Source organism: Virgibacillus kekensis, assembly GCF_042654125.1.
GTDB classification, from domain to species: Bacteria; Bacillota; Bacilli; order Bacillales; family Amphibacillaceae; genus Lentibacillus; species Lentibacillus kekensis.
This window is the reverse complement of sequence record NZ_JBHSFU010000004.1, coordinates 1,095,757-1,153,427: the sequence shown is the minus strand read 5'-3', so window position 1 is coordinate 1,153,427 and position 57,671 is coordinate 1,095,757. Positions and strand designations below refer to the sequence as shown.

Annotated in this window: 59 protein-coding genes and 2 pseudogenes (2 of these 61 only partly in view); 47 read left to right on the top strand and 14 right to left on the bottom strand. The window is 41.1% G+C overall.

Annotated elements, in window-relative coordinates; all coding sequences use genetic code 11:
• Positions 1 to 864, bottom strand: the 5' portion of a protein-coding gene (dnaA, locus tag ACFO3D_RS09710) for a chromosomal replication initiator protein DnaA (protein WP_390295263.1). It extends 489 nt beyond the left edge of the window; only the first 864 of its 1,353 coding nucleotides appear in the window; it begins with the start codon at positions 862 to 864; its stop codon lies beyond the left edge, outside the window.
• 817 nt (positions 865 to 1,681) lie between these two features.
• Between dnaA and rpmH the strand changes: the two genes are divergently transcribed.
• The 13 genes from rpmH (at position 1,682) to ACFO3D_RS09645 (ending at position 14,576) form a co-directional block, all read left to right on the top strand.
• The gene (rpmH, locus tag ACFO3D_RS09705) at positions 1,682 to 1,816 is read left to right on the top strand and encodes a 50S ribosomal protein L34 (protein ID WP_205091424.1); all 135 of its coding nucleotides are present in this window, start codon (positions 1,682 to 1,684) and stop codon (positions 1,814 to 1,816) included.
• A 124-nt stretch (positions 1,817 to 1,940) separates the two neighbouring features.
• A complete protein-coding gene (gene rnpA, locus ACFO3D_RS09700; protein WP_390295260.1) occupies positions 1,941 to 2,282 on the top strand; it encodes a ribonuclease P protein component in 342 nt (113 codons plus the stop codon).
• A gap of 138 nt (positions 2,283 to 2,420) precedes the next feature.
• On the top strand, positions 2,421 to 3,182 hold the full coding sequence (gene spoIIIJ, locus ACFO3D_RS09695) for a YidC family membrane integrase SpoIIIJ (RefSeq protein WP_390295258.1): 762 nt from the start codon (positions 2,421 to 2,423) through the stop codon (positions 3,180 to 3,182).
• Positions 3,179 to 3,793, top strand: a complete 615-nt coding sequence (gene jag, locus ACFO3D_RS09690) for an RNA-binding cell elongation regulator Jag/EloR (RefSeq protein WP_390295256.1) — start codon at positions 3,179 to 3,181, stop codon at positions 3,791 to 3,793. Before spoIIIJ ends, jag begins: the two co-directional genes overlap by 4 nt.
• Positions 3,794 to 3,969: 176 nt before the next feature.
• Positions 3,970 to 4,956, top strand: coding sequence for a M20/M25/M40 family metallo-hydrolase (locus tag ACFO3D_RS09685; RefSeq protein WP_390295253.1), 987 nt, complete (start codon positions 3,970 to 3,972; stop codon positions 4,954 to 4,956).
• A 190-nt stretch (positions 4,957 to 5,146) separates the two neighbouring features.
• Positions 5,147 to 6,523 carry a tRNA uridine-5-carboxymethylaminomethyl(34) synthesis GTPase MnmE gene (mnmE, locus tag ACFO3D_RS09680; RefSeq protein ID WP_390295250.1) on the top strand — a complete coding sequence of 459 codons (1,377 nt, stop codon included), beginning with the start codon at positions 5,147 to 5,149 and terminating at the stop codon, positions 6,521 to 6,523.
• 104 nt (positions 6,524 to 6,627) lie between these two features.
• Positions 6,628 to 8,514 (top strand): tRNA uridine-5-carboxymethylaminomethyl(34) synthesis enzyme MnmG, encoded by a 1,887-nt coding sequence (mnmG, locus tag ACFO3D_RS09675; RefSeq protein ID WP_390295247.1) that lies wholly within the window; start codon positions 6,628 to 6,630, stop codon positions 8,512 to 8,514.
• Positions 8,515 to 8,535: 21 nt separating this feature from the next.
• Positions 8,536 to 9,252, top strand: coding sequence for a 16S rRNA (guanine(527)-N(7))-methyltransferase RsmG (gene rsmG, locus ACFO3D_RS09670; protein ID WP_390295244.1), 717 nt, complete (start codon positions 8,536 to 8,538; stop codon positions 9,250 to 9,252).
• A gap of 262 nt (positions 9,253 to 9,514) precedes the next feature.
• Positions 9,515 to 10,372 (top strand): nucleoid occlusion protein, encoded by an 858-nt coding sequence (gene noc / locus ACFO3D_RS09665; RefSeq protein ID WP_390295242.1) that lies wholly within the window; start codon positions 9,515 to 9,517, stop codon positions 10,370 to 10,372.
• Between the two features lie 283 nt (positions 10,373 to 10,655).
• Complete coding sequence (locus ACFO3D_RS09660; RefSeq protein ID WP_390295240.1) at positions 10,656 to 11,429, top strand: ParA family protein; 774 nt, start codon at positions 10,656 to 10,658, stop codon at positions 11,427 to 11,429.
• Positions 11,410 to 12,246, top strand: a complete 837-nt coding sequence (locus ACFO3D_RS09655) for a ParB/RepB/Spo0J family partition protein (RefSeq protein WP_390295238.1) — start codon at positions 11,410 to 11,412, stop codon at positions 12,244 to 12,246. The genes ACFO3D_RS09660 and ACFO3D_RS09655 overlap by 20 nt, the downstream gene beginning before the upstream one ends.
• Positions 12,247 to 12,696: 450 nt before the next feature.
• Complete coding sequence (locus ACFO3D_RS09650; RefSeq protein ID WP_390295236.1) at positions 12,697 to 13,848, top strand: aminotransferase class V-fold PLP-dependent enzyme; 1,152 nt, start codon at positions 12,697 to 12,699, stop codon at positions 13,846 to 13,848.
• 23 nt (positions 13,849 to 13,871) lie between these two features.
• On the top strand, positions 13,872 to 14,576 hold the full coding sequence (locus ACFO3D_RS09645) for a DUF554 domain-containing protein (RefSeq protein ID WP_390295233.1): 705 nt from the start codon (positions 13,872 to 13,874) through the stop codon (positions 14,574 to 14,576).
• Between the two features lie 199 nt (positions 14,577 to 14,775).
• Here the strand turns inward: ACFO3D_RS09645 and yyaC are convergent, their stop codons facing one another.
• Positions 14,776 to 15,399, bottom strand: coding sequence for a spore protease YyaC (gene yyaC, locus ACFO3D_RS09640; protein WP_390295231.1), 624 nt, complete (start codon positions 15,397 to 15,399; stop codon positions 14,776 to 14,778).
• Positions 15,400 to 15,488: 89 nt separating this feature from the next.
• On the opposite strand from yyaC, the gene ACFO3D_RS09635 reads away from it, so the two are divergent.
• The 7 genes from ACFO3D_RS09635 (at position 15,489) to rpsR (ending at position 20,230) form a co-directional block, all read left to right on the top strand.
• Positions 15,489 to 16,514, top strand: coding sequence for a YkvI family membrane protein (locus ACFO3D_RS09635; RefSeq protein WP_390295229.1), 1,026 nt, complete (start codon positions 15,489 to 15,491; stop codon positions 16,512 to 16,514).
• 75 nt (positions 16,515 to 16,589) lie between these two features.
• On the top strand, positions 16,590 to 17,483 hold the full coding sequence (locus ACFO3D_RS09630; protein WP_390295226.1) for a mechanosensitive ion channel family protein: 894 nt from the start codon (positions 16,590 to 16,592) through the stop codon (positions 17,481 to 17,483).
• A gap of 13 nt (positions 17,484 to 17,496) precedes the next feature.
• Positions 17,497 to 17,694 carry a DUF951 domain-containing protein gene (locus ACFO3D_RS09625; RefSeq protein WP_390295224.1) on the top strand — a complete coding sequence of 66 codons (198 nt, stop codon included), beginning with the start codon at positions 17,497 to 17,499 and terminating at the stop codon, positions 17,692 to 17,694.
• Between the two features lie 203 nt (positions 17,695 to 17,897).
• On the top strand, positions 17,898 to 18,998 hold the full coding sequence (gene ychF / locus ACFO3D_RS09620) for a redox-regulated ATPase YchF (protein ID WP_390295222.1): 1,101 nt from the start codon (positions 17,898 to 17,900) through the stop codon (positions 18,996 to 18,998).
• A gap of 177 nt (positions 18,999 to 19,175) precedes the next feature.
• Entirely contained in the window at positions 19,176 to 19,466 is a 291-nt protein-coding gene (gene rpsF / locus ACFO3D_RS09615; RefSeq protein ID WP_390295220.1) for a 30S ribosomal protein S6, read from the top strand.
• A 15-nt stretch (positions 19,467 to 19,481) separates the two neighbouring features.
• Complete coding sequence (gene ssb / locus ACFO3D_RS09610; protein ID WP_390295218.1) at positions 19,482 to 19,958, top strand: single-stranded DNA-binding protein; 477 nt, start codon at positions 19,482 to 19,484, stop codon at positions 19,956 to 19,958.
• A 41-nt stretch (positions 19,959 to 19,999) separates the two neighbouring features.
• Positions 20,000 to 20,230 (top strand): 30S ribosomal protein S18, encoded by a 231-nt coding sequence (gene rpsR / locus ACFO3D_RS09605; protein WP_390295216.1) that lies wholly within the window; start codon positions 20,000 to 20,002, stop codon positions 20,228 to 20,230.
• Positions 20,231 to 20,286: 56 nt separating this feature from the next.
• On the opposite strand, the gene ACFO3D_RS09600 is transcribed toward rpsR, so the two are convergent.
• The 4 genes from ACFO3D_RS09600 to ACFO3D_RS09585 are packed head-to-tail and all read right to left on the bottom strand — an operon-like array spanning position 20,287 to position 22,873.
• Positions 20,287 to 20,901, bottom strand: a complete 615-nt coding sequence (locus ACFO3D_RS09600; protein ID WP_390295214.1) for an ATP-binding cassette domain-containing protein — start codon at positions 20,899 to 20,901, stop codon at positions 20,287 to 20,289.
• Positions 20,902 to 20,916: 15 nt separating this feature from the next.
• Positions 20,917 to 21,594: a molybdate ABC transporter permease subunit gene (gene modB / locus ACFO3D_RS09595; protein ID WP_390295212.1), complete on the bottom strand. Its 678-nt coding sequence runs from the start codon at positions 21,592 to 21,594 to the stop codon at positions 20,917 to 20,919.
• 14 nt (positions 21,595 to 21,608) lie between these two features.
• Entirely contained in the window at positions 21,609 to 22,373 is a 765-nt protein-coding gene (modA, locus tag ACFO3D_RS09590) for a molybdate ABC transporter substrate-binding protein (protein WP_390295210.1), read from the bottom strand.
• 11 nt (positions 22,374 to 22,384) lie between these two features.
• Positions 22,385 to 22,873 (bottom strand): DUF1189 family protein, encoded by a 489-nt coding sequence (locus tag ACFO3D_RS09585; RefSeq protein WP_390295208.1) that lies wholly within the window; start codon positions 22,871 to 22,873, stop codon positions 22,385 to 22,387.
• Between the two features lie 256 nt (positions 22,874 to 23,129).
• On the opposite strand from ACFO3D_RS09585, the gene ACFO3D_RS09580 reads away from it, so the two are divergent.
• The 12 genes from ACFO3D_RS09580 to ACFO3D_RS09525 all read left to right on the top strand — a co-directional run bounded on the left by ACFO3D_RS09580 (position 23,130) and on the right by ACFO3D_RS09525 (position 38,700).
• A complete protein-coding gene (locus ACFO3D_RS09580) occupies positions 23,130 to 24,077 on the top strand; it encodes a YybS family protein (protein WP_390295206.1) in 948 nt (315 codons plus the stop codon).
• A 29-nt stretch (positions 24,078 to 24,106) separates the two neighbouring features.
• The gene (locus ACFO3D_RS09575; RefSeq protein WP_390295204.1) at positions 24,107 to 26,080 is read left to right on the top strand and encodes a DHH family phosphoesterase; all 1,974 of its coding nucleotides are present in this window, start codon (positions 24,107 to 24,109) and stop codon (positions 26,078 to 26,080) included.
• Positions 26,077 to 26,523: a 50S ribosomal protein L9 gene (gene rplI, locus ACFO3D_RS09570; RefSeq protein ID WP_390295202.1), complete on the top strand. Its 447-nt coding sequence runs from the start codon at positions 26,077 to 26,079 to the stop codon at positions 26,521 to 26,523. The genes ACFO3D_RS09575 and rplI overlap by 4 nt, the downstream gene beginning before the upstream one ends.
• A gap of 56 nt (positions 26,524 to 26,579) precedes the next feature.
• Positions 26,580 to 27,953: a replicative DNA helicase gene (gene dnaB / locus ACFO3D_RS09565; protein ID WP_390295198.1), complete on the top strand. Its 1,374-nt coding sequence runs from the start codon at positions 26,580 to 26,582 to the stop codon at positions 27,951 to 27,953.
• Between the two features lie 165 nt (positions 27,954 to 28,118).
• Positions 28,119 to 29,408 (top strand): adenylosuccinate synthase, encoded by a 1,290-nt coding sequence (locus ACFO3D_RS09560; RefSeq protein WP_390295196.1) that lies wholly within the window; start codon positions 28,119 to 28,121, stop codon positions 29,406 to 29,408.
• 783 nt (positions 29,409 to 30,191) lie between these two features.
• Positions 30,192 to 31,679: a peptidoglycan DD-metalloendopeptidase family protein gene (locus ACFO3D_RS09555; protein ID WP_390295194.1), complete on the top strand. Its 1,488-nt coding sequence runs from the start codon at positions 30,192 to 30,194 to the stop codon at positions 31,677 to 31,679.
• A 133-nt stretch (positions 31,680 to 31,812) separates the two neighbouring features.
• Entirely contained in the window at positions 31,813 to 32,517 is a 705-nt protein-coding gene (gene yycF, locus ACFO3D_RS09550; RefSeq protein ID WP_390295192.1) for a response regulator YycF, read from the top strand.
• A 5-nt stretch (positions 32,518 to 32,522) separates the two neighbouring features.
• The gene (walK, locus tag ACFO3D_RS09545) at positions 32,523 to 34,358 is read left to right on the top strand and encodes a cell wall metabolism sensor histidine kinase WalK (protein WP_390295190.1); all 1,836 of its coding nucleotides are present in this window, start codon (positions 32,523 to 32,525) and stop codon (positions 34,356 to 34,358) included.
• The gene (locus ACFO3D_RS09540; RefSeq protein WP_390295188.1) at positions 34,355 to 35,689 is read left to right on the top strand and encodes a YycH family regulatory protein; all 1,335 of its coding nucleotides are present in this window, start codon (positions 34,355 to 34,357) and stop codon (positions 35,687 to 35,689) included. Before walK ends, ACFO3D_RS09540 begins: the two co-directional genes overlap by 4 nt.
• Before the next feature lie 2 nt (positions 35,690 to 35,691).
• Positions 35,692 to 36,624: a two-component system regulatory protein YycI gene (locus ACFO3D_RS09535; protein ID WP_390295186.1), complete on the top strand. Its 933-nt coding sequence runs from the start codon at positions 35,692 to 35,694 to the stop codon at positions 36,622 to 36,624.
• Positions 36,621 to 37,406 (top strand): MBL fold metallo-hydrolase, encoded by a 786-nt coding sequence (locus ACFO3D_RS09530; RefSeq protein ID WP_390295184.1) that lies wholly within the window; start codon positions 36,621 to 36,623, stop codon positions 37,404 to 37,406. The genes ACFO3D_RS09535 and ACFO3D_RS09530 overlap by 4 nt, the downstream gene beginning before the upstream one ends.
• Positions 37,407 to 37,482: 76 nt before the next feature.
• Positions 37,483 to 38,700, top strand: a complete 1,218-nt coding sequence (locus ACFO3D_RS09525; protein ID WP_390295182.1) for a S1C family serine protease — start codon at positions 37,483 to 37,485, stop codon at positions 38,698 to 38,700.
• A 290-nt stretch (positions 38,701 to 38,990) separates the two neighbouring features.
• On the opposite strand, the gene ACFO3D_RS09520 is transcribed toward ACFO3D_RS09525, so the two are convergent.
• Positions 38,991 to 39,368: a DoxX family protein gene (locus tag ACFO3D_RS09520; protein WP_390295178.1), complete on the bottom strand. Its 378-nt coding sequence runs from the start codon at positions 39,366 to 39,368 to the stop codon at positions 38,991 to 38,993.
• 152 nt (positions 39,369 to 39,520) lie between these two features.
• Between ACFO3D_RS09520 and ACFO3D_RS09515 the strand changes: the two genes are divergently transcribed.
• Positions 39,521 to 41,236, top strand: a complete 1,716-nt coding sequence (locus ACFO3D_RS09515; protein ID WP_390295176.1) for an ABC transporter ATP-binding protein — start codon at positions 39,521 to 39,523, stop codon at positions 41,234 to 41,236.
• Positions 41,237 to 41,367: 131 nt separating this feature from the next.
• Here the strand turns inward: ACFO3D_RS09515 and ACFO3D_RS09510 are convergent, their stop codons facing one another.
• The 4 genes from ACFO3D_RS09510 to ACFO3D_RS09495 all read right to left on the bottom strand — a co-directional run bounded on the left by ACFO3D_RS09510 (position 41,368) and on the right by ACFO3D_RS09495 (position 45,032).
• Entirely contained in the window at positions 41,368 to 41,949 is a 582-nt protein-coding gene (locus tag ACFO3D_RS09510) for a hypothetical protein (RefSeq protein ID WP_390295174.1), read from the bottom strand.
• 76 nt (positions 41,950 to 42,025) lie between these two features.
• Positions 42,026 to 43,009 carry a FecCD family ABC transporter permease gene (locus ACFO3D_RS09505; protein WP_390295172.1) on the bottom strand — a complete coding sequence of 328 codons (984 nt, stop codon included), beginning with the start codon at positions 43,007 to 43,009 and terminating at the stop codon, positions 42,026 to 42,028.
• Positions 43,006 to 44,001, bottom strand: coding sequence for a FecCD family ABC transporter permease (locus tag ACFO3D_RS09500; RefSeq protein WP_390295170.1), 996 nt, complete (start codon positions 43,999 to 44,001; stop codon positions 43,006 to 43,008). Before ACFO3D_RS09500 ends, ACFO3D_RS09505 begins: the two co-directional genes overlap by 4 nt.
• A 71-nt stretch (positions 44,002 to 44,072) precedes the next feature.
• A complete protein-coding gene (locus ACFO3D_RS09495) occupies positions 44,073 to 45,032 on the bottom strand; it encodes an ABC transporter substrate-binding protein (protein ID WP_390295168.1) in 960 nt (319 codons plus the stop codon).
• A 217-nt stretch (positions 45,033 to 45,249) separates the two neighbouring features.
• Between ACFO3D_RS09495 and ACFO3D_RS09490 the strand changes: the two genes are divergently transcribed.
• Positions 45,250 to 45,546, top strand: a complete 297-nt coding sequence (locus ACFO3D_RS09490) for a 4a-hydroxytetrahydrobiopterin dehydratase (protein WP_390295166.1) — start codon at positions 45,250 to 45,252, stop codon at positions 45,544 to 45,546.
• A 93-nt stretch (positions 45,547 to 45,639) separates the two neighbouring features.
• Positions 45,640 to 46,257 (top strand): flavodoxin family protein, encoded by a 618-nt coding sequence (locus tag ACFO3D_RS09485; RefSeq protein ID WP_390295164.1) that lies wholly within the window; start codon positions 45,640 to 45,642, stop codon positions 46,255 to 46,257.
• Positions 46,258 to 46,292: 35 nt separating this feature from the next.
• Here the strand turns inward: ACFO3D_RS09485 and ACFO3D_RS09480 are convergent, their stop codons facing one another.
• The 3 genes from ACFO3D_RS09480 to ACFO3D_RS09470 form a co-directional block, all read right to left on the bottom strand.
• Positions 46,293 to 46,847 (bottom strand): GNAT family N-acetyltransferase, encoded by a 555-nt coding sequence (locus ACFO3D_RS09480; protein ID WP_390295162.1) that lies wholly within the window; start codon positions 46,845 to 46,847, stop codon positions 46,293 to 46,295.
• A gap of 620 nt (positions 46,848 to 47,467) precedes the next feature.
• Positions 47,468 to 47,809 (bottom strand): hypothetical protein, encoded by a 342-nt coding sequence (locus ACFO3D_RS09475; RefSeq protein WP_390295160.1) that lies wholly within the window; start codon positions 47,807 to 47,809, stop codon positions 47,468 to 47,470.
• A 415-nt stretch (positions 47,810 to 48,224) separates the two neighbouring features.
• Positions 48,225 to 48,584 carry a Lin0512 family protein gene (locus ACFO3D_RS09470; protein ID WP_390295158.1) on the bottom strand — a complete coding sequence of 120 codons (360 nt, stop codon included), beginning with the start codon at positions 48,582 to 48,584 and terminating at the stop codon, positions 48,225 to 48,227.
• A gap of 191 nt (positions 48,585 to 48,775) precedes the next feature.
• Here ACFO3D_RS09470 and ACFO3D_RS09465 point away from each other — a divergent pair, with 191 nt between their 5' ends.
• From ACFO3D_RS09465 to ACFO3D_RS09410, 12 genes and pseudogenes are all read left to right on the top strand, one after another.
• Positions 48,776 to 49,246, top strand: coding sequence for a DinB family protein (locus ACFO3D_RS09465; protein WP_390295156.1), 471 nt, complete (start codon positions 48,776 to 48,778; stop codon positions 49,244 to 49,246).
• 15 nt (positions 49,247 to 49,261) lie between these two features.
• The gene (locus ACFO3D_RS09460; RefSeq protein WP_390295154.1) at positions 49,262 to 49,813 is read left to right on the top strand and encodes a hypothetical protein; all 552 of its coding nucleotides are present in this window, start codon (positions 49,262 to 49,264) and stop codon (positions 49,811 to 49,813) included.
• A gap of 136 nt (positions 49,814 to 49,949) precedes the next feature.
• The gene (cbpA, locus tag ACFO3D_RS09455) at positions 49,950 to 50,576 is read left to right on the top strand and encodes a cyclic di-AMP binding protein CbpA (protein ID WP_390295152.1); all 627 of its coding nucleotides are present in this window, start codon (positions 49,950 to 49,952) and stop codon (positions 50,574 to 50,576) included.
• A gap of 156 nt (positions 50,577 to 50,732) precedes the next feature.
• Positions 50,733 to 51,899 carry a TraB/GumN family protein gene (locus ACFO3D_RS09450; protein WP_390295150.1) on the top strand — a complete coding sequence of 389 codons (1,167 nt, stop codon included), beginning with the start codon at positions 50,733 to 50,735 and terminating at the stop codon, positions 51,897 to 51,899.
• Positions 51,900 to 51,926: 27 nt separating this feature from the next.
• Positions 51,927 to 52,211, top strand: a complete 285-nt coding sequence (locus ACFO3D_RS09445) for a hypothetical protein (protein ID WP_390295148.1) — start codon at positions 51,927 to 51,929, stop codon at positions 52,209 to 52,211.
• A gap of 232 nt (positions 52,212 to 52,443) precedes the next feature.
• A pseudogene (locus tag ACFO3D_RS09440) lies at positions 52,444 to 52,848 on the top strand (acyl-CoA dehydrogenase family protein); the annotation flags it as partial.
• Positions 52,849 to 52,860: 12 nt separating this feature from the next.
• Positions 52,861 to 53,634 (top strand): SDR family oxidoreductase, encoded by a 774-nt coding sequence (locus ACFO3D_RS09435; protein ID WP_390295146.1) that lies wholly within the window; start codon positions 52,861 to 52,863, stop codon positions 53,632 to 53,634.
• 210 nt (positions 53,635 to 53,844) lie between these two features.
• On the top strand, positions 53,845 to 54,408 hold the full coding sequence (locus tag ACFO3D_RS09430; RefSeq protein ID WP_390295144.1) for a TetR/AcrR family transcriptional regulator: 564 nt from the start codon (positions 53,845 to 53,847) through the stop codon (positions 54,406 to 54,408).
• An 11-nt stretch (positions 54,409 to 54,419) separates the two neighbouring features.
• Positions 54,420 to 54,857, top strand: coding sequence for an acyl-CoA thioesterase (locus tag ACFO3D_RS09425; protein ID WP_390295513.1), 438 nt, complete (start codon positions 54,420 to 54,422; stop codon positions 54,855 to 54,857).
• Positions 54,858 to 54,983: 126 nt separating this feature from the next.
• Positions 54,984 to 55,585, top strand: a pseudogene (locus ACFO3D_RS09420) (phosphotransferase family protein); the annotation flags it as partial.
• 87 nt (positions 55,586 to 55,672) lie between these two features.
• Entirely contained in the window at positions 55,673 to 56,647 is a 975-nt protein-coding gene (locus ACFO3D_RS09415; protein WP_390295142.1) for a quinone oxidoreductase family protein, read from the top strand.
• Between the two features lie 60 nt (positions 56,648 to 56,707).
• Positions 56,708 to 57,671, top strand: the 5' portion of a protein-coding gene (locus ACFO3D_RS09410) for a long-chain-fatty-acid--CoA ligase (protein WP_390295140.1). The gene runs 641 nt beyond the window's last position; the window shows 964 of its 1,605 coding nt (coding positions 1-964); its start codon is at positions 56,708 to 56,710; its stop codon lies off the right edge, out of view.

Genomic DNA, 57,671 nt, shown 5'->3' with positions numbered 1-57,671 from the left:
GTTTAGAATAGCAATCCTCGTTTCAAGGTCCGGTGGTGTAATATCTGTGATTAGTCCCCATTCAAAGCGGGAGCGCAGCCGGTCTTCCAGCGTTGGAATCTCTTTTGGTGGACGGTCACTGGAAATAATGATTTGTTTATTCTCTTCATGAAGCGTGTTGAAGGTATGGAAAAACTCCTCCTGTGTCTGCTCCTTTCCAGCAAGAAATTGAATATCATCAATCAAAAGAATATCAACACTTCGGTATTTGTTCCGGAAGTTGGTGGCCTTGTTGTCCATGATTGAATTAATGAATTCGTTGGTGAATTTTTCTGATGACAAATAAACCACTTTTGCATCCGGGTTATGGTCCTGGACATAGTGGCCGATCGCATGCATCAGGTGTGTTTTACCCAGTCCAACGCCCCCATAAATAAACAGCGGATTATAGGCTTTTGCTGGGGCCTCGGCTACTGCAAGTGATGCAGCATGGGCAAATCTGTTACCTGAACCAATTACAAATGTGTCAAAGGTATATTTGGAATTTAACATGGTCCTTGGTGAATCGGTCCCGTTATTCTGGTTCATTACAGGGACCTTTTTTGGGGCCGGCTTTATTTCATCCACCGGTTCCTGTGTGTCAGGGATAATAAAACGGGCTGACAGGGATGCTCCTGTTATATCCTCCAGGATGTCATTGATAAGCTGTGTGTATCTTCCCTCAAGCCAGTCACGGGCGAATTCATTAGGGGCTGATATGATCAGTGTATCTTCATCCAAAGCTTCTGCTTTTGTGCTTTTCAACCATGTATCAAAGCTGGGTTTACTTATCTTTTCTTCTATTTTTTCCAGGGTTGCTGCCCATAGTTCATTAATATTTTCCAAACTGGTTCACCCCTTTCAGTTAAATGACAGAAAAAACCTCTCTCAGTCTTTCATTGATGTTTTGGATGAAAGAGGGAAAGGCACTTTAATTTATACCTTACGGATATTCTTTGCCGAATCCGGTAGCATATCAGATATATAAATGAAATATAAATATGTAGTAAAAACTAATATCCCGCCGATATCCCTAAAATAAAATTATTTACATACATTCCCTGTGAACTTTTCAAGCCTTGTATGGACTAAAGTTGATTGGGTTGTCAGCACTATCCACAATTCTGTTGATAAGTTTGAGTACATGGATGTTTATAACTATCCACAGGTTGTCCACACTCTGTGGATAAATATATTTTGAGGATAAGTTTTACACATACTAAAACACAAATATAATACCAAAAAAAATCAGTTGGCGCAATGGCTTTTCCCCACTTATCCACAAAGTCCATCGCTTGTAGATGAAAATTATCCACACCACTATATTTTGTGATTTTCTTGTCGATAATTGTTGTGGATAGAAAAAATATGGAGAAAAGTATTTAACAGAGGTATGTGGATAACGAAAAAAGTGGACGGAAAAGTGAAACATGAATGAATTTGAAAGAGCTTGATTGAGATCTTACAACCGAGGTTTAAATATCAAAAGTTTGATAGCCAGTTAATATCTTATTGTCGAATTAAAAATAAAACTTCACTATAGGTAACAAATGTGCGGGATTAAGTTGACAGAACCCACGATTTTTCCGTATAATAACTTAGACTGTCTATTAGATATGTTTATTAACCAGATTTCTGATTCCTCAGGGAGGTGCATGATAAAATGAAAAGAACATTTCAACCAAATAACCGTAAACGTAAAAAAGTACACGGCTTTCGCACACGTATGAGCTCTAAAAACGGACGTAAAGTCTTGGCTCGTCGTCGTCGTAAAGGCAGAAAAGTATTGTCAGCATAAGCCACTGAATCCAACTCAGTGGTTTTTCCATTATGAGGCAGTGGTTCTTTGAAAGAGCCACTGCCTTATTAGACTACATACAGAAACAATAAAATGCTGGTTGTTTTGAATAAAGGTGATCGTAATGAAAAAGAAGTACCGAATTAAAGATAATGAGGAATTCCAGGATGTTTTAAAACTTGGAAAGTCTTTTGCAAATCGCCAGCTGGTAATATATTATGTGAAGAAGCCGGAGCAGGTTCACTTTCGAATTGGCATTTCGGTTGGGAAAAAGATCGGTAATGCCGTCATGCGGAATCAGATTAAGCGTTATCTTAGACAGGCTTTTCTTGAGCTGGAAGATAAAGTTATGCCCATGTACGATATAGTCGTAATAGCTCGGCAGCCGACCAAGAATATGAACTTTCACGAGGTAAAAAAGAGTCTCATTCACTTGCTTTCGAAAGAACGTGTATTAAAAAAATAGTAATTGGACTGATTTATATAGAATCTTCCATTCATTCTTGATAAAATAGCAATTAGATTGATTACATAGGGGTTTACTGTCTGGCTCAGCACCTGGACAAGGTGGCTGCAGCTTGTCGAGTAGTTAGGAGGAAACAAATTGCGTAAAAAGGTTTTACTACTGATAACCTTGATTGGGTTATTGACCGTTTTATCCGGATGTATGGATGTAAACGAACCCATAAATGAAAGTTCAGAAGGATTTTGGAATGAATACTTTGTTTGGCCGATGGTATGGCTGATCAATTATTTCGCCGGATTGTTTGATGGAAACTACGGTTTATCTATTATAATCGTGACTATCATTGTTCGTCTGGTATTACTGCCACTGAACGTGAAGCAGCTTAAAAGCTCGAAGGCAATGCAGGATATCCAGCCTGAACTGAAAGAAATACAGAAAAAGTATGCGTCTAAAGATGCACAATCACAGCAGAAGTTACAGCAGGAGACAATGGCATTATTTCAGAAACACGGCGTAAATCCGCTTGCGGGCTGTCTGCCGATTTTTGTCCAGATGCCAGTCCTGATTGCGATTTACCATGCAATTATGCGGATGGAAGAGATCGATGGGCATACATTCCTGTGGTTTGATCTAAGTTCACCTGACTATATTCTGCCAATAATCGCCGGCGCAGCAACATTCCTGCAACAGAAACTGATGATGGCAGGAAGTCCAGCAGCACAGAATCCGCAAATGATGGTTATGCTTTATGTAATGCCAATCATGATTACCGTGTTTGCATTCTTCTTCCCAGCAGCATTGGCACTTTACTGGGTAATCGGGAATATCTTTATGGTTGCACAGACAATTTTCATACGTAAACCAATGATGAAAGATAATACTGGAGGAGACAAGAAGTGAGAGAAATAACTGCTAGCGGACAAACTGTTGAAATAGCGGTCCAATCAGCGTTAGAGCAGTTAAACACCACTCGGGACCAAGTTGAAGTTGATGTTATCGATGAAGGAAAAAAAGGAATACTTGGTGTTTTTGGATCCAAACCGGCAATTGTAAAAGTATCCATTGCTAAAAACCCGGTTGAGGATGCAGAAAAATTTCTGAAAGATATTACGGAAAAAATGAATGTACCAGCGAAGGTTTCATCCAATTGGGAAGGAAACCATGTAACATTTGAGCTCTCAGGGGAAAAAATAGCTTTGCTGATCGGTAAGCGCGGACAGACTTTGAATGCAATCCAGTACCTTGTTCATCTTGTGCTGAATAAAGACAGCGAAAAGTTTTATTCTGTTACCGTAGATGCAGAGGGTTACCGTGGACGCAGAAAAGAAACGTTGGAATCGCTGGCAATGAAAATGGCTGATAAAGCAGTTCGCCTGAACAAGAAGGTAGCGCTTGATCCCATGCCGGCATTTGAACGAAAAATTATCCATAATGCCCTACAGGGAAACAAAAATGTAACCACATATTCAGACGGCGTGGAGCCACATCGCCACATTGTCATAAATCCTTAATAACAAAAACTCCGGACTACCGGGGTTTTTTTAATGCTTTTTTGTTGGTGCAAAAGAATTATTAATAAGGAAATTACTTATAAAAATACATACTATTATCCCATTTTTCAGAATAAGGGAGGATTCCAAGGCACAACCGGAGAATGTTTTACTAAACCATAAAGGGAGTGTAGTGGATGAAAAAGTATGGAAAAATCCTGATGGTAATGTTGGCAGCTTTATTGGTTGGATCCCCTGCATATGCGGCAACTGAAGTACCAGCTAAGGGTCAGTCAGAACAGGCTTTTGATAATAAAATCGTTAAACAGGTAAATGTAGATAATATTTATAATCATGTTGCTTATCTATCTCAAGAGATTGGTCCGCGTGGCGCAGGGACGGAAAATGAATTAGCGACCGTGGATTATCTGGTGGAACAACTTCGCAACTACGGATACGAAAATGTAGAGGTGCACCCATTTACGTTTCCTTTTGGTGACGGACAAGTCACTTCCTATAACGTGGAAGCAACAAAGGAACCAATGAAAAATCATGATACAGGTCAGCAGATAATTATTGGCTCACATCATGACTCTGTTCCATGGGGAGCAGGAGCAAATGATGATGCTTCTGGGACAGCGGCACTTCTGGAACTTGCAAGAGTATTTGCAAACACACCAACAGACACCACTGTAAAATTTGTAGCGTTTGGTGCTGAAGAATATGGGCTTTGGGGATCTCGTCGATATGCTGAGGCAATGGCTGCTGAAGAGGCTGAGAAAACAGTGGCAATGTTCCAACTTGATATGGTAGGAAGTAAGGATGCTGGAGACCTTGTTATGTTTACTGCTGATGGGAAAAAGAATACGGTAACTGATCTTGGGGCCGCAGCGGGTTCCCGTGTTAGTGAACTGGTTCCATACAGTGAGCTTGGGCGCAGTGACCATGTACCATTCCATAATCTTGGCATACCAGCAGCACTGTTCATTCATACTCCGCTTGAACCTTGGTATCATACAGAAGATGACGTACTGAAATACATCAGCAAAGAGAAGCTGAAGGATGTTGGTGATATAGTCGGCGCTGCCGTGTTTGAGATTGCAAGAAAAGATACACCAGCTTTGATCAAATCAGAAGTGGCACCCGTACCTGTGGATTATTATTACGAAGAGCCAAACCTTTAATTTTTTTAAAAAAATATTTTGTTTACCCGCTTATCCACATGTTGATAAGCGGGATTTTTTTGTCCTCGATAATTTCTTCTGTGGATAACTTTCTTTTTATGTCAGAATGTGATAGTCTATTAAGTTAGTGACATTAAAACTAATGCTTGAATATATATATAAAATTTTGTGGATAATGGAGGTGGAAAAAGTGGAGACAGATACAATAACAGCGATATCGACTCCGATAGGTGAAGGCGCCATTTCAATTGTACGACTGAGTGGTCCAGAAGCAATCCCAGTAACAGCATCCTTGTTTAAAGGGAAAGATTTAATTGATGTAGAATCCCATACGATTCACTATGGGAAAATTGTCGATCCGGAAACAGGTGATGTAGCCGAAGAAGTAATGGTTTCCGTACTGAGAGCCCCAAAGACTTTTACACGTGAAGATGTAGTGGAGATAAATTGTCATGGTGGTATGGTAGCCGTAAATCGTGTGCTGGAAATCATTTTAAGTAATGGTGTTAGAATCGCAGAGCCAGGGGAATTCACCAAACGTGCCTTTTTGCATGGACGGATTGATTTGTCGCAGGCTGAGGCCGTAATGGATTTGATTCGTGCTAAAACGGATAAGGCGATGAATGTTGCTTTAAAACAGATGGATGGACGGTTATCCGGGCTGATTCAGCGGCTTCGTCAGGAATTGCTTGAAACGGTGGCACACGTCGAGGTGAATATTGATTATCCAGAATATGACGATGTAGAAGAAATGTCGAATGAAATGATGCGAACCAAGACGAAAGAAGTGCATCAGGAAATCGAATCACTGTTGCAGGTTGCAAAACAAGGAAAAATTCTTCGTGAAGGATTGGCGACCGCGATTATCGGGCGACCGAATGTAGGGAAGTCTTCGTTGATGAATGCACTTGTACAGGAAAATAAAGCAATCGTCACCGAGATTCCGGGAACTACTCGCGACGTTATTGAAGAATATGTAAACGTTCGTGGAGTACCACTTCGACTGGTAGATACTGCGGGAATCCGTGAGACTGAGGATATCGTCGAAAAAATCGGCGTTGAACGTTCCAGGAAAGTACTCAAGGAGTCAGACCTCATCTTATTTGTGTTAAACAATAATGAGGAACTGACTGTTGAAGATGAAAAATTGTTTGAGGCGGTTCAGGGACTTGATTATATTGTAATTGTCAACAAGTCTGACCTTGAACCAAGACTGGACCTAGATAAGGTAGAGGAATTGGCTGAAGGTAAACCTGTTATCACAACTTCCTTAATAAAAGAGGAAGGTGTCGATGCGCTGGAAGCTGCTATTGCCAAAACTTTTTTCGCCGGTGAAATAGATACAGGTGACCTGACGTATGTCTCAAATATTAGGCACATTCAGTTACTGAAACAGGCAAAACAAGCGCTTGAAGATGCAATGGGCAGTCTGGACATGAACATGCCACTAGATATTGTGCAAATCGATGTAACACGGACGTGGGAATTCCTTGGTGAAATAATCGGGGATACTGCAAGTGACAGTCTGATCGACCAGTTGTTCTCACAGTTTTGTTTAGGAAAATAGAACGCGAAGTATATATTTAAAGCAGAAAAGGAATTATTTCTTTTCTGTAAAAGAGAAACGAAGCCATCCGCAAATGGCAAGTATTCTAGAAAGGATGTAATGATATGGTATATAATGCAGGGCATTATGATGTAATTGTTGTTGGTGCCGGGCATGCTGGAGTGGAGGCTGGCCTTGCCGCTTCCCGTATGGGTGCTAAAACCCTCATGTTGACGCTCAACTTGGATATGATTGCCTTTATGCCATGTAACCCATCACTTGGTGGTCCTGCAAAAGGAATCGTTGTGCGCGAAATTGATGCACTCGGCGGTGCGATGGCTAAGGTAATCGACAAGACGCATATCCAGATGCGTATGCTTAATACAGGTAAAGGGCCTGCTGTTCAAGCATTGCGAGCGCAGGCAGATAAACCAATGTATATTAAAGAAATGAAAAACCTCCTTGAAAATGAAGAAAACCTTACACTTAGACAAGGTATGGTGAATGAGTTAATCGTCGAGGATGGAGTATGTAAAGGTGTTATCACCGAAACAAAGGCTGCGTATCATGCGGAAACAGTAATTGTAACCACTGGGACGTTTATGCGCGGTAAAGTGCTGATGGGTGATTTGGAATACGAAAGTGGCCCCAATAATCAGCGTGTATCGGTAAAACTTTCTGAGCATCTGGAAGACTTGGGTATTGAGCTTACACGCTTTAAAACAGGTACACCACCACGTGTGAATAGCCATACAATTGACTATTCAAAGACAGAAATTCAGCCTGGAGACGATAAACCGCAAGCATTTTCATACGAAACAACCGAGTATATTACGGATCAGATTCCATGCTGGCTGACGTATACAAATGAATTCACACACAAAATTATCGACGATAACCTGACATTGTCTGCAATGTACTCTGGTATGAAACGAGGAACAGGGCCACGTTATTGTCCGTCAATCGAGGATAAAATTGTCCGGTTTAATGATAAACCGCGCCACCAGGTTTTCTTGGAACCTGAAGGACGCAACACAGAAGAAGTGTATGTACAGGGGCTTTCTACGTCCTTGCCTGAAGACATCCAGCATGAGATGGTGAAGACAGTTCCTGGCTTGGAAAATGCAGAAATAATGCGTGCAGGTTATGCGATTGAGTATGATGCAGTCGTGCCAACCCAATTGTGGCCTACACTTGAATTGAAGCAGATTCCGGGGTTGTTTACCGCAGGACAAATCAACGGAACCTCAGGTTATGAAGAAGCAGGAGCGCAGGGTATTATGGCAGGGATTAATGCTGCAGCTAAAGTACTTGGCAAAGACCCTGTTATCCTGGACCGCTCCCAAGCCTATATCGGTGTACTGATTGACGATCTTGTTACCAAAGGAACAAATGAACCATATCGTTTATTGACATCACGTGCCGAGTACCGTCTGTTGCTTCGTCATGATAACGCGGATCTGCGTCTGACGGAAACAGGATACGAACTCGGCTTGATCAAGGAAGAACGTTATGAAAAATTTGTCGAAAAGAAACGTCTAGTGGAGCAGGAAAAGAAGCGGTTGTTTAAAATTATCATTAAACCAACCGATGACGTGCAGAAAATGATGGAAGAGGCAAATGCATCTCCGCTTAAAGAAGCAGTAAGAGCGTATGACCTTCTGAAGCGGCCCGAAATTTCTTATGATAACCTTCTACAAGTAATTGAAGCTGATGATTCACTATCTAATGAGGTCTGTGAACAGGTGGAAATACAAATCAAATACGAAGGGTATATTAAAAAGGCCAATGAACAGGTAGAACGAATGCTTAAAATGGAAGATAAGAAAATACCAGCGGATATCGATTATGACGATATAAGCGGTATTGCAACAGAAGCACGTGAAAAACTGAAAAAAGTTCGTCCACTATCAGTGGGTCAAGCTTCACGTATTTCCGGTGTGAATCCAGCTGATGTATCTATTCTACTTGTTTATATTGAACAAGGTAATATTGCCCGAATGGCTAATTAGTATTAAAGGAGTCCTGTTTGTATGAATCCAGAACAGTTTGCAGCTATATTAAACGAGCAAGGAATTGAACTGAATGAACAGCAAATAGATCAATTTGCTGATTATCATAGAATGCTTGTGGAATGGAATGAAAAAATTAATTTGACGGCATTGACCGAACAAGAAGACGTTTATTTGAAACACTTCTACGATTCCATTACTCCTGCATTCTATCATGATTTTACAGACGGACTGCATATATGTGATGTGGGGGCTGGGGCTGGATTCCCCAGCATCCCACTTAAAATATGCTTTCCACATATAAAAGTTACGATTGTAGATTCATTAAATAAACGTATAAACTTTTTGAATCAGTTGGCAGCACAACTTGGACTGTCAGATGTAGCATTTATTCATGACCGTGCGGAAACGTTCGGAAAAAACGCTAAACATAGAGAATTGTATGATATTGTGACGGCCCGTGCCGTTGCCCGCATGTCAGTATTAAGCGAATTATGTCTTCCATTAGTGAAGAAAAATGGATTATTTATGGCTATGAAAGGCTCCCAAACCCATGAAGAATTGAAAGAAGCCGCAAATGCGATTGAACTGTTGGGTGGGGAAGTACAAAACGTAAATACTTTTTCTTTACCAGGAGAAAATAGCGAACGGTCGATTGTTGTCGTGAGTAAGAAAAGAAAAACTCCAAAAAAATATCCTAGAAAACCTGGCACACCTAATAAAGATCCACTAAATTAATTGATAGTTTGAAGAGCTTAGGTAATATATTTTTTTCTATAACTTACTTATCCGTTTACATATATGGTAAAATAGAAATAGATTCTCATAGGCAGTTATCATTTTTAAAAATGTTCCACGTGAAACATTTTGTTTTTATAGAATAAATGTAATTAAGGCGATCGCTGGTGAATCTTGTACTTAAGCATAGGCGCTTCATAAAAATTTTAGCGATAAGCAGATTTTTTTCTAAACAGTTTTGTTGTAAAGGTGGTGTTTGGGAGTGGTGAGTCCTTTTAATCGGATATTTGGTTCCAGCGAAAAATCTTCTACTGAACCAGATATGGAAACCTATGATAAGGATGAGGTTATCCAACTGTCAATTGATCAAATAGAACCTAATAGATTTCAGCCAAGGTCTGTATTTAATGAAGGAAAAATAAAAGAATTAGCTCAAACTATACATACACATGGAATGATCCAGCCAATTGTCGTCCGTAAGCTGGAGGATGACAAATATGAATTGATTGCAGGCGAACGCAGGTGGCGGGCGGTTCAATCACTTGAATGGGAGAAAATCCCTGCAATCATTCGTAGTATGTCTGATACGGAAACAGCATCTGTTGCGTTAATTGAGAATCTGCAACGGGAAGAATTAAGTGTCATTGAAGAAGCAAATGCATATGCCAGATTAATAGAATTACACTCACTGACACAAGAGGCACTTGCACAAAGACTGGGAAGAAACCAGTCGACTATTGCCAATAAACTCCGATTACTTAAACTTCCGGAAGAAGTAAGGCAAGCACTTATGGATAAAAAAATCACAGAACGGCATGCCCGTGCTTTGATTAAATTAAGTGATGCGGAAAAGCAGATTGCACTACTTCAGGCAATTCTAGAAAAGGACCTGAATGTAAAACAAACCGAAGAGTATATAGCGCAAATGGAAAAGCCTAAGAAAAAGCAAGAAAAAAAGCGGCCAAAACTGAAGGGTGTCAACAAGGACATCAGAATTGCAATGAACACGATTAGACAATCTCTAAGCATGGTTTCTGACACCGGTATAAATCTGGAAACTGATGAAGAGGATAAGGATGACTACTATCAGATAACCATAAAGATCCCGAAAAAGAAATAATACATTAATTATATTCAGCCATACTGCATAACTTTCATCTTTTAAAATTTCAGAGGCCATTCATCTTGAGTAAGTAAGATGGATGGCTTTAATTCTTGGTGTGTTAGTTCAGGATGACTTTTAACAGTAGCGAAACTAGCGAATACTTTTCCGCAAAAGTGCAGCTAAAGTTTGCTGAATGCAAGATTTGCTAAAAATAATCTATCAACTTAATTCCAATTTAATAGTCCATTTAATAGAAAAAGTGGTAAAATAATTAGTATATAATTAGGAAGGTGACAGCATGGGTAAAATTATGGCCATTGCAAATCAAAAAGGCGGCGTAGGTAAGACGACATCATCGGTAAACTTAAGTGCTGGCCTTGCCCACTTAAATAACAGAGTGTTACTGGTCGACATCGATCCGCAAGGTAATGCCACCAGTGGTGTCGGCATTAATAAAGCTGACATGAATAAATGCATATACAATGTTCTGGTGGAGGATTTACCGGCAGAAGAAGTGTGTGTTCCTACAAATGTCCCTAACTTGGACATTATCCCGGCAACAATCCAACTGGCGGGAGCTGAAATAGAATTAGTACCTACTATATCCCGTGAAATACGGCTGAAAAAGTCCTTAGAAGAACTTAAGGAAAGCTATGACTATATTATAATAGATTGTCCGCCTTCATTAGGGTTGCTTACCATTAATGCACTTACTTCGTCCGATACCGTTCTCATTCCTGTTCAATGTGAATATTATGCGCTTGAAGGGCTAAGCCAGTTACTTAATACTATTCGCCTTGTTCAGAAACATCTTAACAAAACACTGATGATCGAAGGTGTATTGCTAACGATGCTTGACGCCAGGACCAATCTTGGAATTCAGGTAATAGAAGAGGTTAAGAAGTATTTCCAGGATAAAGTATATCAGACTATTATTCCTAGAAACGTACGATTAGGTGAGGCTCCAAGTCATGGACAGCCAATTATAACTTATGACCCTAAGTCAAGGGGTTCTGAGGTCTATCTTGAATTAGCGAAGGAAGTGATGAGTAATGGCGAAAGGGTTAGGTAAAGGAATTAATGCTTTTTTCCCTGAAATAGAGGAAAAAGAGGACGACACCGTACATGAGATCCCTGTTAATGAATGCAGACCGAATCCTTATCAACCAAGAAAGACTTTTCATGCTGATGCTATTGAGGAACTGAAGGACTCCATACTTGAATATGGTATTATTCAGCCTTTAATTGTACGTAAAAGCATTAAGGGATATGAAATAGTTGTCGGCGAACGTCGATTCCGCGCGGCAAAAGAAGCTGGATTAGACAAGGTACCAGCTGTTGTTAAGGAACTAACCGATGACAAGATGATGGAAGTAGCACTTCTGGAGAATTTGCAGCGTGAAGACCTCACTCCGATAGAAGAGGCGCATGCATACCAGAATCTAATGAATGAGTTAAATATAACCCAAGATGAATTGTCAAGACGTCTTGGGAAAAGCAGATCGCATATTGCTAATATAGTCCGCCTTTTATCACTCCCAGATCAAGTAGTCGCCTATATTAATAATGGGGAACTATCTATGGGGCACGGCAGGGCACTGCTGGGAATTAAAGATAAAGAAAAACTGTTATTATTCGTGGATAAAATCCGTAAAGAAAAACTGAATGTCCGTCAGGTGGAACAACTTATCCTTCAAATGAATGACAAGAGTAATAAAAAGAAAGATAAACCTAAAAAGGACATTTTTCTACAGGAAAGAGAGTCACTTTTGCGGGATAGATTGGGGACTGCTGTCAGTATAAACCGCGGTAAGCGAAAAGGCAAAATCGAGATTGAGTTCTATTCAAACGACGATCTCGAAAGGATTTTGGAAACGCTGGAACAATAGGTATACAGAGACTGACTAATCAATTTGTATAGTGATGTCAGTCTTTTTTTGCAGGAAAGTATAAAATTTGAGGCGTGGTTCAGCTTTTGACAGGGCAACCCATGTCCAGCTCCAGCGCCCAGCAACTAGCAAACTTCACACTCCTTCACTACGATAAAGAAGACTTGCCGATTGGTGTAACCAGAGGCTTAGTCGCACTTATACCCCTGGGTGAAAAGAAGACTTGCCGATTGGTGTAACCAGAGGTTTAGTCGCACTTATACCCTTGTGGTGAAAGTTAACATCGGCTCGTACCTCGCCGTTTTTCCTTTATCTCATTGCAGAGTGCTCCAGTTTGTACGTTGCTAAACGGGCGCTTTTCTTTACATAAGTGTAACTTGGCTTTCGTCATTAGGTTCAATGAGAGCCAAGTTTTCTAATAGTCAATTTTAAAATGGCGAGGTGTATGAGATGATTTATTTTGATCAGGCTGCCTCTTCATTTCCGAAACCTCCTGCGGTAGGGGAAGCTATGGCTTATGCGGTAAATGAAATTGGCGCTAACCCAGGTAGAGGTGGTCATTCATTGGCAAGGAAAGCGGCTGAACTGATTCAGGAAACCAGGGAAAGAGCTGCTAATATCTTTGGATGTGATAATCCCAAACATGCTATATTTTTTCCTAATGCAACCGCTGCACTTAATCAGGCGATAAAAGGGTTAAGCTGGTCAGAAGGAGATCATATAATAGCTACCACGTTTGAGCATAATTCAATTAGACGACCACTGGAACACTTGAAAGAAGTCTTCGGGGTGAAGGTAACCTATATAGGCTGGAACAATAGTACAGATCTTTTCTTAAAGGAAGTACGTAAATCGATTACACCCACTACCAAACTGATAGCTATGACGCATGCTTCAAATGTAACTGGAACGCTAATCCCTACTGATGAGGTAGCGAAAATTGCAATTGACCATAACATTTTGACTCTAGTCGATGCATCACAAACTGCAGGCCATATATACATAAATATGAAGGAATCAGGTTATGATATGCTCGTCTTTCCTGGACATAAGGGTATAATGGGCCCACAGGGAACTGGGATGTTATTGTTAAATGGTGATATCGAACTTCAGCCAATATTACAAGGTGGAACCGGCAACTTTTCCGAAATCCCTAATCAGCCTTCACAACTTCCTGAAAGACTTGAGAGTGGAACATTAAATACTCCAGGTATCGCAGGTCTTAATGCAGCGTTAAAGGCTTACGAATCAAGTAAACGACAAAATGTTCCACGTGAAACAATTCTGATAAGGAAGCTTGTTAATGGACTGAAACAAATAGATGGAGTTGTTTATTATGGAGACCCCGAACATATTAATCTACCGATTGCCGCTTTTAATATACTGGACATCGCGTCGCAAGAGGTAGCCATGATCCTTGACTCCCATTATAAAATTGCAGTGCGGGCAGGTCTTCACTGCAGTCCATTAACACATAAGGCAATGGATACAACCAGACAGGGAATGGTCAGAGCGAGTCTTGGGATATACAATACAGAAAAAGAGGTTGATGAATTCCTCCAGGCAATCGAAGAAATAACAGAATCATACAGACTTGTATAAACTACAAATGGAGATGGAGTAGAATGGTTTTATTTGGAACGTTAGTTAATGGAGCATGTATTATTGCAGGCAGTCTGATTGGACTGTTTTTCACAAAGATACCAGAACGATATAAAGAAACCGTTATGCACGGGATTGGGCTTGCGGTTATGTTAATTGGTATGCAGATGGCTTTTTCAACTGAAATTATAATTGTAGTTTTACTTAGCTTGCTGACAGGCGCAATTGTCGGGGAGTTTCTGCATTTAGAAGAAGGTTTGAATCGGCTTGGTGAATGGATTGGAAGGCGTTTCACGACTCCAAATGAAAACTTTAGTGTGGCACAGGGGTTCATCACCGCATCTCTGATTTTTGTCATTGGAGCAATGTCGGTGATTGGTGCTCTTGATAGTGGGTTGCGTGGAGACCATGAAGTTCTTATAACGAAAGGGGTTATTGATGGCTTTGTTGCGCTAGTCTTAACCACTACATTGGGATTTGGTGTTATTTTTTCAGTGATTCCGGTAGTACTTTATCAGGGCTCGATAGCTTTATTGGCTACGCAAATTGAAAATTGGTTGCCAGAAAGCTTTTTGAATGGCTTGATTGTAGAACTTACTGCCGTTGGTGGACTGCTGATTGTTGCAATCGGTCTAAATATGCTGAAAATAATGCAAATCCGTGTGGGAAATTTGCTGCCCTCACTGCTGACAGTTGGCCTTGTTTATTATGTTTACTTATTGTTTTAAAGAATTCTGTTCGTTCTATTTCGATAGGGATACGTATAAAATAAAATAGCCCTCAGATCAAATCAAATAGTGATTTGGTCTTTTTTTCTAAATGGAGAGTGATTATCTATTTTTATTCGCTAGTTTAATCAGGCGTAAGAAAACAATTAGTTAAAATCGCATGATGTTTACACTTTTATGACGATATCAGAATTGCTTACTATTTATTTAACTTTAATCTGTAGTTTTCTTCCTTAATAGGGGCAGTAAACATTCTTTTGGAAGTTAATTGCTTATCCACTTCACATAATAGTCCGGCAATGCTCTTTGCCATTTCTACGACTAAGGAAAGACGGGTACTCTGCAGGACAGCATATTCCATAAAACCGCTTATATTAACAACGCCGGTAATATGTATGTCACCGATCTCTGGAAGGTCTTTGTTAAGGGCTGCCCCAGGACGTAAGGAACCAGTATCACCAATTATGTTTCCAACAGATTCAGTTTTCCCCAAAGATGCATCCACCGCAATGATAAATGGATTGTTGTGTTGCAAATTTATAAGTTTAATATAGTTTTTTAGGTTTGTAGCATGAACAGGGTCCTGCAACGTTCCATATGTATGAAAGTTACGAGGCTGCTTTTCTTCCAGAAAGGATCCAGTAAAGGGGCCAAGTGCATCACCTGTTGAACGATCAGTCCCAATACATACGACTACCAATTCCCGGTGGTTTCCGGAAATCCATGAGATAATACGGTTGCTCATTTTTTTATTTAAGTCAGGATCGGTATGTAATAACTGAACTTTCTCGTTTTTTGGGACAAAACGGTTCATTAGATTCATAGCTTTTCCTCCACCAACATATTTTTATAAGTATACGGAAAAAATTATCGATCTATACATGGATGCGATAAAATATTGGAGGAAACGCAATGTGGAGAGCAGGTTTTAAATGGATGTTCCTGATTATTGGTACAACCATTGGTGCAGGGTATGCATCAGGTAGGGAATTATGGCAGTTTTTTGGCTATGAAAGTGGACTGGCCATCTTGCTGTTTATGATATTTTTTTCTATTTGCTGTAACGTTATTATGCGGGTGAGTTTTGAGAAACAGTCTAGCCATTATCTGCCGGTACTTCGTAATATAGTAGGAGATCGTCTCACGAAAATGTATGATATTATGATCATACTGTATTTGTTTACCACTACTGTAGTGATGATTGCGGGAAGCGGTGCAACTGGACAGGCATTTAATGTCTCTTATTGGTGGGGTGTATTTTTCATTGTTGCTGCTCTGATTGTCCTCTTTATTAAAGGGATAAACGGCTTGTTGGCAATAAACCAGATTATTCTTCCGCTTCTCCTTGGAGGTCTCCTGTATATATTGCTGCTTTTTACAATTGATCAGGAATTACTGCTGTTTTCAGGTTTGAACGAGCAACGTAACTGGACAGCAGCCTTTCCGTTTACTGCTTTGAACATTCTTCCGCTAATTGCTGTACTTGGAGCGATTGGTGATAAAGTAAAATCAAAACAGGAAATATGGATTGCTTCTTTAGGCAGCGGGCTGATCCTGGGTGTCATTTCCTTTATCTATAATAACAGTCTAATTCAGATTGCTGACGAACTACTGTTATATGAAATTCCTTTGTTTGCCATCCTGAAGCATTACCCATTTGGCATGCTAATTTTTATGTCAGTTTTACTCTGGTTTGCCATATTTACCACGGCAGCTTCCGGAGTGCTTGGAATCGTTTCGAGACTCAAAAGTATTTGGCGTATCCCGATATGGCTGTTGGTGCTTATCCTGCTATTAACGATGGTTCCCTTAACAACGCTCGGATTCTCTACATTAATAAGTTATATATATCCATTTTATGGAATTTTGAATTTATATGTTCTGACGAGATTGTTGCTCTACCCAATATGGAATAATTTAGGAAAAGGGCGTGCCTGACTTATTTTCTTCCAAAAAAATTAGGATTAGGTTAAAATCTAATTATATGTTGGATTTAAAGTCGGAGGGTATTAAGTGGAGTCTATCATTGAAAACACCTGGAATTACTTAACAGAACCTAAATTGTGGATGAATATAGGAACAGGGGCACTGAAAATCTTCCTTATAATTATAATTGCGATGCTTTTAATAAGAATAGGAAGGAAAATTATTGTTCGTATTTTTCAAAATAAGTCCCGAGGACCGTTCCGCATAACTGAACGAAGAGAGAATACGCTTAAAAAATTGATTGAGAATATATTAAAATATACGGTTTATTTCACGGCATTTGTTATGATTTTGGACACGCTGACTATTAAAATAGGTCCATTGCTTGCTGGTGCTGGTGTAGCAGGCCTTGCCATTGGTTTTGGTGCACAGAATCTTGTGCGGGATATTATTTCTGGTTTCTTCATTATTTTTGAAGATCAATTTTCTGTAGGGGATTATATCCTAACTTCAGGAGTTGAAGGAACAGTTGAGGAAATCGGATTGCGGACAACAAAAATTATGAGTTGGACTGGAGAACAGCATATTCTGCCGAATGGGAATGTTACACAGGTTACCAATTATTCGGTACATAATGGGCTGGCTATAATTGACGTCAATATTCCGTATGAAAGTGACTTTGCGGAAGCTGAAAAGATTATAGAAGAATTAGGTAAGACACTTCCCGATAAATACGAAGAAATTATTCGCCAACCTGAAATCATTGGCGTTCAGACCTTGGCGGCTTCGCATTATGTTATACGTGTAATTGCCGAAACTCTGCCGGCATACCAGTGGGCAGGGGCCAGGATTATTCGAAAAGAAATAAAAGAAGTACTGTACAAGCGGGGCATTGAAATACCTGCACCAAGACTTGTTATGTACTCTAGGAATCAGGAGCCAACTTCTTTAGAGATGGAAAGAGATAAGGAAATTGAGTAGAGGGGGACGGACAATGGTAGATAAGGAGTATGGACTTAACGATATTGTACAGATGAAAAAACCGCATCCCTGTGGAGAAAATCGCTGGAAAATCATCCGGATGGGTATGGATATCCGGATAAAATGCATGGGCTGCAATCATAGTGTAATGATCCCTCGCCGAGAATTCACCAAAAAAATGAAAAAGGTACTAGAAAAGGCAGAAGAATAAATTACCTTAATTAGGCCAATAAGTCGTTTCACCGCGTCACCGTATATGAAAAATTGATTTTCATCAGGGTGAAAATTGGAAAATAAGCATCAGCTGGATGCTTATTTTTGCTTTTTCACAACTTGTCATTTTAATAGCTAGTATCTATAATTGGTATGACTAACGCGTTCATATGAATGGAATCCTTAAGGAGTGAAAGTTGAATGGCTTTAACAGCAGGAATTGTTGGACTTCCCAATGTTGGTAAATCAACATTGTTTAACGCAATTACCCAGGCAGGAGCAGAGGCGGCAAACTACCCGTTTGCGACCATTGATCCGAATGTGGGTATTGTGGAAGTTCCGGACGATCGCTTAAATAAATTAACAGAAATGGTAAAACCGAAAAAGACAGTACCAACCGCTTTTGAGTTTACAGATATTGCAGGTATTGTTAAAGGTGCAAGTAAAGGTGAAGGTCTGGGTAACCAGTTTCTTTCCCATATCCGTCAGGTGGATGCAATCTGCCAGGTCGTCCGTTGTTTCCAGGATGAGAATATCACCCACGTATCAGGTAAAATCGATCCAATAGATGATATTGAGATTATCAATCTGGAGCTTATTCTTGCAGATTTGGAGACAGTAAATAAGCGGATGCAGCGGGTTGAAAAACTTGCCAGACAGAAAGATAAAGATGCTGTAGCAGAGAAAGATATCCTAGTGAAATTGAAAGATGGTCTGGAGGAAGAAAGGCCAGCTCGCGCCTTGGATTTTACCGAGGATCAATGGAAAATAGTAAAAGGACTTCATTTGCTGACTAGCAAACCGACGCTTTATGTGGCAAACGTAAGTGAGGAAGAAGTTGCTGATCCGGATTCAAATGAAAATGTCCAGAAGGTAAAAGAGCATGCCTCAAATGAAAACGCTGAAGTAATTGTAGTATGTGCCAAGATTGAGGAAGAAATTTCTGAACTGGAACCTGAGGAGAAAGAAGAGTTCCTTGAGGATTTAGGTATTTCCGAATCAGGCCTGGACAAGCTTATTAAGGCGTCTTATGACCTGCTTGGTCTCGCAACGTACTTTACTGCGGGTGAACAGGAAGTACGTGCGTGGACGTTCCGCAAAGGCATAAAGGCACCTCAGGCGGCAGGTATAATCCATACTGATTTCGAGCGCGGGTTTATCCGGGCAGAAACGGTATCCTATGATGATCTGGTTGCGGCCGGGTCTATGGGACAGGCACGTGAAAATGGAAAGTTCCGTCTTGAAGGAAAAGATTATGTTGTTAAGGATGGCGACGTTATTCATTTCCGCTTTAATGTTTAAACTTAACTGTAGATTGTAAGTAATATTTGGTGATTTACTATAACGTGACAGGATCTCTCGAAGAGTTGTTTTTTAGTATAATATTTGGTATAATACACAATTGTGAGTAATGAAATTAGATTACTCCTTGCCTCAACTATTGATTGGGGCCGCTAAGACCAAAAGGAGGTGTACCGGATGAGAAAATATGAAATCATGTATATCATCCGCCCAGACATTGAAGAAGATGCTCAAACAGCATTGATTGAGCGCTTTAACAACGTTCTTACTGAAAATGGGGCGGAGATTGATAAAGTTGATGAACGTGGCAAGAAGCGTCTTGCTTATGAAATCAATGACTATCGTGATGGATATTATGTAATCATTAACTTCAGTGGTGATGAAAAAGCTGTTAACGAGTTTGATCGTCTTGCTAAGTTCTCTGATGATATTATTCGTCACATGGCTATTCGAGAAGAAGATCAATAATAAGGAGTGGTTCTGATGTTGAATCGTGTCGTACTTGTCGGCAGGTTAACGAAGGATCCTGATCTGCGTTATACACCAAACGGAGTCGCAGTAGCGAACTTTACAATTGCAGTAAATCGACCTTTTTCAAATCAGCAGGGTAACCGGGAAGCTGACTTCATTAACTGTGTCGTGTGGCGGAGACCGGCAGAAAACCTGGCTAATTTCATGAAAAAAGGCAGTATGATCGGTGTGGATGGACGTGTTCAGACACGTACATTTGAAGGACAGGATGGTAAAACTGTTTTTGTAACAGAAATTGTTGCAGACAGTGTTCAATTCCTTGAATCAAAAGGTTCCTCACAAAACAGAGGAGACCAGACATCAGGATACCAGCAGAACCAAAACCGAAATCAGAACCCGAATCCTAACCAAAATCAAACACCCGAAAAGAACCCGTTTGAAAATAACGGGGAACCTATCGATATATCGGATGATGACTTACCATTCTAATATAATGGAATCTTACTATATAATTTAAAGGAGGAATAGTAATGGCAGCTCGTCGCGGACGCGGTAAGCGTCGTAAGGTGTGTTATTTCACAGCGAACGGAATTACCCACATCGACTATAAAGACGTTGATTTGCTAAGACGTTTCATTTCAGAACGCGGAAAAATTCTTCCACGTCGTGTAACTGGAACTTCTGCAAAATACCAGCGTAAACTTACAAGAGCAATCAAGCGTGCTCGTACTATGGCACTATTGCCGTACGTATCTGAGTAATTCAGATTAAAAACCCTGGTCCATTATGCCTTTATAGCATACAGGACAGGGTTTTCTTATATCAATTTTCCCTGGTCAATCCGTAAAATTCGGTCTCCAAGCCTTTCAGCTTCCTCATAATCATGGGTAACCATAATGATTGGAATCTTCCAGACATCATGGAGGCGCATGAGTTCATCCTGACACTCTTTCTTTGTTTGGTCATCCAGGGATGAAAAAGGTTCATCCAATAGAAGTGCTTCAGGCCTGGTTGCCAATGCACGGACCAAAGCCACCCGCTGTTTTTCCCCACCGGATATTTCCCTCGGATATCTATCAAGCAATTTTTCGATTCCTACTACGTCAACCAGTTGGTCAACGAGTTCCTTCTCTTTCATTCCATACTCAATATTCTTTCGGACTGTCATATGCGGGAACAGGGCGTAATCCTGAAAAAGGTATCCTATATTGCGTTTCTGAATTGCGACTGGTTTCATCCTGCTCTGGAACAGCGTCTGCTCGCTTAAGATAATTGTGCCTGAATCAGGGTTGGTCAGTCCGGCAATACAGTTAAGGATTGTTGTTTTACCGGCACCTGATGGGCCGAACAGAACAGCAATTTCCTCATCGATTTCAAACTTTATATCAAGCTCATAGGCTTTCAGCTTCTTTTGAATATTTAGTGACAGCATTAATCGACCCACCAATCATTTTCCGCTTGAGAATCGCAGGATATTTCGCCCGCTCCACCAGTTTAGCCATAGGATTGCAGTAAAACCGACAGCAATAATCCCAATAACCCAGAAAATGGCTGCGTCCATATTGCCAGATTCAACTGCAAAATAGATTGCCAATGGAATCGTGCCAGTTTGGTCGGGAATATATCCAGCTATCATCAATGTTGCACCAAATTCACCCAATGCACGGGCAAAGGTGAGCACTAGGCCCGCAAGCAAGCCTGGCCATGCGAGGGGAAAGGAAATGGTCCAGAATACACGCCATTTGGATGCTCCCATGGTAAGAGCGGCATTTTCGATGTTGCGATCATAATTCTGGAATGATGCCGCAGCACTCTGATACATGAGTGGAAATGAAACTACTGTAGCGGCAATCACTGCACCGACCCATGTAAACACAACTTGAAAGTCGAACCATTGCAGAAGTAGGCTTCCGATCGGTCCGTTCTTACCGAACAGGTAAATCAGTCCGAAGCCTACAACTGTCGGTGGTAAGACAAGGGGGAGCATCAGTAAGGACTCCAAAATACGTTTCCCTGGGAAGTTATTCCGAGCAACCATCCTTGCCAGAAAGATACCCGACACAAGTACGATAATTGTAGCGGTACTGGCTATCTTTAATGAAAGAAATAAAGGGGTAAAGTCCATTTAACGTTCCACCTTTACCCGCTGAAACCATATTTTTTTAATATGGATTGCGCCTTATCGGATTTAAGAAATTCAATAAATGCTTTCGCTTTCTCCTTATGTTCACTGGAGGATATCACCGCTGCCGGGTATTTAATTGTTTCGTACAATGACTGATCAACCATCATAATTTCTTCTACTAGCTCGGAGCGCTCCAAATCACTGGCGTATACAAAACCGATGTCGGTATTGCCGGATTCTGCATATGTAAGCACTTGCCGTACATCTTTAGCATGTACAAGTTTTTCATCAAGCGTATTCCATACACCAACAGACGTCAGGGCTTGTTTGGTATAACTGCCTGCCGGAACGCTTTTTGGGTTACCAACCGCAATCTGATTAAGATTCATAGATGCCAAATTCTCCAGCGAATCCACTTTAATATTGGAATCTTTTGCTGTGATAAGTACTAGTTTATTTTGTGTGAAATTCACACGTGTCTTGGGATCTATCATGTCCTTTTCCTCAAGACTGTCCATCCAGCGTTGATTTGCTGAAAGAAAAACATCGACGGGTGCTCCCTGTTCAATTTGCTGAGCCAGCTTTCCGGATGCCCCGTAATTCAAAGTAAGCGTGGTATTTGGATACTCTTCGTTAAAGGCACGGGTTAATTCCGACAAAACACCTGACATACTGGCCGCTGCCGATACAAGTATTTTTTCTCCATCGCCGCTATTTTGGCTGCAACCACTGACCAAAACCATGACTGCTGCGAAAAGTAAAAGCTGAATATACTTCATGATCAAAACCCCTAGTTACGTATTTTTCGTTTAGGATAAACTGTAATTATTTTAACAATAAATATTAGTGAGTACAGCATAAACAGCCATAAATATGTATCACCGATTGCAAACACAAAGGCCAAAATTGTATACACAAGAAGTGGAATCGTCGATGTGTACGCACTCATCTTCCATAATAGCGGGAATCTGACTTTGCGCTTTAGCATTCTTGCAATAAAAGTGCCCGCATATGCTAGTAGGGAAAGCAGAAGAAACACCATAACGGTCAACGGTAGATAATAAAATATGAAAAAATAAACCAGTTTTAATGGAAGTGCCATGTCGGAACCTGAACCACTGGTAGCTGTCAGCTGATTGGCTAGTGAAGGTAAAGAGGAAACCAGCAATAAAATGAACATATATACAACCGTAATGTCCATACCAATCCTATTTAATTTAAAAACGGCATTTTTATTCGGCAATTTAATACTATAAATAAAAGCACGCAAAAAAATCATTTTTCCTCATCCTTGATTACGAAATCGTTCATATTGTTTATTATAAGGGAAAACGCTTGTAAAATCGCTTTAGGGCTTTGAAAATTCCATGACTATTTAATGGATATGGAAATATGAGGGGTAATACATATTCCTACATATTTCAACAAATTATTCCCCGGGAAATATTTTTATTACGAATTCAAATACCAATTAGGTCTTAAATCATGTTATCATGTTGTAACAAGGTAAAAAATCAGATATGAAGGTGCTATAAATGAATCAATCAAAAATAGTAACTGATGGAGCACTACTTATAGCGGTATATATTGTTATGCTGCTTATTACAATGTTTGTTCCACTTGTTTCCTTAGTGGCGCCGTTTGTTTTGCCGGTCCCGTTTATTATCTTTGCTTCCAGGCATGATTGGAAGCCTTCTTTTTTACTTCTTGCAGTAGCACTGATTCTCACTGTATTCTTTGCGACAATCTTTACGCTGCCGGTAACGGTATTGTCCGGTATTGGTGGAATAATGATTGGAAGTGCCATTCACAGGAAGTTATCGCCTTATGAAACATGGGCGCGGGGTACCCTTGGGTTCGTGATGGGACTTTTATTTGCTTTTGCGTTTACCCAATTTGTTTTCCAAGTCAATCTGGTCACTGAGCTAAATCAAATGTTCGACGAGACTGCAGATACGACAATTGGGTTAATGGAACAATTTAATATGGCTGATTTGGCAGAAGAAGAACTTGAAGTAATTGAGCAGCAAATGGAAATGCTTACGACCTTGTTGCCGGTAATGATTGCTTTTCTGGCTATTATGATGGCATTCGTAAGTCAGTGGATTGGTTACAAGGCCTTAAACAGACTGGAGAGAAAGAAGTTGGCGTTTCCGCCGTTTCGTTCCTTTCGTTTGCCGATTTCCCTGGTATGGATTTACTTCTTTACCGTGATTTTTATGTTTTTCGATCTTGACCAATCAGGAACATTATACATGGCAGTAAACAATGTCCAGATGCTTGCAGGAATGCTGATGGCACTGCAGGGCTTTTCATTTATTTTTTATTATGCTCATCTTAAGAATAAGTCAAAAGCACTACCAATCATGAGTGTTATATTGACATTACTTTTCCCGGTTCTCTTACTTTACCTTGTACGTTTATTAGGTATAATTGATATAGGCTTCTCACTTAGAGATCGCTTATCAGAAGGTAAGAAATAAACGGGAGTTAAGTAGTAGGAGCTGATTTAATGCAGGATTTACGTACCAAGCCAAAGTTCAGCAGCCATTTATGGATAATTTACCTGATATCCATCATTTTGGTGTGCTTTATTTGGTATTATCATTGGATTCTGGGTTCAGCGATGACTGTGCTCTTAGCAGCATCGTTCTACTACAGTCTGCGTAAAGAAAGAACATTACAGAATGAAACGGAAGAATATATATCGACCCTATCCCATCGGATAAAACGGGTAGGGGAAGAAGCGCTGTTGGAAATGCCTATTGGAATCATTCTTTTTGATGAAGAATATTTTATAGAATGGGCTAATCCTTATATGAACCGTTTTGCGGAAGAAGATACACTTGTGGGGACATCGTTGAACAGCTTGTCTGATGATTTACCTGCCAGGATAAAAGAAAGCAAAGGGGAATTATGGCTTCAGCTTGATGGTTATAAGTTTCAGACAACTGTTAAAAAAGAAGAGCGCCTGCTTTACTTTTTTGACCGGACCACACAGTCTGAGATTCAGACACTTTATCATAACGAGCAAACGGTATTGTCGATTATTTTCCTGGATAACTACGAAGAAATTACCCAGAACATGGATGATACGCTGAAAAGTCAGCTTAATTCGAAGGTTACATCGGTTTTGAATAACTGGTCTAACGACTATGGAATATATCTCAAACGGACGTCACAGGACCGGTTTATAGCTGTATCAACAAAAAAGATACTCGAACAACTTGAAAAGTCCAAGTTCGATATATTGGATGAGGTTCGTGAATTGAACGCCGAACAGAATATCCCGGTCACATTAAGTATCGGTATAGGTGTAGGAAATGTATCCCTTCCTGTGCTTGGTGAGCTGGCACAATCCAGTCTAGATTTGGCATTAGGACGTGGTGGGGATCAGGTTGCCATTAAAGATGAATCAGGTAAGGTTCGTTTCTACGGCGGCCGTACCAACCCGATGGAGAAGCGGACCAGGGTCAGAGCAAGGGTTATCTCCCACGCATTAAAAGAGCTGGTTAAAGAAAGTGATAATGTCATTATTATGGGCCACAAAGCTCCCGATATGGATTCACTCGGTTCTGCAATTGGAATCTTAAATATCGCCAAGACAAACGGTGTGGAAGGCTATATCGTATTTGATCCGGATGATGTTGATACAGGTGTTCACCGTCTAGTGAAAGCATTGAAGGAAGAGGACGATATATGGCAATACTTTATTGACCCTGAAGAGTCTGAGGCCGTGATTACGAGTCGCAGTCTGGTCGTTGTAGTCGATACACATAAACCTTCCATGGTGTCCAATGAACGACTGCTGAGTAAAACAGAATATAAAGTCGTCATTGACCACCATCGTCGTGCTGAAGAGTTCATCGATAATCCTACATTGGTCTATATGGAACCATATGCTTCCTCAACTGCCGAACTGGTTACAGAATTGCTTGAGTATCAGTCAGATAATCTGAAACTTCGTATGCTTGAAGCTACAGCACTACTTGCTGGAATTATTGTGGATACTAAAAGTTTTACACTCAGAACCGGTTCGCGGACATTTGATGCGGCCTCCTATCTCCGTTCAAAAGGAGCGGATACCGTGCTTGTTCAGCAGTTCATGAAGGAAGACTTGGATGTTTATGTTAAGCGAAGCAAACTGATTGAGCGTGCAAAGATTTATCGGGACTCCATTGCTATTTCCAAGGGAGACCATGGTGTAGCGTATGATGGCGTATTGATCGCCCAGGCTGCAGATACGTTATTGACAATGAGCGGTATTAACGCATCATTTGTTATTTCAGAACGCAGCGATGGCAGAGTTGGCATTAGCGCACGTTCGCTTGGGGAAGTCAACGTCCAGGTCATTATGGAACAGATGAATGGTGGCGGCCACCTGACAAATGCCGCAACACAAATAGAAGATACTACAATTGATGATGCCGAATCATTATTAAAAGATATAATACAGGAGTACTTTGAGGGAGGAGACGCAGAATGAAAGTAATATTTAAGCAGGACGTGAAAGGTAAAGGCAAAAAAGGCGAGGTAAAGAACGTATCGGACGGTTATGCACGCAATTACCTTTTAAAAAACAATCTGGCTGAAGAGGCAACTCCGGGGAACATGAAAGTACTCGAAGCAAAGAAGAAGAAACAAAAACAAGAAGCACAAGAAGAAGTAGCCGAGGCAGAACGCCTTAAGGAAAAGTTGGAAGATACAACAGTTGAAATTAAAGCTAAGTCTGGAGAAGGCGGCCGCCTGTTTGGATCTATTCCCAGTAAACAGATTGCGGAAGTTCTCAAGAAAGATCACGGCCATAAAATTGATAAACGTAAAATAGAATTGGATAACCCAATCCGGTCACTGGGTTATACCAAAGTACCCGTTAAACTGCATCAGGAAGTGACCGGCATAATTAATGTACACGTTGTGGAGGAATAGGTTTAATTCTGCTAGAAAGCTAGCAGGTCCAACATCTCCATAAGGAGGAAACGTAAATGAGTGAAATGTGGAGTGATCGTACACCGCCACATAATATAGAAGCTGAACAAGCGGTTATAGGCGCGATATTCTTGGAGCCGGACTCATTACCGTCAGCAGCTGAGTTGCTAATGCCGGAAGATTTCTACCGTGCAAGCCATCAGCGAATCTTCGGCACCATGCTCAAGCTGTCGGATAAGGGTGAACCGATTGACCTTGTCACAGTAACGACCGCTCTTTCTAATGAAAAGAAATTGGATGAGGTTGGAGGGGTTTCCTACCTTTCCGATTTGGCCGGCAGTGTTCCGACAGCAGCTAATATGGTGTATTACAGTAAGATTGTTGAAGAGAAAGCATTACTGCGTCGCTTGATTCGAACAGCTACTGATATCGTAACATCAGGTTTTGCAACTGAGGATGAAGTGGAAGACGTACTCAACGAAGCTGAAAAGAACATTCTCGAGGTATCAGGACGGAAAAATTCCGGAGCCTTTAAATCTATTAAAGATGTTCTGATAGATGTTTATGACAATATTGAACAGCTCCATCATAATAAAGCAGACGTAACAGGTATTCCAACTGGGTTTCGCGACCTTGACCGTATAACTTCCGGATTTCAGAGGAACGATTTAATAATAGTTGCTGCGCGTCCTTCAGTTGGTAAAACAGCGTTTGCGCTTAACATAGCGCAGAACGTGGCAATTAATACGGATGAAAATGTAGCTATTTTCAGTCTGGAAATGGGTGCTGATCAGCTCGTGTCACGTATGCTCTGTGCGGAAGGTAACATTGATGCACAGCGCCTTCGTACTGGAACGTTGGAGGCCGATGACTGGAGTAAGTTAACAATGGCAATGGGAAGCCTATCCAATGCTGGTATTTACATCGATGATTCACCTGGAATCCGGGTAAGTGAAATTCGCTCAAAATGTCGGCGTCTTAAACAAGAACATGGTCTTGGAATGATTCTTATCGATTATCTACAGCTAATCCAGGGCAGTGCAAACTCCAAGGAGAACCGTCAGCAGGAAGTTTCCGAGATTTCCCGTTCCCTGAAAGCATTGGCACGTGAATTGAATGTTCCGCTGATTGCCCTGTCACAGCTTTCCCGTGGTGTGGAACAGCGTCAGGATAAGCGACCAATGATGTCCGATCTTCGTGAATCAGGAAGTATTGAGCAGGATGCTGATATTGTTGGCTTCCTCTATCGGGATGATTACTATGATCAGGAGTCGGAAAAGCAGAATATCATCGAAATCATCATTTCGAAGCAGCGTAATGGTCCAGTTGGGAACGTTGAGCTGGCATTTGTAAAAGAATATAATAAATTCGTGGACCTTGATCACCGCTATTCAAGTAGTGATGTTCCGCCAGAACCGGTTCACGCATAATAGAGTCCCCGTCTAGCGGGGCTATTTTTTTGCACGCATGTTAACCGAACAATAGATTCATATAATTATTTAACGTTCGTGTTTTAAATTGACAAGTCTATTTATTCTTGATAAAATTACTCTGTTGCATTAGAAAAGACAAATGATAAAAAGTGGAGGTGCGTTATGTCCTCAGTAGTAGTGGTTGGAACGCAATGGGGCGATGAAGGGAAAGGTAAAATAACTGACTTTCTATCTCAGAACGCCGAGGTTGTTGCTCGCTATCAGGGTGGTAACAACGCTGGACATACGATCAAATTTGACGAAGTTACATACAAATTGCATTTAATCCCATCAGGAATATTCTTTAATGAAAAAATATGTGTGCTTGGAAATGGAATGGTTATCGATCCGAAGGCATTTGCGGAAGAAATTGCATATCTTGAAGAACGTAATGTTTCCACTGATAACCTTCGAATTAGTAACCGCGCACACGTTATTTTACCCTACCATCTTAAATTGGATATTCTTCAGGAAGAAGATAAAGGGATAAATAAAATAGGAACTACCAAAAAAGGGATCGGTCCGGCATATATGGACAAAGCAGCACGGAGTGGAATCAGGATCGCCGATTTACTTGATAAAGAGGTATTCCGTGACAAGCTTGAACAGAATCTGAAGGAAAAAAATCGTCTATTCGAAAAAGTATATGAGTCAGACCCGATAAACGTTGATGAAGTCTTTGAAGAGTATTATGAATATGGTCAGCAACTGGCCAAATATGTAAGTGATACATCAGTTATCTTAAACGAAGCACTGGATAATGGACGCCGTGTTCTCTTTGAAGGAGCTCAGGGTGTTATGCTGGACATCGATCAGGGGACTTATCCGTTCGTTACCTCTTCGAATCCGATTGCAGGTGGCGTGACCATTGGTTCTGGCGTTGGTCCGACCAAAATAAATCATGTTGTCGGCGTATCAAAAGCCTATACCACACGTGTTGGTGATGGTCCATTCCCTACAGAGCTGGATAATGAAGTTGGCGATAAGATTAGGGAAGTCGGCCGCGAATACGGCACAACTACCGGCAGACCACGCCGCGTGGGCTGGTTTGATAGTGTAGTTGTTCGTCATGCACGCCGAGTTAGTGGTATTACCGATCTTTCTCTTAATTCAATTGATGTGCTGACGGGAATTGAAACATTGAAGATATGTGTGGCCTATAAATATAAGGGTCAAATGCTTGAAGAATTTCCGGCAAGTCTTAAAGTACTTGCTGAGTGTGAACCTGTTTATGAGGAGATGCCAGGCTGGTCAGAAGATATTACGGGTGTTAAAAGTCTTCATGAACTTCCGGAAAATGCTCGGCACTATCTGGAGCGGGTTTCACAATTGACAGGTATTCCGCTTTCCATTTTCTCTGTAGGTCCAGACCGCTCCCAGACAAATGTGGTCCGGAGTGTATACAGCAGTTAATATTGTAGTAAAGAGACTGGGACACCTTACTTCAGAGTTGATATAAAATGCGACGTAGTGAATAATGGGTACGCTCATCTAGCCGTATGCAAATCTATTGGAACGAGGTTCGCTCGCTTTTTGAGGAACCTCGTTCCGTTATTCACTATATTTTTCCCTTTTTCCCTTTTTCCCTTTTTCCCTTCCATATGGAACCTCATTCCTCTTTTTTTTCCTACATCACTGTTACTTCGCACTTTATAGTTTTTACGCATTGTATATAAAAATCAAAATTATCATTACAGTCCGGATTTTTATATGCCCTATACACTCTTTGTCCCTGCCCTTTAAGGGATTATTAAAATGATTAACCTTGCCTTTCTTCTCACCTCAATAAAAAGAAGACATTCTTCTAAATTATCGGTAACTTTCCCGGATTCAGGAAAGTTACCAACAAAATATAAGACAAATCTGCTCACAAGATGTACAACTTTCTTAATAAAATCCATATACTTCCATAAATAACACAAACACCTTGCCTAAATTGTCGATTTTGTAACAAGAATGTAAACTTTTACAGGGTTTTAAAATGTATTTTTACATTAAAAGTAACTTTTTACACTACAATCCATGGAATTTAAGGACTAATAGTAAAAATATGTAATTTATTATACATTTGCTTTACAATTGGTCGGTGTCTCTTTTCAGTAAACAGTTGGCTATGGTAGATTAATAGAGGAATAGAGAAAGCCTTTTGACCTAGTAAATGAACCAGAAGTAATAGTTAGCAGGGGGAATACTGCATTGCAAAATATAAATGGAAAGGCTGCCGTTAATAAATATAGACAGGCAGGAACAATACATATGCTGAAAAAAATAATAATAGCTACTTTTTTATGCCTATCATTCACAATCACAACAGCATACGCGGATGACAGTGAGTCACTAGAGACTGTATACCACGTTTACATTGATGGTAAACATATTGGAAAAGTTAATGATAAAACCATCATTCAGGACTATGTCGAGTCACTGGTAAGCGACCAAGCGAAGGAATATGAAAAGCTTTCCCTTACACCAGGCGAGGAAGTAACCTACGTTTCTGAAAAGGTATTTAATCCGTCATACAATAATGACAAGGTTATTAAAACTCTGGATGAGCAGTTATCCATAAAGGCTGAGGCTGTTCAGCTTACGATCGCTGGTAAGCCGGCTGGATTCTTTAAAAATCAGGAAACAGCCAAAAAAGTAATAGAAGCCTATAAAGCAAAGTTTGTCGACCCGGATGTACTTAAACGTCTTAAAAAGGAAGAAAAATTATCAGAAAGTCGCCAAAAACCGGTGACCAATGATGCTTCTCAAGAGGCTCTCGCTGTTGGTGATTCTATTATTAAAGACGTAGTATTGTCAGAAAAAGTTTCATTTACAGAGAAAAAAGTTAACCCAGCGGACATTCTTACAATTGATGAAGGACTTAAACTTCTTGAAAAAGGAACTTTGGAAGAGGAAATTTATAAAGTGCAAGAGGGTGATGTCCTGGTCGATATCGCCGAAAAATTCAATCTGTCACTTAAGCGTTTGCTTGAATTGAACAAAAAACTTACAGAGGACTCTCTTCTTCAGATTGATCAGGAAGTGCACGTAACGGACTATCAGCCTTTTGTTGACGTCTTGGTTAAAAAAGAGACAAAGACGGAGCAAACGTTGGATTACGAAATAGAAATAGTTGAGTCTGATGAACTTTACAAAGGTGAAGAAAAAGTGCGACAGTCCGGTCAGGAAGGTAAGAAACAGATTCATTATGCGCTAGAACTTAAAAATGGCAACGTAGTGAAGAGAGAAGTTCTTTCTGAAAAGGTCGTAAAAGAACCAGTCAAAAAAGTTATTGTAAAAGGAACGAAGGTAATCCCGTCCCGTGGCACAGGTGAATTACACTGGCCGACGGTTGGTGGTTACGTTTCAAGTAATCTTGGAATGCGTTGGGGGTCAATGCATAAGGGAATGGACATAGCAGGCCCTAGCAACCGGGCAATTCTTGCAGCAGATAATGGAACAGTCGTATCTGCTGGCTGGAATAGCGGGGGCTATGGAAAAAGAATCGTTATCGATCATAATAATGGAATGCGCACAACGTATTCACATTTATCGTCGATAAGTGTAAGTCCAGGCCAAACGGTTGAAAAAGGAAGCAGGATTGGAACAATGGGAGCAACCGGAAATTCCACCGGAGTTCACCTACACTTCGAGGTATATAAGAACGGCGCATTACAGGATCCACAAGATCACTTATAAATTTAAATAGTAAATAGAGGCTGACTTCACGGTATCGACCTACGAAGTCAGTCTTTTTCTTATATATAATAAGACATTTAAGGTAAAATACGATAAAATAGAGCAAAGGAATGCTAAAAAGGATGTGACTGTTATGAGTCAAAAGATATTAGTAGTAGATGATGAACAGCCTATCGCTGACATTTTGAAATTCAATCTTGAGAAAGAAGGATATCAGGTTGTAGTGGCCTATGATGGAGACGAGGCTATTGAACTCGCCGAAACAGAAAAGCCCGACCTGGTTCTTTTGGATATAATGCTGCCAAATAAAGATGGGAATGAAGTTTGCCGGGAAATCCGGAAGACTCAGTCAATGCCTATAATTATGCTTACGGCAAAAGATGCCGAAATTGATAAGGTGCTTGGACTTGAACTTGGCGCAGATGATTATGTTACAAAGCCATTCAGCAACCGGGAACTGATTGCCCGGGTAAAAGCGAATCTGCGTCGCCAACAGCAGGCACCTGAAGATAGCGGGAAAACAACTAAAAATATAGAAATTGGCAGATTGGTCATCCATCCGGATGCGTATGCAGTATCGCGTGATGGTGAACAGCTTGAGCTGACTCACAGGGAGTTTGAACTGCTCCATTATTTGGCCCGTCATATCGGACAGGTAATGACCCGTGAACACTTGCTTGAGACTGTTTGGGGATATGACTATTTTGGCGATGTCCGGACGGTGGATGTTACAGTACGACGGTTACGTGAGAAAATTGAGGAGAACCCAAGTAATCCAATTTGGATCGTTACACGAAGAGGTGTAGGGTATTATTTACGTAATCCTGAACAGGAGTAGTTTTTATGAATAAGGTAGGGTTTTTCCGATCGATTCAGTTAAAATTCATCGTTATCTTCATTTTAATATTGCTTATTGCAGTTCAGGTAATCGGCGGATATTTTGGTAGTAAACTGGAGGATAAACTGAAAAACACGTTCGATCAGTCTATAGATGACAAAGTTAATATACTTCAGGAAAATCTCGAGCGTGCTTTCAGTGAAAATCAAACAGAAGATAGTGAAGATTCAACCCTTCAGGAAGAGGTACAGCGCATTGTACAAATATTTGATTCCGATAATATAACCAACATTCAAATCATTAATATGCAAAGCCGTGTCCTGGCGGAGAGTAATTTATTCTCAAATCAGAGTAAAATCGGTAAAAAGATAACTAATAACCCTCTTGTCTCGTTTACGTTGCGTTTTGGTGAGTCCGACCAGGTAGAATTACGAACACCAGATAATGAAAATGTGCAAGCCCGGTCTATTCCTATTATGAATAATGAGGGAAATCAGGTGGGTGTTATTTATCTGCAGGCTTCCATGGAAAGTGTTTACAGCCAATTGGAAAGCATTAATTCGATATTGCTGCGGGGCTCTATTCTGGCTATATCAGTATCCGCGGTGATTGGTATTCTCGTTGCGAGGACTATTACCAAACCGATCATGGAAATGCGCAGACAGGCACAGACAATGGCAAGAGGTGATTTCTCGCAGAAGGTTAACGTATATGGAAAAGATGAAATCGGTCAGCTTGCAGAAACTTTTAATGATCTGAACTCCAGGCTCAAACATTCTAGAGCGTTAACCGAGGAAGAACGCAGGAAACTTAGCTCCGTTCTTTCGAATATGTCGGATGGCGTGATTGCCACCGATAAATCCGGGGCAGTAACCCTGATGAATGAAGCAGCCGCACAGTTAATTGGACGTAGGCAGGATAAGGTGAGAGGAGAGTTCCTCCTTGATGTACTTCAGCTCGATGAGAAGACTGTGGACATTACCGACTTGCCTGATAGCGGCTCTATGATTATTGATTTTAGCGATGAGGGCAACCTTTTCCTGATACGCGCAAACTTTTCCACCATTTCTGATGAAGATGGGGATATTACAGGCTTTATAACCGTTATAAGTGATGTTACCGAGCAGGAGAAGGTTGAACAGGAAAGAAGAGAATTTGTATCAAACGTTTCACATGAATTGCGTACACCACTTACTACCATGCGAAGTTATATCGAGGCTTTGACGGATGGTGCATGGGAAGACCGTGAAATTGCACCTAAGTTCCTACAGGTTACCCAAAAAGAAACTGACCGCATGATTCGGATGGTGAATGATTTGCTGCAGCTTTCCAGAATGGATAGTAAAGACCAACCACTGCACAAAGAAAAAATAGACTTTATTAACCTGTACCATGATATTATCGACAGGTTCAGCATGAATATATCGGAAAAGATAACATTTAAACGTAACTTGCCTAGTGAGAAATTTATTGTATGGGTTAATAAAGATAAACTGACCCAGGTATTGGATAACGTTATCTCTAATGCAATCAAATATTCACCAGAAGGCGGTACTATCCGTTTCGGTGCCCAAAAACAGAAAAACCAACTTTTGGTCAGCATTGAGGATCAAGGAATGGGAATTTCCCAGGATAAAGTGGAAAAGATATTCGAGCGCTTTTATCGGGCTGACAAAGCAAGGACACGAAAATTGGGTGGTACGGGTCTTGGATTGGCAATAGCCAAGGAAATAATCGAGGCACATGATGGAAGAATTTGGGCAAAAAGTAAAGAAGGTAAAGGGACAACAGTTCTCTTTACACTTCCGCTGATGAATCAGAAGCGGAGGGATAAAAAATGAAGTGGGAAACTGTGAAATCGTTTATATTAACTGCCCTTGTAGGGCTAAGCCTCCTTTTGACATTTGGGCTTTGGAATTATCAGCCAAGAGTTGAGAATGTCAATTCCAGTGATTATGAAGAACAGGTTGATTTAGGAGGGCTTACCGAGACAAAACAAAGTGTCATTGAACCTTCAAATTATATTTTTCATTCGAACGGAACTCCATATGGATTTACTAACCCACTGGATGAAAGGTCACTTTATCAAAACATGCAAAATTGGGTGCTGTACGGTCTTCGGTTTGAAGAAGGAAATAACCCTCCTGTAAGTGACTATCAAGTCGAAATAGTGTTCCCAGAAGCATTGTCAATGGAGTTGGCCGACAGTTTGTTCACCTTCAGTGAAGAAGTAAACACTCCTACATGGCGATTTAAACGGATTTATATAACATTCAACCGTAATAATTCTACCCTTAATGTCATTTTTCTTTCTGAGGATAGTAACCAAAAGGCAAGGGCGACGGTGAATAACTCGAACAAATTTGATATCTTATGGGAGTATGTCACCACATTTGAAGGTTTAAGTGAGTATATGAGGGTTGATTTCATTGATGAACAGCCGGTTTACATCCCTCGACATGAAATGGAAATAACCGACCTGAACATGACAATACGATCAATAGCGGCTATTCAGCTTGTAGATTTTCTATTTCCTAATCCTGAAATCGTAAGCAGGAATGAGGTGGATAGCAATGAAGTATATTATACGGATGATCAGCGGGGGATGCGTGTTTTTCAGCAGTGGCCAAGCATAGTTTATGAGTACCCATCCCAGTCCGAACAATCCAATCTGCCTGTGACAGAACAGCAACTGATTGATTGGAGCTTGAAAAATATTAATGAGCATAAAGGCTGGACAGATGAATACAACCTTCAGGATATTAATACGGTCAACCATACAATCCGATACCAGATGTATCATGACGGATATCCGGTTTACAGTGGAGCCAATCCTTCTCTTTCCATAATTGAGCAGCAGTGGCAGGCGTTGGAAAGAACCCAGGAACTGACACAGTATTCTCGTCCGCTGTTCAGCAAGAACAATAAAGTCGATCCCGATAAAATAACATTACAGTCAGGTTCCGAGGTTGTTTCCTATCTGCAAAAAAGTCAGCAGTATAATGTTGAAAACATCAGTGATATACGGATTGGCTATCACCTCTCATTATGGGAAGAGTCACCACACGTGACACAAATATACACCATGGAACCCGCATGGTATATAAAAAACAATGGTGATTGGGAAAAGGTGTCTTTTAGTGATCCGCCAATATTGAAGGGAGCGGGGTAAGCTTGCAATGGAATCAGCTTAAGACCTTATTTATTCTCTGCTTCCTTGTTCTTGATGTATATCTGCTTATCCTGTTCTTTAATCAGCAGCAGGAAAGTGAAAGCACGAAAACTGCTCCGACAGCTGAGTTGTCCATAGAGGAACGCATGCAAGAGGAGAAGATTGAAATTAAGACAGATTTGCCTGATGAGGAAATTGAAGAGTCGTATATTACGGTTAAACAGAAGCGGTTCTCTGAGGAAGAGAAAGAGCTTCTGATGAAAAAAGAAAATTTAGAATCAGCTGTGGCGGCAAAAGACCTGATTGTTTCTCGGTATGAAGATCCTGTTCCGATACCGAAAGACGCTAGCAAGGAAACCATTAATGGTTTATTGAAAGATACTTTCCTCTTACCGGAAAACTATGAGTACTGGGACTGGAATGAAGAGATGAATGTGCTGGTGTTTTTCCAAAAGAAAAGTGGACGGCCCATTTACTATAACCATAATGGAATTATCCTCGTCTTTCTGAACGATGACAATGAAGCAATTTTTTATACACAGACAATGCTAGGAGATGCGGTGTCTTCGGAAAATGAGCAATCAGAAATTAAACCAATGTTGGCAATTCAACAGCTGCTTAATGACAATCGCCTGGAATCTGGCGATGAAATAACTGGAATCAATCTTGGTTATTACACATTTTATCCGTTACCAAGCGGTGAACAGGTTTTTGCACCGACATGGACAATAACTGTTAATGAGGAAAAGAATTTTTATGTTAACGCCATGGAAACACTTGTTATTCCCAGTGATGAACTGGGCTTCCTGACAGAGACAGCAGCTGATATAATGAATAAAGTTCAGACACTGGAGGAGAACACAAAGCTTGAGACCTTTGTGATCAATCATCTCAGTGAAAAACTGACAACAATTAATCGGAGTGAAACAGAATGACATTACGTTTTAGTGTACTAGCTTCAGGCAGTACAGGAAACGCTTTTTATATAGAGTCTGAAAAAGAAAAACTGCTCGTCGATGCGGGTCTTAGCGGTAAGCAGATGGACCGTCTTTTTGGCGAAGTGGAAGTCGATCCTTCAGAACTCACAGGGATTCTTGTTACGCATGAACACAGTGATCACATTAAAGGGCTTGGCATCATCGCGCGAAAGTATAATCTGCCCATTTATGCTAATGAGAAGACATGGAAAGCAATGGAGAATTCGATTGGAAAGCTTACCGTTGACCAAAAATTTTATTTTGGTATGGAAGAGGTTAAAACATTCGGTGATATGGATGTGGAATCCTTCGGTGTATCGCATGATGCTGCTGAGCCGATGTTTTATACCTTTCATCAAGCTGGCAAAAAGGTTGCCCTTGTAACAGACCTTGGCTATGTTTCGGATCGTATCAAGAAAACCGTTGAAGATGCAGACGCTTATATATTTGAGGCTAATCATGATGTAAGTATGCTGCGGATGGGCAGGTACCCATGGAATGTAAAACGGCGGATACTTGGTGATTCCGGCCACGTTTCCAATGAAGATTGCGGTTTGGCATTGAGCGATATCATTAGTAACCGGACAAAACGTATTTATTTGGCCCATTTGAGTCAGGATAATAACATGAAGGACCTTGCTCGTATGTCGGTTGACAGCGTACTTAAAGAACGCGGAATCAATCTTGATCTTTACGATACAGACCCCAAGTCACCGACAAAGTTATACGAGGTTGGTTAATAATAAGGATAATCAGGGAATACTAATATAATAGTCAATTTCAGGAAAAATCCTTTATGAGTAAGGGGATGGGCCAATGGGTTATTTTGATGATGATTACCAGCCAAGCCGCAAGCCTAAAAATCGTCAGTGGATGGTGTCGGTGCTAGCAGGTATTGTCATAGGGGTTATCGTAGTACTAGTTGCTTTACCGACCATTTTAAATTCAAATCTGTTACCTCAGGCATGGACCGAGCAGTTTTCCACCGCGAATGGTGATGGAGAAATTAGCCGTTCTCCAGGCGCTGGTGAGTTTATGAATGTGGACATCTCCACGCAGATTACCGAGGTTGTAGAGAATGTAGCACCTGCTGTTGTTGGGGTCATCAATATCCAGCATCAGGGTAATTTTTGGGAACAGCAGGAAAATCAACAGGAAGCGGGCACAGGCTCCGGAGTTATTTATAAAAAAAATAACGGATATGCGTACGTGATTACCAACCACCATGTAATCGAAGGAGCTGATGAGGTTGAGGTAGTCTTGTCAGATGGAACGCATATTAGTGCGGAAGTTATCGGAAGTGACTTGTTTTCTGACTTGGCTGTACTGCGGATGGACGAGAAAATGGTTAAGCAAATCATTGAAATGGGATCCTCGGCAAATGTAAAAGTGGGTGAACCTGCTATAGCAATCGGTAACCCTTTAGGCATGATGTTCTCAGGGTCGGTTACCCAAGGGGTTATCAGTGGAAAGCAACGTACAATTCCCCAGGATTTTAATCAGGATGGTCGACCTGATTGGCAGGCGGAGGTAATTCAGACTGATGCCGCTATCAACCCAGGGAACAGTGGTGGTGCCTTAATCAATCTTAGTGGTCAGCTGATTGGGATCAACTCCATGAAGATTAACCAGGCGACTGTTGAAGGCATTGGCTTTGCAATCCCGGTCGATTCCGCCAAACCGATTATCGACGAACTTGAACAGTCCGGAAAAGTAACGCGTCCATATATGGGTGTTGAAATCTATTCACTGGAGGAAATACCACAGACCGAATGGGATGAATCACTGAAACTGCCTAAGGATGTAGATAGTGGTGTGTACATCTGGAGTGTGGAATCGCGCTCACCTGCTGATAAGGCTGGTTTGGATCGTCTAGATGTTATTACTGCAATTGATGGTAAGGAAGTCAATAACATAATTGAGTTACGTAAAATCCTCTACCATGAAAAAGAAGTTGGGGATAACCTTAAGGTAACGTTTTACAGAGATGGAAAGCAGCATGAAACAACGATAAAGCTAAGTGAACAACGCTAGATGAATGTTAATAGAGGCTGACCTGATAGGGTTAGTCTCTTTTTAAATTTAATTGCAACATGTTATCCACAAGATGTGAATAACATGTTTATAACATCCATATATAGTACGGAACATTTATTCCATAACTAAATATCTGCGAACATTTGTGCATATGTGGATAAAAATGTGGATAAAACGTTATTTATGTGTGGAAAAAGCAAGTTATCCACTAGTTGCAATTAAGCTGGGAAGTAAGCTATCACCTCTACCTAAAAAAATATACCCCTTTTCAGGGGTAAGTAATCTTTTTAAAGTAATGTCTTCCCGCCGGAACGTTGCCACAGCAATAGTAGTAGAATAAGCATAACAATATCCAGTCTAGCCTCATATGCGAACATCAAGATGCCTTGGCTCGCGAGGATTGGAAGCTTGGTGAGATATATAGCGGCCAGAATAATGAAGATTAGAATTGCAGTAGCTCTTTTCATATAAAGCCTGCTGATAATGAGAGTGCCGCACACTATTTCCACAATTGCAACCAGATAAAGGAATGAGTCCGGATACGGCAGTCCCAGGCTGCTGAATATCACTTTAAATTGGCCGACAGTCAATTTAACAATTCCGGTAGTGATAAATACATATCCAACAGCATAGCAGATCCAGTTAGTCATCGATAACTGTCTCAACATTTGTCCCCCTTTCCAGAAGTTCATATGTAATCTTATGCAGGATAGAGGACAACATTGACAACCTTTTTTCTTTTATAAACCTGCTTATTGCCAAGCCAGGTAATAAAACTTATAATCCTAATAGATGAAATGAAAAGGAAGTGCATCTTTTGATCAGACGTTTTTTTGGATATTATAAACCGCATCGCCGGTTATTTGTTGTTGATTTCACATCGGCATTGATTGTAGCCTTGTTGGAGCTGGCATTTCCGATTGCTGTGCAGGAATTTATAGATAGATTGCTGCCAAAAGAAAACTGGAACCTAATTATCCTGGTAAGTATAGGTCTGCTGTTCGTTTATATACTCAGCACCTTTCTTCAATATGTTGTTACATACCTTGGACATAAGCTTGGTGTCAATATTGAAACTGATATGCGGCAGGATTTATTTTTCCATGTCCAACGACAATCATTTCGCTTCTTTGACAATACAAAGACTGGTCACATCATGAGCCGGATAACAAATGATTTATTTGATATTGGCGAGCTTGCCCATCACGGCCCGGAGGACTTTTTTATCGCAATTATGACATTTGTCGGTGCATTCTGGATTATGTTCTATCAAAACGCACAGCTCGCATGGATTATTCTGATCGCTGTACCGGTACTTATTTTCCTGATTGCCTACAGCAATATCAAGATGAATAAGGCTTGGCATTCGATGTACCATGATATTGCCGAGGTCAACGCCCGAGTTGAGGATGCCGTTTCTGGTGTTCGGGTTGTTCAGTCGTTCACGAATGAAAAATTTGAAATGGAACGCTTCACCAAGGACAATTACAGCTTCCGTAAAGCGAAAATCGGTGCATACAAGGTTATGGCGTTTGTCCATTCAAACATTTATATGATGATGCGACTTATTGTGCTTATTGTCCTGGTGGTAGGCGCGTGGCTTACATATACGGACAGGCTATCAACAGGCGAACTGGTTGGCTTTGTCCTGTATGTGAATGTGCTTTTTAAGCCGATTGAAAAGATCAGTGCGCTGCTTGAACTCTATCCAAAAGGAATGGCCGGCTTCAAACGTTTTACAGATTTGCTTGATGTCGAACCCGACGTTGTTAACCATGAAAACGCCAGAGAGGTAACTTCCCTGAAGGGTGATATTACTTTCGAGGATGTGACCTTTGGATATGAAAAAACACAAGGGTCTGTGCTCAATGAACTTGACCTGACAATAAATGCTGGTGAAACAGTGGCATTCGTTGGTCCTTCTGGTGCCGGGAAAACAACCATATGTTCACTAATCCCCCGATTTTACGATGTGGATGGCGGAAGCATTAAAATTGATGGTCTCGACGTGCGGGAAATGACCAAAGAATCTTTACGGCATCAAATAGGGATTGTGCAACAGGATGTCTTTTTGTTCACGGGGTCTTTAAAGGAAAATATAGCCTATGGCCGGCTCGATGCAAGTGATGAGGAAATTGAGGAAGCTGCACGAAAAGCCCACATGGTAGAATTCATCAAGGAACTGCCTGATGGCTATGAAACACAGGTTGGTGAGCGTGGCCTCAAGCTTTCAGGTGGTCAAAAACAACGGATAGCGATTGCCCGGATGTTTTTGAAGAACCCACCGATCCTTATTTTAGATGAGGCAACATCGGCACTTGATACCGAAACAGAGACAATCATCCAGAAGGCACTTTCTGAACTGGCAAAAGAACGGACAACGTTAATTATTGCACACCGGCTGGCAACCATTAAAAATGCTGATCGGATTATGGTAGTAACGAAGGAAGGTATTGAAGAAGAAGGCAGTCATGAAGAACTGCTGAAACGCGATGGGATTTTTGCCCATCTTCATAAAGTGCAGATGCGATAAGAACAAAAGCGCAAGCGCCCTGCTTATCACCGTATGCCCTGCGCCCCGTCAAACGGGGTGGGTCGACGTTGCCATTTAATAGAGCCAAAATTTTATACTTTTTTACCTCTTAAGAAAAGATTCAGTGATGTTCAGTCACTGAATCTTTTTGGTTGTCTGGTATTTTTTATCCAGAAGAAGACTTTTGTCATGGCAAGTGCTGTGAGAACAATAACGATATCAATCAGAAACAAATAAAACAGATTCATTCCTTTATGAAACCGGAGCAGTTCAACCAATAGTGAAATCCCTCCGAATCCAAATGCGAAGATAAATGAACCAATCACCGAATATATGTAATAATTTTTTCCGTTATTCGTGCAATATTGGTATAGCAACAAAAACGAGATAGGAAAAAATACAGCGGATACCGTGAAACTTTCCGGTAGAAATGTTGTCAGACTGTGCGGATGATTCATGTAGTTGTTTCCAGTCAAAAATCCGTCAACGTTATACCAGAGAATATGTATGGAATAACCATAGAAAGCAACCTCAAAAATGCGTTTTCTGTCCACATACATATACAGAACAATGAAAGGGACAATGAGAATCACTAGGTTAACCCAAAAATACCAGGTTGTCATATTGGAATATAATTGCCAATGCTCCGTTAAAAGGTTGCCTAGCTGTTCCTTAGTTGTGTATATCTGTTGATATAATTCTTTCTCAGTCACATGAATTCCTCCTATAAGGATTAGTTTTCATTAATAGGAAGATATTTATGCAAAAGAGCGTGAATATAATCGTTGATTAAGTGGTAGTTCTGAGTTTCCTTAATAAATATAAAAAATAAGGGGCACCAAGTACTGCGGTAAATATACCTGCAGGGATTTCGGAAGGAGGAGCAATTCCCCTACCCAGTGCGTCAGCTAGTAACAATAATAACATCCCTGTTACGGCAGCCATTGGCAGTAGTAACTTGTGTCTGTTTCCCACCAGCTGTCTGGCAATATGCGGTGCAATAAGGCCAAGGAATCCAAGTGACCCGACGACTGCAACGGAGGCTCCTGCTAAGGCAACCGCTACAACAAGGAGCAAAATACGAGTTCGTTTTGCTGGCTCCCCTAGTCCCTCAGCTACATCATCACCCAAATTTAAGATGTCCATTCTTCTGGCTAGCATTAGACTGATTGGGAATAAGATGAGTATCCAAGGAAGTAACAGTAACACATCATTCCAGCTTTTCCCCCATAGGCTTCCTGTCAGCCAGATTAAAGCGGCATTAATTTCAACTGGAAATTTAACCATTAAAAACTGAATTCCAGCATGGCAAATTGCACCTAGTGCGATCCCAACTAATGCTAACGTTGAGGGATTTACTCCTCGATTATATGCAAACAAATAAAGTACTATCGTAATAATTGCGGCTCCGAATAAAGCTGCAAGTGGAAGTGCAATTATAGGAGCTTGCGGCGCTAGTAAAACGACAGAAGCTGCGGCCAATCCTGCTCCTTTTGTAATACCGATTACATCCGGGGATGCCAACGGGTTACGTATAATTCCCTGGAGAATGGCACCGGAAACTCCCAGGCCAGCGCCGACTAGAATGGCCATCACTATCCGAGGGAGCCTATATTGCATAATAATGACGTTTGAGCCCTTTTCAGCAGTACCAATCAATGAACCGACAACTTCCATTGGACTAATGAAAACAGCACCAATCCCAGTCGCAATCACTGCTACAATGCCCGTTATGATGACTAGGATCAATAACTTATTATAGGGAGATTTCATTGGATAGTTCCCCCTTTACGTGCTAGGTATAGAAAATAAGGTGCTCCAATCAGAGCCGTTACTATTCCAACTGGTGACTCGGCAGGAAAAGCGATGAACCGGGAAAACACGTCCGCTGTTACCAAAAGTATCGCACCGAAAAGAGCAGAGAAAGGAATAATAAAGAGGTAATCAACTCCGACCAGCCTGCGTACAATATGCGGAATGATTAAACCAATGAAACCAATTGGGCCGGCAACTGCGACAGATGCACCTGCCAAAATTATGACAAGGAAACTGAAAAACAGGCGTATAACCGCTACATTTATTCCCAGACCCTGTGCCATATCCTCCCCAAGACCAAGCGTAGTAAGCTGTCTCGCGAATATAAATGCTAAAGTTATTCCTATTACCGCCCATGGGAGAACGATACGGACGTCATCCCAGCTTGCCCCATCGATCGCGCCTGCTAACCAGAAAAGCACATTTTCAGTGGAATCCTCGTGAAAAAGAACAAGTCCCTCAATTATCGCTGAGAGAAAGAGGTGTACTGTAATCCCGGCCAGGGCAAGTTTAACAGGAGATGAGGTACCTCCTGTGGCTGCTAGATAATAGACAATTGACCCGCCAAGAACAGCACCAGCAAAAGCAAAATATACAATTAAGTCTGGTGAAATTCCCGGTAATAATACAAGGCCAATTACAACTGCTAGGGAAGCTCCTGAATTGATGCCGAAGATTTGCGGTGAAGCAAGAGGGTTCAAGGTGATACCTTGCATAATTGCACCGGCAATTCCAAGGCTGGCACCAATTACGACAGCTATTATGGTTCGTGGTAACCGTAAATCCTGCACAATTAAGATATTTTGCTTATTGGAATGGGAGATAAATGACTGGTAAATTGTTTCAAAGCCGATAGAGACTGCCCCTACCCTTAAGCTGAACAACATACTGATTATTAAAATGACAATACCTATTAAAAATAATAAAGTTCTAGATGGCTTAAATCCCATAACATACATCCCCCAATCACCCTGTCTTTCAAGAAACAGAAATAAAAGAGCGGAGTCTAACCGCTCTTTAATTAGTTTTCATACAGATTGTTAACAGCCTCTTCCAGTATTGCCTCGGAAGAAATTAACCCTCTGAAACGTGACCAGGTATCTCGGTCTACCTCATACACGTCCTCGTTTTGAACTGCACTGATATTGCCCCAGAGTGAATTTTGTTCCCATTCACTTATGATTGTTTCCTCACCGGCTTTCATGAGAAATAGAATATCAGGATTAAATTTAACTACTTGTTCAAGGTTTATCTTATTATATCGATCACTACCATCCTGAATGGCATTTTTAAACCCAATTGATTCTAGTAATGAACCGGTATAAGAATCCATATTGTGAGCATAAAATCCATCAGCAGTCACAACTGCCGGTAATACAATTCGAGTTTCGTCTTCAGGAACAGATGCCTTAATCTCTTTCATTCGTTTTTTGTGTGCAGCCAATACTTCCTCGCCTTTTTCCTTTTCTCCAACTGCAACGGAGATTTTTTTAAATCCTTCAAGTATTTCATTATAGTCTGCAGCCAAAGATGAAAGTACAATTGTCGGCGCAATGTCAGAGAGCTGATCATAAACATCTTTGTGACGTTGTAGATCGGCAATTATAAGATCAGGTTTAAGCGAACTGATAATCTCTAAGCTTGGCTGTTTACGGGTGCCGACTGATGTATAGTCCCCTATTTTCTCCTGAATGGGTTTAATAATTCTGCTGGAGTCATTATCATCAGCAATGCCGACCGGTGTAATATCAAGTGCAGCCAACGCATCCACATATGAAAATTCTAATGCCACGATGTCCTTGGGGTTAACAGGTACCTCTGTTTCTCCCATTTCGTGTTCAATGGTGATTGTTTCCCCGGATTCCTTATCTGTGCTTTTCGAATCTTTATCACTATTTTCACCACCGACTGTTCCGCACCCCATTAGACCTGCGATAGCCAATAAAATCAAGGCTAAAGTGATATATTTATTAAATTTCATGTCATCAACCTCCAGTATGTATAAATGCTTTATCATTAATAATGATAATCATTATCACTTGCAAAGTCCAGTAATTTTAAGAAAAAAATAAATAAATTCAATTATTGCCCTTCTCTGTCAGTTATGCACAATTTTCTGTTGATAACCTGTGTATAACTCAGTTGAAACATTTCTATCGACTGGTATACTGAATGTAAATTGTGAGGAGGTCTTTATAATGAAACGGTTGGATGAAGATCAAATCATTACAGAGTTACAAAAACTTCCTGAATGGAAGCGGCTGGATGAGAAGTGGATTCAGCGGAAGTACCGATTTAAGGAATTTTTGGAGGGTGTTCGTTTTGTAGATCGGATTGCCGACTATGCAGAACAGAAACAGCACCATCCCTTCATTTCGATTGATTATAAAGTGGTTACGTTGAAAATTTCATCCTGGCAGATGAAGGGACTTACTGATCTGGATATTGAGATGGTTAAGGAATTTGATCGATTATATAGCGAGATAACTGAATAATTCTTCCCGCTTCTCCCTGTCCGGTTTAATGACAGGGATTTTGTTTTAATATTTTTCTTAGGGGAAAAAAATCCATAGAGGGAGGATTGCCATATGAAAGCATTATTACTTAATTGCACGTTAAAAAGCGGTCCGGAGCGGTCAAATACGGAAGCGCTGATGGAAGAGACGGTTAAGATATTTGAGCAGGAAGGAGTAGCAACGGAAATAATCCGTCCTACTGACTACAATATAGCGTTTGGCGTCTCGGATGATGAAGGGCTGGGCGATGAGTGGCCTGAGTTGTTCAGCAAAGTGAAAGAAGCGGATATCCTGATTATCGGTACTCCGCTCTGGCTCGGGGAGAAAAGTAGTGTGGCCACGCAAGTAATCGAGCGGTTGTATGGTGGTAGTGGATTGACCAATGAATGGGGTCAGTCTGTTTACTATAACAAAGTTGGAGGTGTTGTCGTTACTGGTAACGAGGATGGTGCCAAACATGCAGCCCAGTCCATTCTTTATGGGTTATCCCACATCGGTTTTACAATCCCACCAAACGTGGATACGTATTGGGTCGGTGAAGCGGGACCCGGAAAATCATTTATTGATGCAGAAGGATATGAAAATGACTTTACCCAGCAGCATGTTCAATTTATGACGTACAACCTGATTCACTTTGCTGGTCTGTTAAAAGAAAATCCGATTCCCGTACAGGGAAATAAGATGGAATGAAAAATGCGAGCAGCCAAATACGCTCGCATTTTAATCTATATATCCCGTCGAAATTTCCATTCACTTGCCAGCATTCCGTATACAACATGGTCTACATAATGATCGTAAAGCCATTCAGCCTGACGAATCTGCCCTTCAATCTGAAAACCGAGCCGTTCTGGGATAGCCCTGCTCCGTCTATTCCCGTATGCTGCACGAATTTCAATCCGGTTAAGCCCTAGTGAATGAAAGGCATAATCAATCAGGCCATTCACGGCACGGGTCATAATGCCTTTTCCCTGGAAATCAGTCCCCAACCAGTATCCGATATAGCCTATTTCATTGGACCAGTCAAAGTTATTAAAGCCTATCACACCAGCTAAATTATTTTCATAAAAAATACCGGTGGTCAGTCCCCGTTTTTCAATCAGTGACTTTTCAGCAAGTCTAATAAATGTTTTGGAATCCTCAATGGTTTTAGTGCCATCAACCCAAGGGAGCCATTGGCGTAAAACATCCCTGGAAGAATCGGTTAACTCAAACAGAAACCCTGCATCCTTGATGTCCAGCGGTTTTAGTGCTATTTCGTTATCAATCTCAATGATGAACATAAGTATCCCGCCTGTGAGTTTTGCACTTATTTTACCATGAATTTAGCAGGAAAGGTGTAAATAATTGGATTTTTTTAAAATTTTATGAGTAACGATGTTATAGTAAACAGCTTTAAAGGACGAGGAAAATTGGGGCTGGCACATAGCTGGAACTTAAAGTTGATATAAAATACGAGGTTATAAGCGATATAATTCTAAGCGGACATACGAGCTCTTATTTACTATGAATTACTCAAAACAAGCTATCATTTAGCTCAATAAGTGCTCTGATGTCCGCAAAACTCTTAATTGTTGCTCTATGTCCACTAATAGAGTCCTATGTGTCCGCTAAATAGATTAATGGGACAGGGGACCGAACTTTTCCTTCTAATGGATCGAGTCAAACAAATAAAAATAGCGCCTTTTGCGGAAACTAAAAAAATGACCTTAGTCTAAGTTTCCGGACATGGTCATTTGAGCATACCTGTGGCTCATATAAAGCTGAATACAGCATTAGAAAAAGAACTTCCGAGTTCTTAAATCACATTTCTCGGGTCTCTTGACCTAAGATGAATTTTTAAAAAAAGTATATGTATATTTTAGCAGAAGGTATTCTATATGACAAACATATAAAAGTAATTTTATTTATTTGTAACTTCTCTTTTTTTACTTATAAACATTAGGAAAAAGCAAATTAAATATGATAGATTTACTAACCCAAATAAAGAAAATATACTCGGTGATAAGCCTAAATATAAACTAAATGGCAATGACCATAAGAATGAAATGAACATTAGTGTTTTGCTCGTTTTAAAAGAGGAAATGATGGCCACAAATGCAGGTAAACATAACATAAAGAATGTTCCTGTAATCGAATCGCCCTCCGGATTATTTGAATATGGATTAAAAAAGTTGAGAATTACCCACAAAATAATGCCGGTTAAACCTGCTATGACACCAATGATCTTTGAACTTATTTTCATGTTTAATCCCCCCATTTATTATAGTTATGAATAATAAAGCGCGGAGATAACTCCACGCTTTGATTATTTAAGTTCTAATAGACATATACCGCACTTTTTAACTCTTCATCTTGCTCACCGCTTGTATATATATCGAAATAGTAATTATAACCGCCTGTATAGTATCCCTCGATAGTAATATCATGCTGTAAGTCTGTTCTTTGGCTATCAAAATAATACTTCCAACTGTGGTATTTCCCAGACATTGAACTACTTATCGTTCTGCCACCGTCTATTCTGCTATAATCCGTGGAAGCACATTCATCTTCAATCCAATTTTCGTGAGTTGCATTACATGATAGACTTCTGAAATTAGTGTAGGCATATCTTCCATCGGAATTCCATCTTAACATGTGAATTGTCTGCGCTGCACTTATTAAAATCCAACTTCCACAGCCGCATTGACAATATACATTAAATCATTTTTGTCCTCTTTATCTTCCAGTACGATTCCACTGGTTGTGGCCATTCCACCATCAACCGCATCCACAGTGACGTTTCCGTATGGGATTATTTTTTTAATTTCGTCGACTTCAAGGTTGTCACGATCTCGTGGGATTGCCAGCCGGACGTTGACCTTCATGTTCTCTAATTTTTGCTCTGGCAGGCTTTTTTCTATTCCTGGCATGGAGTTGCTGAAAATCGCATTTCGAACTGCACGAACTGATGCCTTTGTCACATTCTGGCCGTGCACATCAACACCCGTGCCTGTTTGAACAAATAAAATCTGTTCCATGGGTATAATCCTCCCTTATTTTAATACTCATGATTACAATTCCCGACTGAAAAATCACATAAACACGCGATGATTTTAAGCCTTATGGAGAGTTTTCTAAATTAGACACTTTTTAGTTGATATTCTGGTAGGAGGGTATAGCATAATAGATATAGTAAGTAAACTTTCATCGAACTGGGGGGAATAATAGAATGAGTACAATGGACGAAGTAGTAGATGGTTGGCTGAAACATCGCCTGGTAGTGCATGATTTGCTTGAGGTCGTGGGTGATGAACATGTGGATTTTAAACCATGGGAAGGTGCGAGCACGCTTGGAGAACTGGCTGTTCATATAGCAACTTCAATGGATATGTTCGTTAAACTAGTAAAGAACGGTAAGTTTGCCCCACCGCAGGAAGAAAAAGATTTCAAGACCATCCAGGACGTGCGGGAGATTGTCCAAAAATATACCGAAATTACTAAAAATGATTTGCGGTCGTTATCAAAGCAGCAGCTGACTGACGAAGTAGAATTCAACCGAGATATTGCTCCGGGAAGCTTCTGGCTGTCCAATGCGATTGATCACGAAGTACACCATAAAGGCCAGTTATTTACATATGTTCGAATGGCAGGGGCCGAACGAGTGCCATTCTTTATGAAACATCCGTCTGAGCTGAAGTAGAAGGATTATCTGTTTATGGATGAAGCTATTCGGGAAACTTTTAATAAGCTGGAGAATGGGGACAAAACGGAGCAATATAGGGCCTTTCAGGAGATTATGGCCGCTATGGAAAAAGAAGTTGACTGGCCGTATGAGATATGGGATGAATTAAAAGGGAAATTGACTGATGCCGATCCGCATGAGCGTTCCCGGGCAGCACAGTTTTTAAGTGGCCTTGCAAAAAGTGACCCGAAAAACCGGATGCTTCATGATTTCCCTGCTGTCTGGAAAGTAACAAAGGATGAAAAGTTCGTTACTGCCCGTCATGCCCTTCAATCCATCTGGAAAGTTGGCCTCGGTGGTGAAGAACAGAAGAATCTGGTGGTAAAAACACTTGCGGACAGGTTCAAAAATTGTAAAGATGAAAAGAATTATACCCTTATCCGAGCTGATATCCAGGAAGGTTTAAGAAAATTATATGATGCAACCGATGATGGTGAAATCAGGGAACTTGCATTGGGGTTAATAGACATTGAAGACGACCAAAAGTATAGGAAGAAATACCAAAAAGTCTGGAAGAATACGTAAAGACTTTTAGGAAACCCATCTCCAATTCATGCTCTAAGTATTATACTATTGTAATAATTATGAAAATATAATACGATGGTATAATCAACGATAGTGTACGCATAGATTGAATGGAATAATGGGGAGGTTGGAGAGTATGCTCGTTTCAAACGATTATGTTAAAAAACAGGACGTCGTCTATGTCACAGAGAGTGACAGTAAAGAGGATGCATTAAAAAAGCTTGAGGAATCCGGGTACCGCTGTATTCCTGTACTGGATGATTCAGCTGAATACTATGCAGGGAATATATATAAAGTCAATCTGCTCGAACAGGAATTGAAGGGTCCTCTGGAAGGTACAGTCAAAGACCTGATCGAGGATAAAGACGGTGCCGTAAAGGAAGATGACCCGTTTTTCAAGGTATTTTCCTCGATTAAACGACTACCGTATTTGGCAATGGTAGATGAGTCCGAGAAATTCCGCGGAATCCTGACCAGCGGTAACGTAATAACCGTGCTGGAAAATGCCTGGGGAGTAAACGATGGCAGTTACTCATTAACAATTGGAACAGTCGAATTTTCGGGAGCTTTGCGTAAGATGCTTAAAATTGTTAATAAATACTGCAATGTCCAGAGTGTTGTGTCATTGAATAATGGATCGTATTATGTAAGACGTGTTTGCATTGTGTTGCCGAATGAGGTGGATGAACCTATAGTTGAAAAGGTTAAAAGCGATCTTGAAAAAAACAACTTCACCGTTACGCATATCGAAAAGTTGAATTAAAGAGCCTTAATCGGCTCTTTTTTTCTGAGTATTTATGGACATTTCCTGTTGAAGTGATAGAATTTTAACTATAAGATAAGGTTTAATTGCATAAAGAACATGGAAGCCTGGATTTAGACCAGGCTTTTTAGATAGATAAGGGAAGGTAGTTTTGGTATGTCCGAAGATAATATTACACGTATAGAGTTGGATGGTAAAGAGATCATCCTGATCGGGACCGCGCACGTTTCTAAGCACAGTGCTGAACAAGTAAAGGAAGTTATCGAGGCAGAACAGCCGGACAGTGTATGTGTTGAACTCGATCAGCAGCGATACCAGTCAATTGTGGAAGGCAATAAATGGCGGGACACCGATATTTTTAAAGTTATAAAAGAAAAAAAGGCGACACTGCTGTTAATGAACCTGGCTATTTCATCATTTCAGAAGCGGATGGCCAAGCAATTTGGTATTAAAGCTGGACAGGAAATGATTCAGGGGATTGAGTCAGCAGAGGAAACAGGTGCTGAACTAGTCCTTGCCGACCGCAATATCCAGACAACCTTCGCACGAATCTGGCGTGGAATTGGCCTAAAGGGTAAGTCGATGCTGCTTATGCAGGTGATCGGCAGTATTTTCAGCAAGGAAACGATAACCGAAGAAGAACTGGAAAAAATGAAATCACAGGATATGCTCAATTCTATGTTGCAGGAATTCACGGATCACTTTCCGCGGTTGAAGACTCCTTTAATCGATGAAAGGGATCAGTATCTTTCCCAAAAGATAAAAAAAGCACCAGGCGATAAAGTGGTAGCTGTATTGGGAGCGGCCCATGTTCCTGGTATAACACAAGAGATAAACAAAGAGCACAATCTCGGGCAGTTATCAGAGGTTCCACCCAAGTCCAAAATACCAAAGATCATCGGCTGGTCGATACCAATTCTTATCATTGGAATTATCCTGTATACGTTTATAGCTAATCCATCGGCGGGAATGGAACAGACAATAAGCTGGGTACTATGGAATGGCTTTTGCTCAGCTCTGGGAGCACTAATTGCGCTAGGACATCCACTGACAATACTCACAGCTTTCATTGTTGCTCCAATTACATCGCTTAACCCACTAATCGCAGCCGGGTGGTTTGCTGGTATTGTACAGGCATATATCCGCAGGCCGAATGTCGGTGACTTCGAGACACTGTCAGAGGACGTATTTACCGTTAAAGGCTTTTGGAATAACAAAGTCAGCAGGATACTCCTTGTCGTGGTTCTTTCCAATCTGGGAAGTTCAATCGGGACGTTTATTGGTGGCGCTGATGTTATCCGGGTATTTCTTGAGAATCTGTAAATCACATTCACAGAAAGTTGGAGGTATATGCCACTGATTGCACAGCAACCGTATGTGAAAGTGAAACGGGAAGTGCACAGCATTGAACAGATTGATATTGAACTGAATCGGATGATTTACTTGTATGATGATAAAGTTGTTACCCAGCACAGGGAATTTCCGGTCACAGATGTGCTTGATATGTCGTATCGCCAGGTTGGCGGTGATGGCGGCCTTCTTTATCTGCATACCATTAAAGGGGTCTATACTTATACAGTTAAGTTTTCCCCAACTAAATTTATCGAGGCGTTTAAAGTTCTTAAAGATAATTAAAAGCTACATAAGCTGGTAGGCAATTAACCCTAATTGTCTGCCAGCTTTTTTTGATCATTATTATTAGACTAATTTGCGTTTACAGTATACTTGGTCTATAATGTATTAAAATATTCTGAACATACTGTCCGGTTAGTTAATAAGATGAACGGAGGAAAAGGATGGACTTCACCTATTCAAACAGGGTCAAAGAGTTAAAGAAAAAAATCACGGCGTTTATGGAAGCGAACGTATTGGTGCAGCCGAGCGGGCACTTGAGGAATTATGTAAGCGTATTCAATGCCGAACAGCCTTTGGTAAAAAACTGGCTGACCAGGGTGTTGTCCAGGAGTGGATAGCTGAAGCCTGTATCGAGATTGAACAAGCACGGCTACTGACACTGAAAGCCGCATATATGATGGACACAGTTGGAAATAAGGAAGCTAAAACTGAAATCGCTATGATTAAAGTGGTTGCACTATCGATGGCTCTTCGGGTGATTGACCGGGCGATTCAGGCTTTTGGCGGTGCAGGTGTAAGCGATGATTTCCCACTTGCTGCCCATTGGGCGAATGCCCGGACCCTACGACTGGCAGACGGGCCTGATGAAGTACACCGACGGCAAATTGCAAAACTGGAACTTGGTAAATATGTATAAGGGGGAGTCAAAATGAGTGTACTTGACTTATTTAGGCTTGATGACAAAACGGCAATCGTTACTGGAGGTGGCCGAGGACTGGGAGCTCAAATTGCCCGGGGATTTGCGGAAGCAGGAGCAAACGTTGTGGTCTGTTCCCGAAAACTGGAGGCCTGTGAAGCGATGCGGGATGAATTAAAAGAACTTGGCGTTGATTCACTGGCCTTCCAGTGTGATGTTACCAGCCGGGATGATATTAAAACGGTTGTCGAGGGTACAAAAGAACACTTTGGTTCGATTGATATTCTGGTCAACAACAGTGGTGCCACCTGGGGCGCTCCAGTAGTGGATATGCCGTATGAAGCATGGCAAAAAGTGTTGAACGTCAATGTAACAGGAACCTTTCTGATGAGTCAGGAGGTTGGCAAGGTGATGATCGAACAGAATGCTGGCAAAATCATCAACATTGCTTCGGTGGCAGGATTCGGCGGTACCGATCCACGATTTATGGATACAATTGGCTATAACACTAGCAAGGGTGCAATAATGACGTTCACAAAAGACCTGGCTGTAAAGTGGGGTCAGTATAATATTAGCGTGAATGCAATCGCACCGGGATTTTTTCCAACCAAGATGTCTAAGGCGTTAATCGAATATGGGAAAGATAAAATTTTGGAGGGCACCCCGCTTAACCGACTTGGCAGCGATGAGGACCTTAAGGGAGTAGCACTTTTTCTGGCGTCCAAGGCATCCGATTATGTCAGCGGTGATATTTTGGCAGTCGACGGAGGAGCCCACGCTTTTTAAAAGGTTGGTGTTTTGTCAAAAAACCTATAACTGACGTAGTTAACAAGGTTTGAGTATAATGACACCGCTCCGGAAATACACTTCGCTTTCCGCTGCGTGGTTATAAAGTCATATTAATATGCATCACAATTTATATGAACAGTCAGAGTTAAGGAGCAACAAAGTTACGGCAAATGCCAAAAAAATTAAAAACACAGCGAGGATTTTTATATGAAAGATAGAATGACAGCAGAGAGCATCAGACTATTTGAGAAAAATGGATTCAGTCAGACATCGATTCAGGATATTGTAAATGCACTTCGTGTAACAAAAGGCACTTTCTATTATTACTTTTCCAGCAAGGAACAACTGCTTATGGAAATTCATCTCGAGTATATATCCAATCTTCTAGGCCGTCAGCAAAAAATAATGGACAATACGGGGCTATCACAGAAGGAAAAATTATGGGAAATTATCAAACTGCTCATTAAAGACATTACCGATAAAGGACCAAGTGCACGGGTTTTTTTCCGGGAGATACGACATCTGACCGACGACAACATAGCGAATATAAAACAAAAGCGTGATCAGTTCAGGCTTAATATCGAAAAGATCATCCATGAAGGCATAGAAGAAAGAGAATTCCGGCAGAACCTGCGCACCGATATGATTACGTTTGGCATCCTAGGAATTACCAATTACAGTTACCAGTGGTACAAGCCTGATGGTGAGGTTACACCTGAAGAACTGGTGGATATATATGTCGACCTTGTACTGAAGGGAATTGAGGAGTAGCTGTCCGGTCTATTAGGATACACAGAAGAATACTATTATTCTGGGAGGTTATCAAGCTGGATATACGAGTGCGTGTCAGTGAAACGGATATGCTTGGCCACATTAACAATACAAGTTATTTCATTTACATGGAAGAGACAAGGATTGCCTTTCTGGAGGATTTGGGGATAGATATTGAGCGTGAGAGTTTTGCTTTCATGCTTGCCTCAGCAAAATGTGACTTTGTCAGCCAGGGATATTTTGGCCAGATTCTTGATGTTGCAACCGAGGTAGGGAGAATCGGCAATAAAAGCATCACTCTAGTCAGTATCATGAAAGATAAAGAGTCAGGCAGATTAATTGCTAAGGGAGAAGCTGTGCTGGTCTATTTTGATACAGTGAAGCAGGCGACCATGCCAATTCCTGAGTCCTTTAAAAGAAAGTTGGCCGATTATGCCCAATCAGCATAAAGGAGGAGAAAAAATGGATGCGGGTTATCAGGATACTATTAAGGTGCGGAAGGGTGAGGAACTGAATCAGGAGCCCCTTCTAACGTTTCTCCGAGATAACCTTTCAGATGTACCTGATGGTCTGCTGATTATACCAAGACAAGCCTGGCTCAGCTCGCTAAACCGGATGGATTTATGGAGCGACAGGTTAAGGGATGGATCAAACGGTATTTTCGGGCTGAGACGGATAAAGTGCCGGGCGTGAAGGAGCTTACGAGATGGCTTGATGACAACATTCCCCCTTCTGCTGACCCGATGATTATTCACTATGACTATAAACTGAACAATGCCATGTTTTTAGAGGATTTGACAACCATGACCGGGCTGTTTGACTGGGCGATGGCAATGGTGGTGATCCGCTGGCAGACCTCGGAGCGGCAATGAGCTACTGGATTCAGGCAGATGACCCAGAGCTGTTGAAAAAAAGGCTTGGTAAGCCGCCAGTAACTGTCAGAGAAGGTTTTTATACCTGCGAGGAGTTTATTGTCGATTATGCAAATAAGAGCGGTCGCGATGTAACCGGGATTCATTTTTATCTTACATTTGCTTATTTTAAGCTGGCCGTAATCTGCCAGCAAATCTATTATCGCTATAAAAATGGTCAGACAAGTGATCCAAGGTTTGCCCGCTTTGACAGATTTGTCGCAAACATCATTCAGCATGCGCTTTATACTGCCAGGAGAGTGTAGCGGCATTGAAGGGTTATGATTCCTTCAGCCAGGGAATCGCCAACAGTACTAACAATAATAAAAGAACACGCAGGAGGTTGATAGATAATGAAAGCAATCCAATTTAAACAATATGGCGGTCCGGGAGTATTGGAGAAGGTGGAAACTGAACGGCCGTCACTCAATGAAAATGACGTTTTAATCGAAATAAAGGCAATCGGCGTTAATTATGCGGATACTGCGAGACGTGAAGGCCAGTATGTTGTCCCGACAAAGCTACCATTTATCCCGGGTGCAGAGGTAGCTGGAGTGGTGGCAGAAATCGGCAGCAATGTACAGGGCGTTCATAAGGGGATGCGGGTGATTACATTGATTGAAGCCGGCGGATATGCGGAGTATGCCGTGGCAGCAGCCGATATGCTTATCCCTATTCCTGATGGTATTGACTTTGAAAATGCGGTTGCTTTGCCGTTGCAGGGGTTAAGCGCCTATCACATTCTGCAGACGATGGGACGGCTTGAAAAGGGTGAAAGTGTGCTGGTTCATGCCGGTGCTGGCGGTGTAGGCTCATTAGCCATTCAGCTGGCAAAGATTTTTGGGGCAGGAAAGGTTATAGCAACTGCAAGTACACCCGAAAAAAGACAATTCGCTGAACAGATGGGCGCTGACGACACCGTTGACTATACCAAAGATAATTGGGAGGAAGAAGTCCGGAAACTCACGGATGGGAAAGGAGTTGATGTGGCACTCGAGATGGTTGGAGGTGAGGTTTTCCATAAAACGGTAGAATGTTTGGCAGCGTTTGGCCGTCTGGTGATTTACGGAGCAGCGAGTGGCGAACGGGCTACGTTCTATCCAGCATCGTTAATGAAGCGAAACCAATCGGTGATAGGTTTTTTTCTGCCACAGATTATGAAAAAGAAATCCTTGCTTCAAACGAGCCTCACGGAACTGCTGGAATACTTGAGCAGCGGACAGCTTGAACTGACTATTGGTGGTGTGTACCCACTGGACGAAGCGGCAAAAGTCCATGAACTGCTTCAGGGAAGGAAGACGAAGGGGAAAGTTGTGCTGGTTCCATAAACCGGAGCCAGCCGGTTAGCTTATTTTTGTAAGCGTTACCAAAAAGGGGAGGAATAATTAATGGCGAAGAATTGGTTAAAGCATTATCCGGAACATATTCAAAAAGATTTGGAAATACCGCACTATTCAGTGGCAGAAATGCTGCAAAATACCATCAAAGATTATGCAGACCGACCGGCAATTCACTTTTATGGGAAAGAAATTACGTATAAAGATCTTGGTATGCAGACAAGCGCGTTTGCCGCGTCACTTCAGCAGGATGGGCTTCAAAAAGGGGACCGGGTTGCCGTCATGCTGCCGAACTGCCCGCAATATGTCATCGGTTATTACGGAATATTAATGGCCGGTGGAGTTGTCACCCAGGTGAACCCGATGCTTGTCGGTAAGGAGCTTGAACATATACTTACCGACTCAGGAGCAGAAACAATTATTATCTACGAACCATTACTTCCTGTGCTTAATCAGATTCTTGAAAAGACTTCTGTAAAACGTGTCATCAAAGTAAATCTTGATGGACGAAATACAGACGACGGACTGGCAACAGGTTTTACCGATTACCTGAAGCAGGCTGAGCGTCCCCCTGTGCCAGTTGACATCGACCCGAAAGAAGATCTGGCTGTACTGCAGTATACCGGTGGTACGACCGGACGTTCAAAAGGTGTGATGCTGACTCATCGCAACATTCTTACCAATACCATGCAGGTCTGTGAGTACTTTAAGGACGAAATTCACCCAGGTGAAGATCGTTACCTTACAGTTATCCCGTTATTTCATGTGTTTGGAATGACCTGTTGTATGAATCTCTCTGTCTACACTGGGTCCCTGAGTATTATGCTGCCGAAATTTGAGCTGGAAGAGGTACTGGAGACCATCAAAAACCTGAAGCCTACGTCATTCCCTGGAGTACCAACCATGTATGTTGCCATCACCAGTCACCCTAAAGCTGAAGCGTATGGGATTGATAGTATCAGACTATGCAACAGTGGAAGTGCACCAATGCCGGGTGAACTGCTTCGTACGTTTG

Coding starts and splice junctions, on each gene's coding strand:
- rpmH (WP_205091424.1), top strand. CDS start 1,682: ATGAAAAGAACATTTCAACCAAATAACCGTAAACGTAAAAAAGTACAC.
- rnpA (WP_390295260.1), top strand. CDS start 1,941: ATGAAAAAGAAGTACCGAATTAAAGATAATGAGGAATTCCAGGATGTT.
- ACFO3D_RS09685 (WP_390295253.1), top strand. CDS start 3,970: ATGAAAAAGTATGGAAAAATCCTGATGGTAATGTTGGCAGCTTTATTG.
- mnmG (WP_390295247.1), top strand. CDS start 6,628: ATGGTATATAATGCAGGGCATTATGATGTAATTGTTGTTGGTGCCGGG.
- rsmG (WP_390295244.1), top strand. CDS start 8,536: ATGAATCCAGAACAGTTTGCAGCTATATTAAACGAGCAAGGAATTGAA.
- ACFO3D_RS09660 (WP_390295240.1), top strand. CDS start 10,656: ATGGGTAAAATTATGGCCATTGCAAATCAAAAAGGCGGCGTAGGTAAG.
- ACFO3D_RS09655 (WP_390295238.1), top strand. CDS start 11,410: ATGGCGAAAGGGTTAGGTAAAGGAATTAATGCTTTTTTCCCTGAAATA.
- ACFO3D_RS09650 (WP_390295236.1), top strand. CDS start 12,697: ATGATTTATTTTGATCAGGCTGCCTCTTCATTTCCGAAACCTCCTGCG.
- ACFO3D_RS09645 (WP_390295233.1), top strand. CDS start 13,872: ATGGTTTTATTTGGAACGTTAGTTAATGGAGCATGTATTATTGCAGGC.
- yyaC (WP_390295231.1), bottom strand. CDS start 15,399: ATGAATCTAATGAACCGTTTTGTCCCAAAAAACGAGAAAGTTCAGTTA.
- ACFO3D_RS09635 (WP_390295229.1), top strand. CDS start 15,489: ATGTGGAGAGCAGGTTTTAAATGGATGTTCCTGATTATTGGTACAACC.
- ACFO3D_RS09625 (WP_390295224.1), top strand. CDS start 17,497: ATGGTAGATAAGGAGTATGGACTTAACGATATTGTACAGATGAAAAAA.
- ychF (WP_390295222.1), top strand. CDS start 17,898: ATGGCTTTAACAGCAGGAATTGTTGGACTTCCCAATGTTGGTAAATCA.
- rpsF (WP_390295220.1), top strand. CDS start 19,176: ATGAGAAAATATGAAATCATGTATATCATCCGCCCAGACATTGAAGAA.
- ssb (WP_390295218.1), top strand. CDS start 19,482: ATGTTGAATCGTGTCGTACTTGTCGGCAGGTTAACGAAGGATCCTGAT.
- rpsR (WP_390295216.1), top strand. CDS start 20,000: ATGGCAGCTCGTCGCGGACGCGGTAAGCGTCGTAAGGTGTGTTATTTC.
- ACFO3D_RS09600 (WP_390295214.1), bottom strand. CDS start 20,901: ATGCTGTCACTAAATATTCAAAAGAAGCTGAAAGCCTATGAGCTTGAT.
- modB (WP_390295212.1), bottom strand. CDS start 21,594: ATGGACTTTACCCCTTTATTTCTTTCATTAAAGATAGCCAGTACCGCT.
- modA (WP_390295210.1), bottom strand. CDS start 22,373: ATGAAGTATATTCAGCTTTTACTTTTCGCAGCAGTCATGGTTTTGGTC.
- ACFO3D_RS09585 (WP_390295208.1), bottom strand. CDS start 22,873: ATGATTTTTTTGCGTGCTTTTATTTATAGTATTAAATTGCCGAATAAA.
- ACFO3D_RS09580 (WP_390295206.1), top strand. CDS start 23,130: ATGAATCAATCAAAAATAGTAACTGATGGAGCACTACTTATAGCGGTA.
- ACFO3D_RS09575 (WP_390295204.1), top strand. CDS start 24,107: ATGCAGGATTTACGTACCAAGCCAAAGTTCAGCAGCCATTTATGGATA.
- rplI (WP_390295202.1), top strand. CDS start 26,077: ATGAAAGTAATATTTAAGCAGGACGTGAAAGGTAAAGGCAAAAAAGGC.
- dnaB (WP_390295198.1), top strand. CDS start 26,580: ATGAGTGAAATGTGGAGTGATCGTACACCGCCACATAATATAGAAGCT.
- ACFO3D_RS09560 (WP_390295196.1), top strand. CDS start 28,119: ATGTCCTCAGTAGTAGTGGTTGGAACGCAATGGGGCGATGAAGGGAAA.
- yycF (WP_390295192.1), top strand. CDS start 31,813: ATGAGTCAAAAGATATTAGTAGTAGATGATGAACAGCCTATCGCTGAC.
- walK (WP_390295190.1), top strand. CDS start 32,523: ATGAATAAGGTAGGGTTTTTCCGATCGATTCAGTTAAAATTCATCGTT.
- ACFO3D_RS09540 (WP_390295188.1), top strand. CDS start 34,355: ATGAAGTGGGAAACTGTGAAATCGTTTATATTAACTGCCCTTGTAGGG.
- ACFO3D_RS09530 (WP_390295184.1), top strand. CDS start 36,621: ATGACATTACGTTTTAGTGTACTAGCTTCAGGCAGTACAGGAAACGCT.
- ACFO3D_RS09525 (WP_390295182.1), top strand. CDS start 37,483: ATGGGTTATTTTGATGATGATTACCAGCCAAGCCGCAAGCCTAAAAAT.
- ACFO3D_RS09505 (WP_390295172.1), bottom strand. CDS start 43,009: ATGAAATCTCCCTATAATAAGTTATTGATCCTAGTCATCATAACGGGC.
- ACFO3D_RS09500 (WP_390295170.1), bottom strand. CDS start 44,001: ATGGGATTTAAGCCATCTAGAACTTTATTATTTTTAATAGGTATTGTC.
- ACFO3D_RS09495 (WP_390295168.1), bottom strand. CDS start 45,032: ATGAAATTTAATAAATATATCACTTTAGCCTTGATTTTATTGGCTATC.
- ACFO3D_RS09490 (WP_390295166.1), top strand. CDS start 45,250: ATGAAACGGTTGGATGAAGATCAAATCATTACAGAGTTACAAAAACTT.
- ACFO3D_RS09485 (WP_390295164.1), top strand. CDS start 45,640: ATGAAAGCATTATTACTTAATTGCACGTTAAAAAGCGGTCCGGAGCGG.
- ACFO3D_RS09480 (WP_390295162.1), bottom strand. CDS start 46,847: ATGTTCATCATTGAGATTGATAACGAAATAGCACTAAAACCGCTGGAC.
- ACFO3D_RS09475 (WP_390295160.1), bottom strand. CDS start 47,809: ATGAAAATAAGTTCAAAGATCATTGGTGTCATAGCAGGTTTAACCGGC.
- ACFO3D_RS09470 (WP_390295158.1), bottom strand. CDS start 48,584: ATGGAACAGATTTTATTTGTTCAAACAGGCACGGGTGTTGATGTGCAC.
- ACFO3D_RS09465 (WP_390295156.1), top strand. CDS start 48,776: ATGAGTACAATGGACGAAGTAGTAGATGGTTGGCTGAAACATCGCCTG.
- ACFO3D_RS09460 (WP_390295154.1), top strand. CDS start 49,262: ATGGATGAAGCTATTCGGGAAACTTTTAATAAGCTGGAGAATGGGGAC.
- cbpA (WP_390295152.1), top strand. CDS start 49,950: ATGCTCGTTTCAAACGATTATGTTAAAAAACAGGACGTCGTCTATGTC.
- ACFO3D_RS09450 (WP_390295150.1), top strand. CDS start 50,733: ATGTCCGAAGATAATATTACACGTATAGAGTTGGATGGTAAAGAGATC.
- ACFO3D_RS09445 (WP_390295148.1), top strand. CDS start 51,927: ATGCCACTGATTGCACAGCAACCGTATGTGAAAGTGAAACGGGAAGTG.
- ACFO3D_RS09435 (WP_390295146.1), top strand. CDS start 52,861: ATGAGTGTACTTGACTTATTTAGGCTTGATGACAAAACGGCAATCGTT.
- ACFO3D_RS09430 (WP_390295144.1), top strand. CDS start 53,845: ATGAAAGATAGAATGACAGCAGAGAGCATCAGACTATTTGAGAAAAAT.
- ACFO3D_RS09415 (WP_390295142.1), top strand. CDS start 55,673: ATGAAAGCAATCCAATTTAAACAATATGGCGGTCCGGGAGTATTGGAG.